Annotated in this window: 44 protein-coding genes and 1 tRNA gene (1 of these 45 cut by a window edge); 20 read left to right on the top strand and 25 right to left on the bottom strand. The window is 61.8% G+C overall.

What is annotated here, in order from left to right; genetic code table 11:
* Positions 1-478: 478 nt before the first annotated feature.
* Complete coding sequence (locus CIW50_RS06280; protein WP_149530331.1) at positions 479-748, top strand: flavin reductase; 270 nt, start codon at positions 479-481, stop codon at positions 746-748.
* A 531-nt stretch (positions 749-1,279) separates the two neighbouring features.
* Positions 1,280-1,465: a tyrosine-type recombinase/integrase gene (locus tag CIW50_RS29735; protein WP_149530330.1), complete on the top strand. Its 186-nt coding sequence runs from the start codon at positions 1,280-1,282 to the stop codon at positions 1,463-1,465.
* A 312-nt stretch (positions 1,466-1,777) separates the two neighbouring features.
* Here the strand turns inward: CIW50_RS29735 and CIW50_RS06270 are convergent.
* A tRNA-Pro gene (locus CIW50_RS06270) sits at positions 1,778-1,854 on the bottom strand.
* A 93-nt stretch (positions 1,855-1,947) separates the two neighbouring features.
* On the opposite strand from CIW50_RS06270, the gene CIW50_RS06265 reads away from it, so the two are divergent.
* Genes CIW50_RS06265 through CIW50_RS06255 form a run of 3 tightly spaced genes read left to right on the top strand, consistent with a single transcriptional unit; the run spans position 1,948 to position 4,873 of the window.
* Complete coding sequence (locus CIW50_RS06265) at positions 1,948-2,943, top strand: L-threonylcarbamoyladenylate synthase (protein ID WP_149530329.1); 996 nt, start codon at positions 1,948-1,950, stop codon at positions 2,941-2,943.
* A gap of 47 nt (positions 2,944-2,990) precedes the next feature.
* Positions 2,991-4,448, top strand: coding sequence for an FAD-binding oxidoreductase (locus CIW50_RS06260; protein WP_149530328.1), 1,458 nt, complete (start codon positions 2,991-2,993; stop codon positions 4,446-4,448).
* On the top strand, positions 4,445-4,873 hold the full coding sequence (locus tag CIW50_RS06255) for a GNAT family acetyltransferase (protein ID WP_149530327.1): 429 nt from the start codon (positions 4,445-4,447) through the stop codon (positions 4,871-4,873). Before CIW50_RS06260 ends, CIW50_RS06255 begins: the two co-directional genes overlap by 4 nt.
* Position 4,874: 1 nt before the next feature.
* Here CIW50_RS06255 and CIW50_RS06250 read toward each other — a convergent pair whose 3' ends face one another.
* On the bottom strand, positions 4,875-5,630 hold the full coding sequence (locus CIW50_RS06250) for an SOS response-associated peptidase (RefSeq protein WP_149530326.1): 756 nt from the start codon (positions 5,628-5,630) through the stop codon (positions 4,875-4,877).
* Positions 5,631-5,691: 61 nt separating this feature from the next.
* Between CIW50_RS06250 and CIW50_RS06245 the strand changes: the two genes are divergently transcribed.
* From CIW50_RS06245 to CIW50_RS06230, 4 genes are all read left to right on the top strand, one after another.
* The gene (locus CIW50_RS06245; protein ID WP_149530325.1) at positions 5,692-6,207 is read left to right on the top strand and encodes a hypothetical protein; all 516 of its coding nucleotides are present in this window, start codon (positions 5,692-5,694) and stop codon (positions 6,205-6,207) included.
* Positions 6,185-6,634, top strand: coding sequence for an NUDIX hydrolase (locus CIW50_RS06240; protein WP_246664154.1), 450 nt, complete (start codon positions 6,185-6,187; stop codon positions 6,632-6,634). Before CIW50_RS06245 ends, CIW50_RS06240 begins: the two co-directional genes overlap by 23 nt.
* A gap of 80 nt (positions 6,635-6,714) precedes the next feature.
* Positions 6,715-7,089, top strand: coding sequence for a TIGR02301 family protein (locus CIW50_RS06235; RefSeq protein WP_149530324.1), 375 nt, complete (start codon positions 6,715-6,717; stop codon positions 7,087-7,089).
* The gene (locus tag CIW50_RS06230) at positions 7,090-7,740 is read left to right on the top strand and encodes an HAD family hydrolase (RefSeq protein ID WP_149530323.1); all 651 of its coding nucleotides are present in this window, start codon (positions 7,090-7,092) and stop codon (positions 7,738-7,740) included.
* Between the two features lie 9 nt (positions 7,741-7,749).
* Here CIW50_RS06230 and CIW50_RS06225 read toward each other — a convergent pair whose 3' ends face one another.
* The gene (locus tag CIW50_RS06225; RefSeq protein WP_149530322.1) at positions 7,750-9,024 is read right to left on the bottom strand and encodes an acyl-CoA dehydrogenase family protein; all 1,275 of its coding nucleotides are present in this window, start codon (positions 9,022-9,024) and stop codon (positions 7,750-7,752) included.
* A gap of 143 nt (positions 9,025-9,167) precedes the next feature.
* Here CIW50_RS06225 and CIW50_RS06220 point away from each other — a divergent pair, with 143 nt between their 5' ends.
* Entirely contained in the window at positions 9,168-9,947 is a 780-nt protein-coding gene (locus CIW50_RS06220) for an enoyl-CoA hydratase-related protein (protein ID WP_116661614.1), read from the top strand.
* A gap of 11 nt (positions 9,948-9,958) precedes the next feature.
* Here CIW50_RS06220 and CIW50_RS06215 read toward each other — a convergent pair whose 3' ends face one another.
* From CIW50_RS06215 to CIW50_RS06205, 3 genes are read right to left on the bottom strand one after another with little or no spacing between them, the layout of a single operon-like run.
* Entirely contained in the window at positions 9,959-10,333 is a 375-nt protein-coding gene (locus CIW50_RS06215) for a DUF6285 domain-containing protein (protein ID WP_149530321.1), read from the bottom strand.
* Positions 10,334-10,389: 56 nt separating this feature from the next.
* Positions 10,390-11,346: a phosphotransferase family protein gene (locus tag CIW50_RS06210; protein ID WP_149530444.1), complete on the bottom strand. Its 957-nt coding sequence runs from the start codon at positions 11,344-11,346 to the stop codon at positions 10,390-10,392.
* Between the two features lie 45 nt (positions 11,347-11,391).
* Positions 11,392-12,186, bottom strand: coding sequence for an enoyl-CoA hydratase/isomerase (locus CIW50_RS06205; RefSeq protein WP_093759526.1), 795 nt, complete (start codon positions 12,184-12,186; stop codon positions 11,392-11,394).
* A 219-nt stretch (positions 12,187-12,405) separates the two neighbouring features.
* On the opposite strand from CIW50_RS06205, the gene CIW50_RS06200 reads away from it, so the two are divergent.
* A complete protein-coding gene (locus CIW50_RS06200) occupies positions 12,406-13,197 on the top strand; it encodes an SDR family NAD(P)-dependent oxidoreductase (RefSeq protein ID WP_149530320.1) in 792 nt (263 codons plus the stop codon).
* 73 nt (positions 13,198-13,270) lie between these two features.
* On the opposite strand, the gene CIW50_RS06195 is transcribed toward CIW50_RS06200, so the two are convergent.
* Positions 13,271-14,932 carry a flavin-containing monooxygenase gene (locus CIW50_RS06195; RefSeq protein ID WP_149530319.1) on the bottom strand — a complete coding sequence of 554 codons (1,662 nt, stop codon included), beginning with the start codon at positions 14,930-14,932 and terminating at the stop codon, positions 13,271-13,273.
* A 211-nt stretch (positions 14,933-15,143) separates the two neighbouring features.
* Here CIW50_RS06195 and CIW50_RS06190 point away from each other — a divergent pair, with 211 nt between their 5' ends.
* The 3 genes from CIW50_RS06190 to CIW50_RS06180 are packed head-to-tail and all read left to right on the top strand — an operon-like array spanning position 15,144 to position 18,274.
* Positions 15,144-16,277 carry a nitronate monooxygenase gene (locus tag CIW50_RS06190; RefSeq protein ID WP_149530318.1) on the top strand — a complete coding sequence of 378 codons (1,134 nt, stop codon included), beginning with the start codon at positions 15,144-15,146 and terminating at the stop codon, positions 16,275-16,277.
* A gap of 17 nt (positions 16,278-16,294) precedes the next feature.
* A complete protein-coding gene (locus CIW50_RS06185; RefSeq protein WP_149530317.1) occupies positions 16,295-17,812 on the top strand; it encodes an acetyl-CoA acetyltransferase in 1,518 nt (505 codons plus the stop codon).
* 6 nt (positions 17,813-17,818) lie between these two features.
* Positions 17,819-18,274, top strand: a complete 456-nt coding sequence (locus CIW50_RS06180; protein WP_149530316.1) for a PaaI family thioesterase — start codon at positions 17,819-17,821, stop codon at positions 18,272-18,274.
* Positions 18,275-18,338: 64 nt separating this feature from the next.
* Here the strand turns inward: CIW50_RS06180 and CIW50_RS06175 are convergent, their stop codons facing one another.
* The 5 genes from CIW50_RS06175 to ltnD all read right to left on the bottom strand — a co-directional run bounded on the left by CIW50_RS06175 (position 18,339) and on the right by ltnD (position 26,183).
* Positions 18,339-19,547: an efflux RND transporter periplasmic adaptor subunit gene (locus CIW50_RS06175; RefSeq protein WP_149530315.1), complete on the bottom strand. Its 1,209-nt coding sequence runs from the start codon at positions 19,545-19,547 to the stop codon at positions 18,339-18,341.
* Positions 19,537-22,734 carry an efflux RND transporter permease subunit gene (locus CIW50_RS06170; protein ID WP_149530314.1) on the bottom strand — a complete coding sequence of 1,066 codons (3,198 nt, stop codon included), beginning with the start codon at positions 22,732-22,734 and terminating at the stop codon, positions 19,537-19,539. The genes CIW50_RS06175 and CIW50_RS06170 overlap by 11 nt, the downstream gene beginning before the upstream one ends.
* A gap of 457 nt (positions 22,735-23,191) precedes the next feature.
* Positions 23,192-24,469 (bottom strand): 3-oxo-tetronate kinase, encoded by a 1,278-nt coding sequence (otnK, locus tag CIW50_RS06165; protein ID WP_149530313.1) that lies wholly within the window; start codon positions 24,467-24,469, stop codon positions 23,192-23,194.
* Entirely contained in the window at positions 24,466-25,248 is a 783-nt protein-coding gene (gene otnI / locus CIW50_RS06160; protein ID WP_149530312.1) for a 2-oxo-tetronate isomerase, read from the bottom strand. Before otnI ends, otnK begins: the two co-directional genes overlap by 4 nt.
* A gap of 17 nt (positions 25,249-25,265) precedes the next feature.
* Entirely contained in the window at positions 25,266-26,183 is a 918-nt protein-coding gene (ltnD, locus tag CIW50_RS06155) for an L-threonate dehydrogenase (protein ID WP_149530311.1), read from the bottom strand.
* Positions 26,184-26,314: 131 nt separating this feature from the next.
* On the opposite strand from ltnD, the gene otnC reads away from it, so the two are divergent.
* Positions 26,315-26,980 carry a 3-oxo-tetronate 4-phosphate decarboxylase gene (gene otnC / locus CIW50_RS06150; RefSeq protein WP_172980228.1) on the top strand — a complete coding sequence of 222 codons (666 nt, stop codon included), beginning with the start codon at positions 26,315-26,317 and terminating at the stop codon, positions 26,978-26,980.
* A 21-nt stretch (positions 26,981-27,001) separates the two neighbouring features.
* Here the strand turns inward: otnC and CIW50_RS06145 are convergent, their stop codons facing one another.
* From CIW50_RS06145 to CIW50_RS06120, 6 genes are all read right to left on the bottom strand, one after another.
* Positions 27,002-27,706 (bottom strand): ABC transporter ATP-binding protein, encoded by a 705-nt coding sequence (locus tag CIW50_RS06145; protein WP_149530309.1) that lies wholly within the window; start codon positions 27,704-27,706, stop codon positions 27,002-27,004.
* Positions 27,690-28,424, bottom strand: a complete 735-nt coding sequence (locus CIW50_RS06140; protein WP_149530308.1) for an ABC transporter ATP-binding protein — start codon at positions 28,422-28,424, stop codon at positions 27,690-27,692. Before CIW50_RS06140 ends, CIW50_RS06145 begins: the two co-directional genes overlap by 17 nt.
* Complete coding sequence (locus CIW50_RS06135) at positions 28,421-29,404, bottom strand: branched-chain amino acid ABC transporter permease (RefSeq protein WP_172980227.1); 984 nt, start codon at positions 29,402-29,404, stop codon at positions 28,421-28,423. Before CIW50_RS06135 ends, CIW50_RS06140 begins: the two co-directional genes overlap by 4 nt.
* A complete protein-coding gene (locus CIW50_RS06130) occupies positions 29,404-30,237 on the bottom strand; it encodes a branched-chain amino acid ABC transporter permease (protein ID WP_246664182.1) in 834 nt (277 codons plus the stop codon). The genes CIW50_RS06135 and CIW50_RS06130 overlap by 1 nt, the downstream gene beginning before the upstream one ends.
* 237 nt (positions 30,238-30,474) lie before the next feature.
* Positions 30,475-31,725 (bottom strand): ABC transporter substrate-binding protein, encoded by a 1,251-nt coding sequence (locus tag CIW50_RS06125; RefSeq protein WP_149530305.1) that lies wholly within the window; start codon positions 31,723-31,725, stop codon positions 30,475-30,477.
* Between the two features lie 82 nt (positions 31,726-31,807).
* A complete protein-coding gene (locus tag CIW50_RS06120) occupies positions 31,808-32,626 on the bottom strand; it encodes a putative hydro-lyase (RefSeq protein WP_149530304.1) in 819 nt (272 codons plus the stop codon).
* A gap of 119 nt (positions 32,627-32,745) precedes the next feature.
* Here CIW50_RS06120 and CIW50_RS06115 point away from each other — a divergent pair, with 119 nt between their 5' ends.
* From CIW50_RS06115 to CIW50_RS06105, 3 genes are read left to right on the top strand one after another with little or no spacing between them, the layout of a single operon-like run.
* Complete coding sequence (locus CIW50_RS06115) at positions 32,746-33,663, top strand: LysR family transcriptional regulator (protein WP_149530303.1); 918 nt, start codon at positions 32,746-32,748, stop codon at positions 33,661-33,663.
* A 41-nt stretch (positions 33,664-33,704) separates the two neighbouring features.
* The gene (locus tag CIW50_RS06110; protein WP_149530302.1) at positions 33,705-34,952 is read left to right on the top strand and encodes a Zn-dependent hydrolase; all 1,248 of its coding nucleotides are present in this window, start codon (positions 33,705-33,707) and stop codon (positions 34,950-34,952) included.
* A gap of 22 nt (positions 34,953-34,974) precedes the next feature.
* A complete protein-coding gene (locus CIW50_RS06105) occupies positions 34,975-35,883 on the top strand; it encodes an NAD(P)-dependent oxidoreductase (RefSeq protein WP_149530301.1) in 909 nt (302 codons plus the stop codon).
* Between the two features lie 70 nt (positions 35,884-35,953).
* Here the strand turns inward: CIW50_RS06105 and CIW50_RS06100 are convergent, their stop codons facing one another.
* Complete coding sequence (locus CIW50_RS06100; RefSeq protein ID WP_149530300.1) at positions 35,954-37,030, bottom strand: tartrate dehydrogenase; 1,077 nt, start codon at positions 37,028-37,030, stop codon at positions 35,954-35,956.
* 145 nt (positions 37,031-37,175) lie between these two features.
* On the opposite strand from CIW50_RS06100, the gene CIW50_RS06095 reads away from it, so the two are divergent.
* Positions 37,176-37,955, top strand: coding sequence for an SDR family oxidoreductase (locus CIW50_RS06095; protein ID WP_149530299.1), 780 nt, complete (start codon positions 37,176-37,178; stop codon positions 37,953-37,955).
* 16 nt (positions 37,956-37,971) lie between these two features.
* On the opposite strand, the gene CIW50_RS06090 is transcribed toward CIW50_RS06095, so the two are convergent.
* The 3 genes from CIW50_RS06090 to CIW50_RS06080 all read right to left on the bottom strand — a co-directional run bounded on the left by CIW50_RS06090 (position 37,972) and on the right by CIW50_RS06080 (position 42,646).
* Complete coding sequence (locus tag CIW50_RS06090; protein ID WP_149530298.1) at positions 37,972-38,883, bottom strand: 4-(cytidine 5'-diphospho)-2-C-methyl-D-erythritol kinase; 912 nt, start codon at positions 38,881-38,883, stop codon at positions 37,972-37,974.
* Positions 38,884-38,887: 4 nt separating this feature from the next.
* A complete protein-coding gene (locus tag CIW50_RS06085) occupies positions 38,888-40,675 on the bottom strand; it encodes a tetratricopeptide repeat protein (RefSeq protein ID WP_149530297.1) in 1,788 nt (595 codons plus the stop codon).
* A gap of 312 nt (positions 40,676-40,987) precedes the next feature.
* Positions 40,988-42,646 carry an electron transfer flavoprotein-ubiquinone oxidoreductase gene (locus tag CIW50_RS06080; protein ID WP_149530296.1) on the bottom strand — a complete coding sequence of 553 codons (1,659 nt, stop codon included), beginning with the start codon at positions 42,644-42,646 and terminating at the stop codon, positions 40,988-40,990.
* Positions 42,647-42,802: 156 nt separating this feature from the next.
* On the opposite strand from CIW50_RS06080, the gene CIW50_RS06075 reads away from it, so the two are divergent.
* Positions 42,803-43,636, top strand: a complete 834-nt coding sequence (locus CIW50_RS06075; protein WP_149530295.1) for a uracil-DNA glycosylase — start codon at positions 42,803-42,805, stop codon at positions 43,634-43,636.
* A gap of 2 nt (positions 43,637-43,638) precedes the next feature.
* Here CIW50_RS06075 and CIW50_RS06070 read toward each other — a convergent pair whose 3' ends face one another.
* The 3 genes from CIW50_RS06070 to CIW50_RS06060 all read right to left on the bottom strand — a co-directional run.
* Complete coding sequence (locus tag CIW50_RS06070; RefSeq protein WP_149530294.1) at positions 43,639-45,147, bottom strand: glycosyltransferase family 39 protein; 1,509 nt, start codon at positions 45,145-45,147, stop codon at positions 43,639-43,641.
* Positions 45,148-45,229: 82 nt separating this feature from the next.
* Entirely contained in the window at positions 45,230-45,958 is a 729-nt protein-coding gene (gene rnhB, locus CIW50_RS06065; RefSeq protein WP_149530293.1) for a ribonuclease HII, read from the bottom strand.
* Between the two features lie 72 nt (positions 45,959-46,030).
* On the bottom strand, positions 46,031-46,177 hold the end of the coding sequence (locus CIW50_RS06060; protein ID WP_149530292.1) for a VOC family protein. It continues 312 nt past the right edge of the window; only the last 147 of its 459 coding nucleotides appear in the window; its start codon lies off the right edge, out of view; it ends in the stop codon at positions 46,031-46,033.

Genomic DNA, 46,177 nt, shown 5'->3' with positions numbered 1-46,177 from the left:
GCCAAAGGCGCGTGCGTATCCCCATCAAGGCCACGGCCCGCGAGCCGATCAACAGGCCGGATACATATCAGCGACTTCCGCTATCTAAGCATAATCTCACTTGCGATCAGCAGCCGGTCCATACATTTGCGCCATAAGCGGTCGTCGAGCCACCGGCTCTGCCGTTTACATCGATCGGTCAGATGGAAAGATGATCGGCGGCACTTGCGCGCGAACAACCAGCGACCCCGGCATATTTCCATTGGCTTCTTAATTTACAACGAGAATTCACCGGCAAAAGTGCTCCTTGGCTACCGCGCAATTTGGCACTTTTGAAAATCAGAAGCACCGCTCTCAAAATCGATAATTTATCGCAGTCATGGGTTAGGCAAATCTGGCGCGCGAAATACCCATCCGCGGGTCGGCTGCGAGCAGCTCAAAGGTACTCGTGAAGGATACCGCTCGCTCCGAGCGGTCAACTCTTCAAAGGTACATAACCATGGCACTGCGCGATCAGTTCTTGGCCAGCATGGGCAATGCGGCCTGCACTGTCAGTATCGTGACGACGGATGGCACAGCTGGCCGCGAGGGCGCGACGGTATCGGCAATGTCGTCCGTCTCGGCTGACACGCCGCAGCCGACCTTGCTCGTCTGCATCAATGAGACCAGTGCGACCGTCCAGGCGATCAAGGTGAACGGCGTGTTCTGCGTCAACCTGCTGCGGGACGTCAGTGCAACGTGTCTGATCAAACGGCCAGGCGCCGGCTAGAGGATTTTCGGGCTGCCATCAACGCGTACCACGCGGAGCACACACTCAGCGTCGTTCCGAAGATTACACTGCCTCCCAAGGCGGAAGGCCGACACCGCTGGCTGACACGCAATGAAGCCGCACGTTTGCTCAGTGCCGTGATCGGCTACGTGTGGGACAATGAGCGGGGTGCCTGGAAACGCAAAGAAGATGGCACGCTATTGCGCCGTGAGCGGTGGCTTATCCGCCGCCGTTATCCGGCTGCCCGCTTTTGCTTGATCGGTATTTGCAGCGCCCGACGGGAAGAAACGATCCGCCGCACGCAATGGCTCCCGACCACGACCCATCCGTGGGTGAACTGGACGCCATGGTCTACCAGGGCAAGGGCGCCCTTGAGCGGTCAACCAAAAGCGACGCCCTCCGGCAAAGATCGCTGCGCGCTTGCGTCCCCACATGGTTCGCTGGTGCAGGATCGATCACAAGCGATCGGCCGAGCTGCGCGCGGCAGGCATCATGAACGACGGCGAGTAGATCCGGTTTGTTGTCAACCGCATGAACGACGGTCAGCCTCTTGCCGGTAAGATTAGGTCGGCCTGGGAAGGAATTTTAGAAGACGCCGGGCACGGCGACGACGTCGTGCGTCATTCTCTCCGGCATACCGCAGCGACATGGCTGATGCAGGCTGGAGTCGATCTGTGGGAAGCCGCCGGCTGGCTTGGGATGACGGTGGAGCAGTAGGAAGCCAATTAACGGCCATCACCACCCGGATTTTCAGAAAGAAGCCGCAGAGGCCTTTAGCGGGCGGCGGGGCTAAATTTCTTCCGAGATTTTCTTGTATGCGCACAGCGAAGCATTTTCGCGCCAAAGCCCGCTGTGCCGTACCGGATGAAGCACCTTCGACAACGTCGAGAGCAGCCCTCACAGCCCGCAATTCTTCGAGTCGCGACTTCTACTTGAACCAGCGCGTATAATCTTCGACAGCCACGGGCCAATTTCATTGCGCAATTCGTGGCGCCATAAGATCGTGAAAATGCTAAGCTATTGAAATCGTGGTCGGAGTGGCAGGATTCGAACCTGCGACCCCTGCGTCCCGAACGCAGTGCTCTACCGGGCTGAGCCACACTCCGACTAAGAGCGCGGCTTATAGCCTTGGGTTTCGCATCCTGCAAGAACCCCGGTAAAGAAGCCTGACCAATTTTGAAGACAAGGATCCGCCCTGCATGGCCGTAGGCCTGACCACCCGGATGAGCCCCGCCGACGCCGCCCATATCGCGGAGGCGGCGCACTGCCTGCGCGCGGGCGGGCTGCTGGCGTTTCCGACCGAGACGGTCTACGGGCTCGGGGCCGATGCGGCCAATCCGCGGGCCGTGGCGGGGATCTATGAGGCGAAGGGCCGGCCGTCGTTCAATCCGCTGATCGCCCATGTAGCCGATCTCGCCGCCGCGCGGCGCATTGCCCGATTCGATGCGCGCGCGCTGGCGCTTGCCGAGGCGTTCTGGCCGGGGCCGCTGACGTTGGTGCTGCCCAGAACCGCGGATTGCCCGGTTGCAGATCTGGCCACCGCCGGGCTCGATACGGTCGCCATCCGCGTGCCGGCCCATCCCGTGGCCCATGCGCTGCTGCAGGCCTTTGGCGGCGCCGTGGTGGCCCCATCGGCCAATATCTCCGGACACGTCTCACCGACCACCGCAGCCCATGTGCTGAGCGATCTAGGTGGCCGCATCGACATGATTCTCGATGGTGGCCCGGTTGAGGTGGGTGTCGAATCCACCATCGTCGGTTGCCTCAAAGTGCCGATGTTGCTGCGACCGGGCGGGCTGCCGCGGGAGGCGATCGAACGGGTGTTGGGCGGGTCGCTGGCGAGCCCGCCGGACGAGCCCGCAAGCGATACGAACCAGCCGCTGGCGCCGGGCATGCTGGCCTCGCATTATGCGCCGCGGACGCGGGTGCGGCTTCTGGCTGAGGACGTGAAACCTGGCGAGGCCTTGCTGGCCTTCGGACCGGCCCTGCTGCCGGGTATGGAGGCCGCTGCCGCTGTCCTGAATTTGTCCGAACAGGGCGATCTCGGGGAAGCCGCCACCAATCTTTTCGGCTATCTTCGCGCGCTCGACGCCGCTGCCATGGCTTCGGGCGCCAGCAGCATCGCGGTGATGCCGGTGCCGAACCATGGACTCGGCGAAGCCATCAATGACCGGTTGCGCCGCGCCGCCGTGTAAGTCGAACGCAAGACCAAGAAACTCGAAGAACGCGCCAGGGAATAGTTATGAATATCGTCCAGCCGAAGCCGCCCACGCTCTCTCCCGAAACCATCGCGCGCTTCCGGGCCATCGTCGGCGACAAATACGCCATCACCGATCAGGCCGATGTGCATCAATACGTCACCGAGGATCGCAACCTGTTTTTCGGCACCTCGCCGCTGGTGCTGCGCCCAGGCTCGACCGCCGAAGTCGCCGCGATCTGCAAACTCGCTACCGAAACACGCACCGCACTAGTGCCGCAAGGCGGTAATACCGGCCTGGTCGGCGGCCAGACGCCCTATGGCGGCGAGGTGGTGCTGTCGATGCGCCGGATGGACAAGGTGCGCGATCTGGACACGTCGTCCAACACCATGACGGTCGAAGCCGGCCTTGTGCTGCAGGTCGCGCAGCAGCGCGCCGCGGAAGCCGGCCGGCTGTTTCCGCTGTCGCTGGGCTCGGAAGGCAGCTGCACCATCGGCGGCAATCTCTCCAGCAATGCCGGTGGCACCACCGCGCTGGCTTACGGCGTGGCGCGCGAGATGGCGCTCGGTCTCGAAGTGGTGCTGGCCGACGGCCGCATTCTCAACGGCCTGTCGAAGCTGAAGAAGGACAATACCGGCTACGACCTGCGCAATATCTTCATCGGTGCCGAAGGCTCGCTCGGCATCATCACCGCCGCGACGCTGAAATTGTTTCCGAAGCCCCGCGCAGTCGAGACCGCGTTCGTCGGCCTGAAATCCCCGGACGATGCGCTGAAGCTGCTCAGCATCTCCCGCTCCGAGGCCGGTGGCAACCTCACCAGCTTCGAACTGATCGCCGATATCGCCGTGGATTTCAGCGTGCGCCACGGCATCGGCATTCGTGATCCGCTCGCCAGCAAGCACGCCTGGTATGTGCTGATGGAATTGTCGTCGGGACGCGACGACGCGCGCGCGACGCTGGAAGCGATACTGGAGCGCGGCCTGGAAGACGGCATTGTCGATGATGCCGTGATCGCCGAGAACATCGCCCATCGTCAGGCGTTCTGGAAACTGCGCGAGGAAATCTCGCCGGCGCAGAAGCCGGAAGGTGGATCGATCAAGCACGACATTTCGGTGCCCGTGGCCTCAGTGCCCGCCTTCATCGCGGAGGCCAATGCGGCCGTCGTGAAGCTGCTTCCCGGCGCTCGTCCGGTGCCGTTCGGCCATCTCGGCGACGGCAACATCCACTACAATGTGACGCAGCCCAAGAACACGCTCGGCGACACCGACGGCCGCGAGAAATTTCTGGCGCGCTGGCACGATGTCAACGAAGTCGTCTTCGAGGTCGTGCTGCGCATGGGCGGCTCGATCTCGGCCGAACACGGCATCGGCCAGATGAAGGCGGCTGAGCTGCCCTCGGTGAAGGACCCCGTGGCCATCGAGCTGATGCGTAGCCTGAAGACGATGCTGGACCCGCTGAACATCCTCAATCCGGGCAAGGTGCTACTGCCGGTGCAACATTGAAAGTTGCTCCGCTCGTCGACGCAGATATTCAGGCCGTCATCCAGCTCTGGCTGCGTTGCGGACTGGTGCGACCCTGGAATGATCCGGAAGCCGACATCAGGCTGGCGCGCACCGGCACCAACGCCAATGTGCTGGTCGGTCGTAAAGGCAAGACCATCGTCGCGTCAGTGCTGGTCGGCCATGACGGCCATCGCGGCTGGGTCTATTACGTCTCGGTCGATCCGGATCGGCAACGCCAGGATTTCGGCCGCGGCATCATGACGGCAGCCGAAGACTGGCTGCGCGAGCGCGGCATCGAGAAAATGCAGCTGATGGTGCGCTCAGATAACACCAAGGTGCAGGCGTTCTACGAGTCGCTCGGCTATGGCGAACAGAAGCGTGTGATCTATGCCAAGTGGCTCGATGGTCGACCGCTGACGCCGTGAGCTAGAACAACGAGCCCTGCCCGTCATTCTCGCTCACCGCGACCTTGCGCGGCGCTCGCATCGGCTTCACCTGCTCCACGGCAGCTTCTTCCGCCGAGATCGGCAGGATCAGTTGCGCATCGTCATCGGCCACCTTGTTGACGGCCATCGCCACAGGATGCCAGGCGAAGGTGCCGTCAGGCGGCGCGGCGAGCATCGTCATCACGTCAGACGCACTATCCGAACTGCAATCGAGCCACTGGCCGAAATGATCCGGCGCGATCGTCACCGGTACGCGATGGTGCAGAACCGACATGCCCGTGCTGGCTTCTGCAGTGATGAGCGCGACCGTATCGACCTCTTCGCCGTTCGGCCCCATCCAGGTCTCGGCCAGACCCGCAAAGCCCATCGGACCGCCTGCACTTGGGTGGATAAAATACGGCTGTTTGCGTTCACCGCGATTTTGCCATTCGTAGTAGCCATCGGCCGGAATCAGGCATCGACGCCGGCGAATCGCGTTTTTGAAGGCCGGCTTTTCTTGCACGGTCTCGGCGCGAGCATTAATCAGAAGGGTAAACTTCCGCGGGTCCTTGACCCAAGAGGGCAAAAGGCCCCATCGCATCAGACGAAAATGCCGGGCTCCGTTTTCAACGATGACAACAGGAACCGGCTGCGTCGGCGCAACATTGTATCTGGCTGGAAGATTCGGCTGCTCAATATAGCCGAATACCTGCCGTAACGCTTCCGGCGCCGACGTAATGACAAACCGCCCACACATTCTCGATCCGCAATCCTGCCTCTTCAGGCGGTTTTAACCCAAAACACCAACAGTGCGACATATGACCCTGACGGCCCTGCAATCGGCGCAGCATGACCATCACGACCTGGCCGGCGTCGGTGCTGGCCCCGTCGCGTCTGCTGCCGAGCTGATGGCCGCGAATATCAATCCGCGCACAGGCCTAGCGACCGACTATCTGAATCACTTCAACGAAGCCATCATGTTGCTCGAGCTGATCCCGGACATGCCGGACTGCTATGAGCTATTTCTGGAATGGCAGCCGCTCAGCTATGCTGAGCACTTCATCAAATCCAACTTCAAGGCGCGAGATCTCGCAATCGCATCCTATCAGGCTGCACGCCCCGATATCCGCGCCGAATTCGATGCGCTGGTCGCGAACATGACGCAGATTCTGATTACCGTCGGTGAAGCCATGCGCACCGTGCAGCAGGACCGGACGCGCGCCATGCTGGCCGAACAGGCTGCCGGCTGGGTCAAGCCGATGGTCGGAACGGCCGGTGGCATCATCAACGGCCGCGATCAGGAATCCGACGTTGACAGCATCATGGCGCAATGACCTCGTGACCGACACGCCTCCCGCTTATCCGCAACTCGCCACCAGCGCCGCCATCTTCCGGGACGGCAAGGTGCTGCTCGTCCGCCGCGCCCGCTCGCCCGGCAAGGGCTTCTATTCACTCCCCGGCGGGCGCGTGGAATTCGGCGAATCCCTTGCCGTCGCCCTCGCCCGCGAGGTGATGGAGGAAACCGGACTGACGATCGACATTGTCGGCCTGTCCGGCTTCCGCGAAGTGCTGCCAAACGACAAGGTGGCCGGGCACTACCTGATCATGTCCTTTGCCGCACGCTGGGTGGCCGGCGAGCCCGAACTGAACGACGAACTCGACGATTTCCAGTGGGTCGCGCCGGACGATCTCGGCGCCTTCAAAACCACCGATGGCCTTGGTCCGATCCTCGCCATGGCGGAAGATCTGGTCGGACCATAGATGGCTCCTTGCCGCGCCAGCAGCGTTGCCTTGCTTCAGACGCCTTGAAAAGGCATATCAGCCGGGTTCCGGGACCATTCATGTTGAAGCATCTGCTCATCATTCTGACCGTCATTACGATCTGCGCTGGCTCTGCCCGGGCACAGGACGCGGCTGCGCCGTTCGACAACGATCTGCAGCGGATGTCAGAAATTCTCGGCGCGCTGCATTACCTGCGTGGCATCTGCGGCAACAACGAAGGCAACAAGTGGCGCAACGAAATGCAGGCGCTGGTCGATGCCGAAACGCCGTCAGGCGAGCGCCGCGCCCGCATGATTGCCGGCTTCAACCGCGGCTATAACGGCTTCCAGCAGACTTACCGGACCTGCACGCCTGCCGCCACCATCGCAATCCGCCGCTATATCGACGAAGGCTCGCGGATCTCGCGCGATCTCACCGCAAGGTATGCAAACTAGATGAAGCCACATGCGACCGACACGGTCTTTTTCGATCTCGACGGGACGCTGACCGATCCCAAAATCGGCATTACGGGTTCGATCCAGTATGCCCTCGACAAGCTGGGCTTGCCCGTGCCGACGCAGGACGAACTGACCTGGTGCATCGGGCCGCCGCTGCGCGCCAGCTTCGTGGCGCTGCTCGGTAGCGACAAGGACGCCGATCGCGGCGTGGAGCTTTATCGCGAACGCTTCGGAACCATAGGCCTGTTCGAGAACACACTCTATGACGGCATCACCGCAACGCTGGAAACGCTAAGTGCTTCCGGACGCACGCTGTTCGTCGCCACCAGCAAGCCACATGTATTTGCCGACCGCATTATCGACCACTTCGGCCTGCGCAGATACTTTACGCGCGTGTTCGGCTCGGAACTCGACGGTACCCGCGTCGACAAGAGCGACCTGCTGCGCTATGCGCTCGACGAAACCGCGACCGATCCTGCCCGAGCGATCATGATCGGCGACCGCAAGCACGATATTATCGGCGCAGCGAATAACGGAATTCCGGGGATCGGCGTGCTCTATGGCTATGGCGGCCGCGAGGAACTGACGAGCGCCGGGGCGAAGCATCTGGTGGCCTCGCCTGCGGAGATTCCAGGCTACATCGACTGACGCAGCACATCAGTGCTTGTTGACGCCCATATAGCCGAACAGGAATCCCGCGACCTTGCGCTTCTGGATTTCTTCGCTGCCTTCCGTGATGCGATAGCGGCGGTGATGGCGATAGATGTGCTCGAACGGCTTGTGCCGTGAATAGCCCATGCCGCCATGCACCTGCATCGCGCGGTCGGCCGATTCGCAGCACAGCCGGTTGGCCCAGTAGTTACACATCGACACCTTGTCAGACAGCGTGTGCTCGACCTGCGCCTGGGTGAGCTGGTCCATCTCCCACGCGGTCTTGCGGATCAGCAGCCGCAACATCTCCGCCTGCGTCGCCAGCTCGACCAATGGAAACTGGATGCCCTGGTTGCGCGCCAGTTCCTCGCCGAACGGCTTGCGCTCACGCGCATACTTCACGCTCTCATTGATGCAATAGACCGCGGCGCCAAGTGAACTCGCCGCTTGGCGAATGCGGTTCTCGTGCACGAAGCACTGCGCCAGCGACAGGCCGCGGCCGATCTCGCCGAACAGCGCGTCATCCGGCACGAACACGTCAGTGAATGACACACGCGGATGGTCCGTGGGCATATTGAAGGTCCACATATATTCTTCGATCTTTACGCCAGCGGCCTTGGCCGGCACCAGGAAACAGGTGATGCCGCGCGCGTCGCCGTCATCCCCCGATGTGCGCGCGAACAGCGCGCAATGCGTGGCGACATGCATGCCGGTCGTCCACATCTTCTCGCCATTGATGACCCAGCCCTTGACGCCATCGCGTGTCGCCTCGACCGCCGTGGTTTCCATATGCGTGGCGTCCGAACCGTGCTCGGGCTCTGTCAGACCGAAGGTGATGCGATATTTTCCTGATATCGAGCCCTCGATCATTTCCTTCTGGTCGTCGCGGCCATAGCGATCGAGCATCGTCACCAGCGGCAGATTACCGACGATGGAGTGTTCGTTCTGCAGATCGTTGTGCAGGCCGAGGCCCTTGGCGGCGAAATGCTCGCGGATCACGGCCATCCAGAGATTGCTGCCGTCCTTGCCGCCATAGCGCTTCGGAATCGCAAAACGTAGATGCCCGGCCTTGTCGGCTATATTCTTTACCTGGCGCAGCAGCGCTTCCCATTCATGCCGCGGCAGGCCGCCATTGTCGAAATCGGTGCGCGCCCATTCGCGGCGATGATCGAAGAAGCGGATATTGTCATCTCGCTCTTCGAGCGGCTTGATCTCGCGCACAATAAAACTGTCGAGCTCGGCGAGATAGGCGACCAGATCGGCCGGCAGGGAAAAATCCAAGGCGCTCTCCCGATTATTCTGTGAGCTTTGTTGCTCTTGTTAATCGAGCGATTAAGATAGCATCGTCCGATCAAGTCAAGCGCGGCCGCGCCGCACATATTCCGCCGATATTCTGCACAACGAAAAACAAAAGGGAGGCCGCGATGGCTCTGCAATTCTCAACCGTGACCCGCAAGGGACCGATCACCATTGTGACGCTGTCGCGCCCGGAAGTGTACAACGCGCTGCACACCGACGCGCATAACGAACTGCACGAGGTGTTCAACGACTTCGCTAGCGATCCCGAACAGTGGGTGGCGATCGTCACCGGCGCCGGTGACAAAGCATTCTGCGCCGGCAACGATCTGAAATGGCAGGCCGCCGGTGGCAAGCGCGGCTGGAACACGTCGGGCTTTGCTGGTCTGACCGCGCGCTTCGACTGCGACAAGCCGATCATCGCCGCTGTCAACGGCGTTGCCATGGGCGGCGGCTTCGAAATCGCACTGGCCTGCGATCTCATCATCGCTGCAGAGAATGCGACATTCGCCTTGCCCGAGCCGCGCGTCGGCCTCGCTGCGCTGGCCGGCGGCCTGCAGCGCCTGCCACGCCAGATCGGCATGAAGCGTGCCATGGGCATGATCCTCACCGCGCGCCATGTGAAGCCGCAGGAGGGTTATGAACTCGGTTTCGTCAATGAAGTGGTGCCGCAGGGCGAGGCCTTGAATGCCGCGCTACGTTGGGCCGAAACCATCTGCCAGAACTCGCCGATGTCGATCCGCGCCTCCAAGCAGGCGATCCAGAAAGGCATGGCGGTGTCGCTGGAACAGGCGATCACCGAGCAGCGCGAATATCCGGCGGTGAAGGCGATGGCGGCATCGGAAGACTATATCGAGGGGCCGAAGGCATTCTCGGAGAAGCGCAAGCCGAACTGGAAGGGGAAGTAGCGCTTCGGCGCTTACTTCGATTCCAGCTCGCGCTTGTAGGAGCCGTAGTTCGGCTGATCGACGGCGAGCTTCGCCAGTGTCGTCTGCCACAGATGCTCCTTCACACCGGGTGTCGTGAGATCGACATCACCTTGCGCGATGCGGTCGGCGAGATCCCGGTTCAATCCCTCTAGCGTGCCGTGAACACCGAGCAGCAGCATCAATCCATGAAGCTCGGCGGCATCGCTGTCGCCGGCGAGCGTCAGCTGCCGGGTCACAAGGTCAAGCGCATTTATCGCGACCCGCAGCTTGAATGCTGCATGGCCCGAGATTTGAGGTGCAATGTCGTTGCGAAGAAACTCCGCAACGGCCTTCACCAGCTCATCGGGCCTCGGTTCGTCCTGCATATCATCACCTTTTTTGCATATGATCTGATCCGAAAACCGGTCGCCACTTTTCGGGATCATGCGCGCGGTGCCAGCAAACGCAATAAATCGATCTCGGTTTCGGACGATCGTCGCCCGATCATCGCCCGCTCCATCGAATGATCCGGCCCCAGACGAAATCGCTGCATCATCCCGACGCACATCACGCCCCAGCGCAGTGTCCCGATCACTTCCCAGAATTTGACGCGTGCCACATCGACCGCAATGCCGCTGGCCGCCTCGTAACCCGAGAACAACTCCTCATAGGCGCCAAACCCGCCGACCGGCTTGTCGATGACACCGAAGCGCCAGGAATTAACGCAGATCCAGCCGAGATCCTCCATGGGATCACCGAGATGGGCCAGCTCCCAATCCAACACCGCGCGGACGCCATCGGACCCGATCATCAAATTGCCGTGGCGGAAATCGCCGTGCACCAAAGTGACGCGTTCTGATGCGCCGGGATCGTTGTCGCGCAACCAACGTAGCGCCAGCTGGAACACCGGACGCGGCCCGCCAAAACCGTCGATCTCACGCTGCAATTCGACGATTTCTGCTGCGGCATTCATGCGGCGCAGTTGCGGCAGGCTTGCAGCGGACAGCCCGTGAATGCCAGCGAGGATCTCGCCGCATTGCCGGGCGAGTTTTGGGCGCGCCTGCGCGAATTCATCGTCGCGCAAAATCTTGCGCGGGATGGTTTCGCCAGCGACCCGCTGCATGATGAAACCCGTTCCCAGATCGTCGTCTGGTTTGAGAACGTGCAGCACCTTCGGCGACGGCACGCCGGCATCATGCGCAAGCTGCATCAGCACCGCTTCGGCATCGAGCCCGGCGGCACGGCCGGGAGCGGCGCCATAGCCGGGCGGCGCGCGGCGCAAGATGGCGCCGATGGCACCATCGGGATGCGTGATGTCGAACGACCACGTCTCCTGACTGGCGCCGCCGGATAGCCGCGCTGCCGCGCTAACCCCGGTCGTGCCGGGGCACCATATCATGACGCTGCGTGCGAGCAGCGCCTCGACCGCGCGCTCGCTCAAGGCCTACTGGCCCGTGAACTTGGCCGGGCGCTTTTCCAGGAAAGCTGCGACGCCCTCCTTGAAGTCCGGCGAAGCACCGGCGGCGCGCTGCGATTTGACCTCAAGATTGATCTGATCCTCGAAGGAATTCTCCGGGCTTTCCCAATAGAGTTTGCGGATCAGCGACAGTGCGATGGTCGGGCCGTTGGCGAGTTCATGGGCGAGCTTCATGGTTTCATCCATCAGCGCCGCATCGTCATAGACGCGATTGACGAGGCCCCATTCCAGCGCCTTCTCGGCCGGCAGCTTTTCACCAAGCAACGACAATTCGACCGAACGCGCCTTGCCGATCAAGCGCGGCAGGATCCAGGTCGAGCCGCAATCGGGCACCAAGCCGATACGGCGGAACGCCTGCAGGAAATAGGACGAGCGTGCACACAAAATGAGATCGCCCATCAGCGCGAAGCTCATGCCGGCGCCGGCGGCAGGGCCATTCACTGCGGTGACGATCGGGCAATGCAGGTTCTGCAGCCGGCGCAGGAACGGATGGAAGGCCGTCTCCAGCGTGGCGCCGGCGTTGCTGCGCGCCTTGGTGAGCTGATTGTTCCGCCCCTGAAGATTGGCGCCGGTGCAGAAGGCACGGCCGGCGCCGGTGAGAACCACGCAGCGCACGTCCGCCTTGCGATCGTCGATCTCGTCCAGCGCCTCGCCGAGGCCGCCGAGCATATCGACCGATACTGCGTTCATCACCTCCTGATGATCGAGCTTCAGGATAGCGACATTACCGTCGAAATCGAGGGTGACGTGTTTGAACTGCATGGTTTCCTCACGGGATGGTCCGCGTGTTTATTCCGCGGTGTGGAAGCTCTGTCTGGGCATGATCTGATCCGAAAACCGGTACCCACTTTTCGGGATCATGCGATTATATGTCAGGCGGCATATTTGATTTTTCGGACGCGCTTGTCCATGCTTCCTGGGGAACACCAGCCCACCAACGGACGCACGGCATAACGTGCGCCAAACAACGGAAACGCTGACATGGCAACGCCAACACACATCTTCGACCTCAGCGGCCGCGTAGCCATCATCACCGGCGGCAATGGCGGTATCGGCCTCGGTATCGCACAGGCGCTGGCCGCCGCCGGTTGCAATGTCTCGATCTGGGGCCGCAACGCCGAGAAGAACAAGGCGGCCGCCGCCACCATGGCGGACTGCACCGGCAAGGTCGATACGCTGGTCTGCGACGTCACCGACACCGCTTCGGTGAAGGCGGCGATGGATGCGACGCTCAAGAAATTCGGCCGCGTCGATGGCTGCTTCGCCAATGCCGGCATCGGCGGCGGCGGCCGGCACAATTTCATCGACCGCACCGAAGAACAGTGGCGCACCATGTTCGCCACCAATCTGGACGGCGTCTTCCATGCCTTCCAGGTTGCTGCGCGGCACATGACCGAACGCGCCGAGGCCGGCGACAAATTCGGCCGTCTGGTCGCGACCTCAAGCCTGGCCTCGATCTTCGGCACTGCGCGCAACGAGCACTATGCGGCAACCAAGGCGGCGATCAATGCGCTGGTGCGCGCGCTCGCGGTCGAACTGGCGCGTCAGGGCGTAACAGCCAATGCGATCCTGCCCGGCTGGATCAAGAGCGATATGACGGCCGGGATCATGGGCAACGAAAAGTTCGTCGCCAACGTGATGCCACGTATTCCGGTCAGACGTTTTGGCGAGCCATCGGACTTCGGCGGCATCGCGGTTTATCTGATGAGCAAGGCGTCGTCGTATCATACGGCAGATACGTTCGTAATCGACGGCGGGTATACGGCGTTTTGATTTCCTCCTTTCCCTCTCCCCCACGCGAAGCGCAGGTTCGCTAGGCGGGAGAGGGAAGAACGTCGCCCCTCTGCTAGGAAGCCACGGCCTCCCTCGCCCGTGTCCCCACCGTCATCGCGAACCCCTCATAGTCCTTCGCGGCGACTTCGTTGCAGATCTGCCGGTAAACGCCGACGCCGCCAATATAGGGCATGAAAATCTGCGGCTTGCCGGGGATGTTGGCCCCCATGTACCAGGAATTGGCCTGCGGGTAGAGCGTGCCGGCCGCCACCTCATTGACGTGCGCGACCCATTTGTCCTCGGCAGGATGCGTTGCCTCCATCACCTCGGCGCCGCGGTCGCGCATATAAGCGAGGCAATCGCTAATCCAGTCGACATGCTGCTCGATGGACACGATCATGTTCGACAGCACCGAGGGCGAGCCGGGACCGGTGATGATGAACAGGTTCGGAAAACCGGCGCTCATTAGGCCGAGATAGGTTCGCGGGCCTTCCGCCCATTTGTCATTCAGCGTCTGGCCGCCACGGCCGCGAATGTCGATCTTGGCGACCGAGCCGGTCATCGCATCGAAGCCGGTGGCGAGCACCAGCGCGTCAACCTCATAATCCTTGCCGCCGGTGCGCACGGCATGCGGCAGGATCTGTTCGATGGGATGAGCCTTGATATCGACCAGCCTTACATTCGGGCGGTTGAAGGTCGCGTAGTAGTCAGTGTCGACGCAGATGCGCTTGGAGCCGACCGGATGATCCTTCGGCTGCAGAAGTTTCGCCGTCGTCGGATCGCTGACGACCTCTGAAATCTTCTCGCGGATGAAATCGGCAGCCGTATCGTTGGCGCCCTGATCCAGCACCAGATTGTTGTAAACGCCCATGAAGGTAAGACCGCCCGAGGTCCAGCGCGCGTGATATTTCTCACGCCTTTCATGCTCCGGATCGTCGAGCGCGCCGCGGTCCGGAATCGGCTGCACGATGCCGTTTTTGAAATCCTCTCGCGCGCGGCGGCGGATCTCCGGATAGTTATCGCGGAACGACTTGCGCTCTTCATCGGTGAGCGGCGCATTGCGCGCCGGCACGCTGAAATTGGCGGTGCGCTGGAACACATAAAGCTGGCTCGCTTGTTCGGCGATCAGCGGGATCGACTGGATTGCGGACGATCCGGTGCCGATGACGCCGACGCGCAGGGCGGTGAAATCGACTGCCTCATGCGGCCAGTTGCCAGTGTGATAGACCTTGCCCTTGAAATCCTTCATGCCCCTGAATTCGGGCGTGCGGGCATTCGACAGACAACCCGTCGCGAGCACAACATGCTGCGCGATGCTGGTCTGACCATCGGAGGTCGTTACCGTCCATCGATTGGCGCGCTCATCGAAAACTGCGGATTTGACGGTCGTGTTGAACTGAATGTCCTTCCGCAAATCATAGCGATCGGCCACATGGCCGGCATAGCGCAGAATTTCGGGCTGCGGCGCATAGCGCTCGCTCCAGTCCCACTCCTGCTGTAACTTCTCATCGAACGAAAAGGAGTATTGCATGCTCTCGACGTCGCAGCGCGCGCCGGGATAGCGGTTCCAATACCAGGTGCCACCGACATCCCCACCCTGTTCGAATACTTTCACGGACAGGCCGATGCCACGCAATTTATGCAGTAGATAAAGCCCGGAAAACCCGGCACCAACCACGACAACATCTGTCTGCGCACTTTGATGTGAGACGGATTGCGGCTGTGCAGCGGCCATAAGTTCACTCCCGTATTTTTTGCTTTACTTGTTACCGACAGCATTTCCCGCATGACGCGAAAGCGCAAGCAGGAAATCGGGCATCGTCACCATTGTATTTTGCCAGGCGGAATGCCGCACGCCCGCTTGGCATCGCCCTTCCCCTTACGCTAGCGTTGATCGCGAACTCGCCACATGAAGCGGGTCAGAAGAGTTTCAGGGAGACACGCCGATGAAGTCGCCAATCTGCGAGATGCTGGGCATCGAGTTTCCCCTGCTCGCCTTCAGCCACTGCCGCGACGTGGTCGCCGCCGTCAGCCGTGCTGGCGGGTTCGGCGTACTCGGCGCGACCGTGCACTCACCGGAGACGCTGGAACAGGAACTCAAATGGATCGACGAACACGTCGATGGCAAGCCCTATGGCATCGACGTGCTGATCCCGGAGAATATCTCCACTGCAGGCGAAAAGGACGTGACATGGAAATCACTTGAGAGCCGCATCACGCCCGAACATCGCGACTTCACCCGGAGCCTGCTGAAGAAATACGGCATCGAGCTCAAACACACCGACGTGCCGGCCAATCAGCCTCAGCCGTTCGATGGCGAGACGGCGCTGCGGCTGCTGGAGATTTCATTCGATCATCCGATCCGGCTCATTGCCAATGCGCTGGGCGTGCCACCGAAGGCGATGATCGAGATGGGAAAGGCGCATGGCGTGCCGGTGGCCGCCCTCGTCGGCGCCAAAGAACATGCTATCCGACAGGTTGCCGCCGGCGTGGATATTCTCGTCGCGCAAGGCACCGAGGCTGGCGGCCATTGCGGCGAGGTCTCGACCATGGTGCTGGTGCCGGAGGTGATCAAAGCCATCAAGCCGATGCGCGAGGTGCCTGTGCTCGCCGCCGGCGGCATCATGACCGGACGACAAATGGCCGGCTGCATGGCGATGGGCGCGGCCGGCGTGTGGACTGGCTCGGTGTGGCTGGCGACGACGGAATCCGAAACCTCCGAGATATTTCGCGAGAAGATGATTGCCGCCTCGTCGCGCGACGCGATCCGTTCGAAGGGACGCACCGGCAAGCCCGCACGCCAATTGCGCTCGGTCTGGACCGATGCCTGGGATCGTGGCGAGGACAGCCCCGGGGCACTGCCGATGCCGCTGCAGAGTCTGATCAGCCGCGACGCTTTCGCCTCCATCGACCGTTCGGCCGCGGCCGGCAATGCGCAGGCGCGGGATCTGGTCAGCTATTTCGTGGGCCAGGGCGTTGGGCTGATTGACAGCGTCAAGTCGGCGGGCGCAGTTGTGCAGGAATTCAAGGAGGACTTTGCCGAGGCGGCGGAGCACCTCGCCATGCTGGTTTCCGAATAGAGGCAAGAGCAAGAACAATGGCAGTGTCGAACCTAGCTGAAGACCGTATACCCGTCATCGTCGGCGTCGGCGAATTCTCCGATCATCCGAAGGAGCTCACCGAAGGTCTCGAGCCGCTCGCGCTGATGATCGAGGCGCTGAAGCGCGCGGAGCAGGATTCCGGCGGAAAGCTGCTTGGAGATATCGACTCGCTGGACGTCGTGAACTTCCTGAGCTGGCGCTACACCGCACCGGAAAAACAACTCAGCGAGAAGCTCGGGATCAATCCGAAACATGCCTATTACGGCCCGGTCGGCGGCGAGAGCCCGATCCGCTATATCCATGAAGCCGCGAAGCGCATCGCGCGCGGCGTGTCTCAAGTTGCAGCGATCACAGGCGCGGAATCGCAGGGCACCGCGACCAAGGCCGAGCGCGCCAAAGTTGACCTGCCATGGACGCCCTTCGCCAAGGACGCACCCGAGCCGCTGCGCGGCGCCAACTATCAGAAGCCGATGGCCACCAAGCTCGGCGTCGCCAAGCCGGTTACGGTCTATCCGTTCTATGAGGCCGCCTCTGCCGCGCATTGGGGCCAGACGCCCCGCGAGGCGCATCGCGAATCCGGCGAGCTGTGGTCACGCTATGCGGGTGTTGCCGCGAGCAATCCCGAAGCCTGGATCAAGAAAGCCTACACGCCCGACGAGATCACCACGCCGACGCCGGACAACCGGCTGATCGCGTGGCCCTATACCAAGCTGATGGTCGCTAATCCGATGGTGAACCAGTCGGCGGCGATCCTCGTCACCAGCCTCGCGAAGGCACGCGCTGCGGGCGTGCCCGAGGATCGCATCGTGCATATCTGGGGCGGCGCCTCGGCCGAAGAGCCGCGCGACTATCTCGACCGCGACCAGTATGTGGAGAGCCATGCGCAGAATGCGGTGTTGAAAGTCGCGATGGATCTGGTCGGCGGCTCCGGTAAGAATTTCGGCGCCATCGAACTCTATAGCTGCTTCCCTTGCGTGCCGAAGATGGCCCGCCGCACATTGGGATTGGGTGCCGATGTGCAGCCGACGGTGACGGGCGGCCTGACCTTCTTTGGCGCGCCACTGAACGACTACATGGCGCACGCCGCCTGCGCGATGGTGCGCAAGATCCGCGCCGGTACCAGGACGGGATTGCTTTACGCGCAGGGTGGCTTCGTCACCAAGCACCACGCACTGGTGGTGTCGAAGGAGGCCCCAAAGGAGACGCTCGCACAGGATACCAATGTGCAGGCAGACGCCGACCGCAGACGCAAGCCCGTTCCGACATATGTCATCGAGGCCTCGGGCAACGGCACTGTCGAAAGCTTCACGGTGATCTACGGCCGCGGTGGCGAGATCGAGCACGGCGTGGTGATCATGCGCACAGCGGCCAATGAACGCGCGCTGGCGCGGGTGCCGGTGCAGGACGGTGCTACGCTGGCGTTCCTGATGGATCAGGACCGGACGCCGGTGGGGGCTTCCGGCGCGATCAGCACGGCGGACGATGGCGTGCTGGAGTGGCGAAAGGCGCTGTAAAGCGAGATGAGCAAATTCATTCCAAAGGATGCAAACTTCGAGGCTCGCGTCCAGGCGAGCTTCGCACGTCAAACGGCAATGGCAACACTGGGCATTGAGGTCGCTCGCCAGGCTGCCGGCGAAGTCGAACTAAAAATGCCGTACAACACTGCCTTTACACAGCAGCATGGGTTCATTCATGCCGGCATCATCACAACAGCGCTGGATACTGCCTGCGGATATGCCGCCTTCTCGCTGATGCCCGACGATGCCGCGGTGCTGACCGTCGAATTCAAGACCAATTTTCTGGCCCCGGCCCGCGGCGAGCATTTCCTGTTTCGGGCTCATGTTCTCAAGCCCGGCAGAACCATAACGGTTTGTGAGGGCCAGGCCTTTGCGGTGGAGCGAAGCGAGGAGAAGCTGATCGCAACAATGAGCTGTACCCTGATGGCGCTGTTCGACCGCGAAGGCATCACGCACTAGACGGTCGCAAACGCAGGGGTCGCTATGCCGGACATACGAGCCCGGCATAGCGAGGCATCAGCGCCTAGCCTTTCACTTCCTTCTTCTCCGTCTCCGCCGTCGGCTTACCGCCCTTCGGAGCGCCGCTGCCGCCGGTGATACGGACCTTGTCGCCGTCGTTGAGGCCATCCGGCGGCGCGATGACGATACGGTCATCTGCGGTGATGCCCGACGCGAGTTCGATGTCGCGACCGAGGTCGCGGGCGATGGTCACGGTCTTGAACAGGATCTTGTCGTCCGGTCCAACCGTCGCGACGCGCAGGCCGCTCTTGTTGAAGATCAGCGCCGAGGCCGGCACATGCAGCGGCGCGGAATCGCGCGCGAGGCTCATCTTCACATTGGCATAGCCGCCCGGCAGCAATTCGCCGTTGGGATTGTCGAGCACGAGCTGCATGCGCGTGGTGCCCGATGCCACATCGACCGATTGCGACGAGGCTTCCACCGTGGCCGGGAACGTCTTGTTCGGATGATCTGGCACGCTGATGATCGCTTTGGCGCCCAGCCTGATCGCCGGCACATAGCTCTGCGGCACGTCGACATAGACGCGCAGCTTCTTGATATCAGATACCACGAACATCGCGGCACCGGTGCCGGTGCCGCCCGAGATCAGCGCACCAACGTCGGTGTTGCGCTGGGTCACAACGCCATCGAACGGCGCGGTGATCTTCTTGTAACCGGCCAGCGCTTCCAGCCGCTCGACATTGGCCTGGCCGGAATTCACCGCGGCGCGCTTGTTGTTCAGATCGGCGGTGCGTTCGTCGATTTCCTGCGCCGAGACGAAATTCGACGCGACGAGCGTCTTGCGGCGGTTCAGCGTCGCTTCCGACAGTTTGGCGCTGGACTGCTGGCTGACAAGGTCAGCACGGGCCTGCAGCAACTGCTGATCGAGGTCCGGGGCTTCGATCTCGGCGATCACCTGGCCGGATTTGACCTGTGCACCGATATCGGCGCTCCAGCTCTTCAGATAGCCCGAAACGCGGGCGAAAATCGGCGCACGGTAATAGGCCTCGAGCCGGCCCGGCAGATCGAGCGTGGCTCTGAGCACGCGTGCATCGGGCGGCGCGACTGCGACGCTGGGGATCGCCTGGTCGTCTGTCCAAGCCTTCAGCTCGGTCTCGGTCTTGGCGCGGGCCATGATGCCGGTGACGACGATGGCGCCGGCGGCGCACAGGCCAATCACTCCGACCAGGCCGAGCTTGCGGCGTGATACCGGGGGGGTCTGCTCAGTGGGCATGCAAAGTCTCCGAGGTAGCCACGTCAGCCGCAGGCTGATTTTCGGGCTGCTGTTTCTTGTGAACCATGCTGAAAACCACCGGCACGAACATCAACGTGGCGATGGTAGCAAAAATCAGGCCGCCGATGACAGCGCGGCCAAGTGGCGCATTCTGCTCACCGCCCTCACCGAGCCCCAGCGCCATCGGCGCCATGCCGATGATCATGGCCAGGGCCGTCATCAACACCGGCCGGAAGCGGACGAAACCGGCTTCAGACGCAGCCTTGATGGGATCGCCGAGGATGGCGTAGCGCTCGCGGGCAAAGGAAATCACCAGCACCGAATTGGCCGTGGCGACGCCCATACACATGATGGCGCCGGTCAACGCCGGTACCGACAAAGTCGTCTGCGTCGTGAACAGCATCCAGACGATGCCGGCCAGCGCCGCCGGCAGCGCGGTGATGATCACGAACGGATCGGACCAGGACTGGAAGTTCACCACGATCAAGAGATAGATCAGAACGATGGCGCCGAGCAGACCGAACAGCAGGCCGGCAAAGGCACTGTTCATGGTCTGCACCTGCCCCAGCAGCGCCACGTTACTGCCCTTCGGCACGTCCGCCTTGGTCTCTTCCAAGACTTTGTAGATATCGTTGGAGACGGAGCCAAGGTCGCGGCCCTGCGTCGTGGCATAGATCTGCACCATCGACTGGATGTCATATTGCGACACCACGGCATTCGAGGTCGAGCGATTGATGCTGGCAATGCCACCGAGCATCGGGGAATTGTTGCTGGCATTCACGGCCGTGATCGGCAACGTCTCCAGTGCACCCAGCGTATCCAGTTTGTATTGCGGCGTCTGCATCACGATGGAATAGGACACGCCGTTATCAGGACTGAGATAATAGGTTGGCGCGACTTGCGACGAACCGGCGAGGTTGACCACGAGGCTGTTGGTGACATCGCGCTCGGTCAGGCCGACATATTGCGCACGGGTGCGGTCGACATCGATGTTGAAGCCGGGATTGTTCGGCGACTGCTGGAGCCGCGCGTCGGCAATGCCGGGGATGCGGCGGATCTTGCCGAGCAGCTTGTTAGCATATTCGAAGTTCGCCGCTAGATTCGCGCCACGGATCTGCAGATCGATCGGGGCCGGGGCGCCGAAGTTCAGGATCTGGCTGACGATGTCGGCAGGCAGGAAAGCGAAGCTGACACCGGGGAACTGCCGCGGCAGTTGCTCGCGCAATTGCCGCACATATTCCTCGGTCGGTCTGTGGTCTTCCTTGAGCTTAATCTGGAAGTCGCCATCCTGCGGGCCGATCACGCCGGTGTTGTTATAGGTGAGATTGATGCCGGAGACGGGCATGCCGATATTGTCGGTCATGGTCTCGATCTGATCCGGCGGGATTATCTTGCGCACCGCCTTGGTGATATCGGCGAACTGGTTCGCGGTTTCCTCGATGCGGGTACCGACCTGCGCGCGGACATGCATCAGGATGCTGCCGCCATCGACCGACGGAAAGAAGTTACGGCCGAGAAACGGCACCAGTAGAAACGATACCGCGACCACGCCGAGGAAGCCGATTACAAAGATTGGCCGCCGCGCCAGCGCCATGTCCAGCAGGCCATGATAGCCGCCACGGATACGCTCGAAACCCGCCTCGAAGCCACGCTGAAAGCGCACCAGCGGGTTGCGGGTCGGCGGTTTCTCGCCCTCATGATGGACATGCGGCTGCAGCAGATACTTGGCCATGGTCGGCACCAGCGTGCGCGACAGCAGGAACGACCAGACCATCGCGAACATCACCGCTTCGGCCATCGGCACGAACAGGAAGCGCGCAACGCCATCGAGGAAGAACATCGGCACAAAGACGATACAGATGCACAGCAGCGACACGAAAGCCGGCGTTACGATCTGCGCAGCGCCGTCCATGATCGAGGTCTCGACGTCCTTGCCCTGCTCCAGATGGTAATTGATGTTCTCGATGGTCACCGTGGCATCATCGACGAGGATGCCGACTGCGAGCGCCAGACCGCCCAGCGTCATGATATTCAGCGTTTCGCCAATCATCGACAGCATGATGATTGCGCCGAGCACCGCAAGAGGGATCGATACCGCGATGATGACCGTGGAGCGCCAGCTTCCGAGGAACAGCAGGATCATCACCGACGTCAGCAATGCGGCGATGACGCCTTCGATGGCCACACCCTTGATGGCGCCGCGCACGAAGCCGGACTGGTCGCCGATATAGCTGATCTTCAACGCATCCGGCAGCGCGGCGCGATAGTCGATCACCTTCTGCTTGATGCCGGATATGATATCCAGCGTGGAAACCGAACCAGCCTTCAGCACCTGCATCAGCACCGAGCGATTGCCGTCTACATGCACGATATTGGTCTGCGGTGGATTGCCGTCGCGCACGGTGGCAACGTCATCCACATAGACCATGGCGCCGTTGACGCTCTTGATCGGCAGCCGACCGAGCTCTTCGATCTTCAGCGGCGAATTGTTGAGGTTGATCGTGTATTCGAACTCGCCGATCTTCTGCGTACCGACCGGCGTAATCAGGTTCTGCGCCGCCAGCGCATTGGCAACGTCCTGCCCCGAGAGACCACGCGCCTGTAGCGCGCCGGGATTGAGGTCGATCTGTATCTGGCGTTGCTTGCCACCGAACGGATATGGGATCGCGGCACCGGGCACAGTGACCAGTGGCGTACGCAATTGATTGATGCCGATATCGGCGAGGTTCTGTTCGGTGAGACCGTCGCCTGACAATGCGACGTTGATAATCGGAACCGTCGAGGCCGAGTAGTTCAGGATCAGCGGCGGCGTGGCACCGGGCGGCAGCTGCTTGATCAGCGTCTGCGAAATCGCGGTGACCTGCGCGTTGGCGGTACGGATGTCGACGTTGGGCTGGAAGAAGATCTTGATGATGCCGAAGCCGGCATAGGAATTCGCCGTGATGTGCTCGATGTCATTGACCGTGGTGGTCAGTGCGCGTTGGAACGGCGTCGTGATACGGCCGGACATTTGGTCCGGCGGGAGGCCCGTATATTGCCAGACCACGCCGATGACGGGGATACGGATATCAGGGAAAATATCGGTTGGCGTGCGAAGCGCAGCCAACGGCCCGACAATCAGCAACAGCAGGGCCAGCACCACAAAGGTATAAGGCCGGGTCAGGGCGATGCGCACCAACGAAATCATGAACGGGCAGTCCTCAGTACATTAACGAGAGGGGCACGGCGGAAGGCCCGCCTGCACACGGTCGAATTCACCTGTTTAGAGACATCACCCGTATTCGATTAGGGAGCCGCGCCGGCATAAGCTTATCGGCTCGGTTCATGAATGAACGGGCGATCCTCTTTGCATGAAGGGCTGCGAACAAGCGGTTCCGCGCCTGTCCACGCCAGCAGATTTAGCCGAACTGCGACAAAATAGCTAACACGCGAAGCCTCACGGCCCTTCACTTCGGCGGTATTGTTAATTGTTTCCGGGTCGCCGTGGCGTCCGCACAACAGTTTCAGACTTAAAGGAACTTGTTGCGGCCCACGATGCCGAAGGCGCCACGGGCCGGTCAAGATGAACTATCTGTAATGCGCGTCGCACGAGCAGCGCCCTGCCTATTCGTGCAGCCCATCGCCCCTGGATTGGGCGAGACCCATTACGTCATCAGACCAAGTGCATCTTCAAAGAAAGACGGCCCGCCGAAATTGCCGGACTTCAGCGCCAGCAGCATCTGGCGCTCCGCCGCACCGACCGCGCGCAACACCGGCACACCGGCAGCGATTTCCGCGCCGACCAGGAAGCCCGGAATGCCCAGCCGGTCTACGACGGCGCCGGATGTCTCGCCGCCAGCCACGACGAGCCGTTGCACGCCGGCCCGGACGAGACCGTCAGCGAGATCGGCCATCGCCTGCTCGATGGCATGCCCCGTGGCGTCGCGGCCGTGACGCTTTTGCAGCGCTGTCACCTGATCCGGCGTCGAACTGCTGGCGATCAGGACCGGGCCCTTACCCAACCGCTCCGTCGCCCAGCCGAGCGCGCGCTGGACCTCCGCGCCACCAGCAATCACCTGTTCGGAATCGAGATGCAGCACGGGCATCACCTGCTCGGCGCGCGCGATCTGCTGCAGCGTCGCCTGCGAACAACTGCCCGCGAGACAGGCTGCAGCGCCGCCCACGGGCGTATCCTTGATCGAGGTCGCGGCATTCGCCTTGACGCGCCCCGACGCGACCAGTGCACGCGCCAGACCAAGCCCCATACCGGACGCGCCGACTGAGACGCGATGACCGAGCGCAACCGCACCGATGGTTTCGAGATCGCTGGCAAACACGGCGTCGATGATCGCTGCGCCAAAACCATTCTCCGACAGTCCATCGAGATGCGCACGCACCACATCGGCACCGCAGGCCACAACTCCGAGGTCGACCAGCCCGATATTTGTCGCGCTCTGCCGCGCCAGCACACGGACGAGGTTGGAGTCATGCATCGGATTGAGCGGGTGATCCTTCAGCGGGCTCTCATTCAGCGGCACGGCGCCAACGAACAGATTACCCTGATAGACCGTCCTGCCGGTCTCGGGGAATGCCGGCGTCACCAGCACGATATTGTCACCGGAATCGAGCCGCAACGCGTCCATCACCGGGCCGATATTGCCCTTGTCGGTGGAGTCGAATGTCGAACAGATCTTGAACAGCACATGATCCGCGCCGCGGCTGCGCATCCACTTCTCGGCGGCGCGCGACTTTTCGACTGCTGCGCTTGCCGCAATCGAGCGGCTCTTCAGCGACACAACGACGGCATCGACCTCCGGCAGCTTCAGATCGTCGGCAGGAATGCCGATGGTCTGCACCGTCCGCAAACCGCAACGCGTCAGCGTATTGGCAAGATCGGATGCCCCCGTGTAGTCGTCGGCGATGCAGCCCAGCGCCAGCGTCATGTTTTCACTCCGGCATAGGGCTTGAACCAGCCAAGTCCTGCGACCGTAGCGCCGGCGGGGCGATATTCGCAGCCGACATAATTGTCGTAGCCGATCCGGTCGAGCTCATCGAACAGGAACGGATAGTTCAGTTCCTCGCCAGACGGCTCATTGCGCGACGGCACACTGGCGATCTGGATATGCCCTACCCACGGCAGCATCTCACGCAGCCGCATCGTGACGTCACCATGAATGATCTGGCAGTGATAGATATCGAACTGCAGTCCGACATTGGGAATTTTCATGTCAGCGATGATGTCGCGCGCAAACATGAAGTCGTTGAGAAAGTAGCCGGGCACATCGCGCGGATTGATCGGCTCGATCACCACATCGATGCCATGCTCGCCGAGGAAGTTGGCGGCCCATTCAATGGATTTACGGAAGGCCGCCACGGCCTTTGGATCGCGGCGATCGGCAAGACCCGCCATCATGTGCAGGCGACGGACATTGGTGGCCAGTGCATAAGGCAGCGCCGTGTGAATGCTTTGCCTGAGGTCATCGAACTTGTCGGGACGTGCGGCGAAACCCTTCTCGCCTGCATTCCAGTCACCCGGCGGCAGATTGAACAGCACCTGCTTCAAGCCATTGCGTTCCAGCCGTTCGGCGATCGCTTCCGGCGGATGCTCATAGGGGAAGAGGAACTCCACCGCTCTAAAGCCTGCCTTGGCCGCGGCATCGAAACGATCGAGGAACGCGTGTTCATTGAACATCATGCTGAGATTGGCGGCGAAGCGGGGCATCGATCTTCCTCTTGTTCTTAGTTCGGGTCGCCCGGCAGTTTGGTGCCGGTGACCTTCGCATACATCCGTGCCACCGACGCATCGTCGTCGCGGCCCATGCCTGACGCCGAAGTCATCAGGAACATCTGCAGCGCCGCGGCAGAGACCGGCACCGGGAATTTCGCCGTACGCGCCATATCCTGGATGATACCAAGATCCTTGACGAAAATATCGACCGCGCTGCGCGGCGTGTAATCGCCATCGAGCACATGCGGCATGCGATTCTCGAACATCCAGGAATTTCCGGCCGAGGCGGTGATCACCTCATAGACCTTGCGGATGTCGAGGCCCTGCTTGGCGGCAAACGCGATGGCTTCCGAGGCGGCGGCGATGTGTACGCCTGCGAGGAGCTGGTTGATCATCTTGAAAGCCGCGCCCTGCCCGGCTGCGTCGCCGAGCTCGTAGAGCTTGGCAGCCATCGCATTGAGCGCCGGCCGCGCCTTGGCAAAGGCGGCCTCGCTGCCGGATGCGAGAATGGTGAGCTCACCTTGCGCCGCGCGCTGCGCACCGCCGGAGATTGGCGCGTCGAGATAGTGCCGACCGGTAGCTTCAAGATCCCCAGCGAGACGGCGCGCGACATCGGGATCCATCGTGGCGGACGAGACGAACACTGCGCCTTTCGGCAGTGTTTCGGCAACGCCATCGGTCCCGAACAGGATGGTCGCCGTCTGCGCGGCATTGACGACGACGCTGACGACGATATCCGCGCCCTGCGCCGCGCCAGCCGGGGTGTCCGCGCCCTGCCCTCCGTCAGCCACGAAGCGCTTCACCGCATCCGCCGAGACGTCGCAACCGGTCACCATGAAGCCGGCCTTCTTGAGCGACAAGGCCATGCCATAGCCCATCGATCCCAGACCAATAACGGCGACGCGTAGTTTTTCAGATGCAGGTGACATGGGCAATTCCCTAGGGTCCTCGATAGCCAGCTTGGGGCGGCCTTGCGTCTCGGTAACACGGCTTGGCCATCATGCCAAAGCATGGGAAAATACGTGACAAGGAAATGCCAAGAAAAGACCGAGGACATCTGGTGACCGACACAAAGCTGCGTGAAGAGATTTGCCGCCTCGGCCGCTCGCTGTTCGATCGCGGGCTGACGCCTGGCTCGTCGGGCAATATAAGTGTGCGCTGCGATGATGGCGGCTGGCTCGTGAGCCCGACCAATGCGTCACTGGGCTCACTCGATCCGGCCCGGCTGTCGCGCCTCGACAGCAACGGCCGCCTCATCTCCGGCGATGCCCCGACCAAAGAAGTTCCGTTGCATACGGCACTGTATGAGACCCGCAGCGCCGCCCGCGCCGTGGTACATCTGCATTCGACCCATTCGGTGGCGGTGTCGATGCTGCCGGAGATCGACCCGCGCGCCGCGCTGCCACCGATGACGCCCTATTATCTGATGAAATGCGGCGCGACGGCTCTGGTGCCTTATTATCGGCCGGGCGATCCGGCGGTCGCCGATGCCATCAAGGGCCTCGCCGGTAAATATTCATCCGTGCTGCTGGCCAATCACGGCCCGGTGGTGTCCGGCGACACGTTGGAAGCAGCGGTCTATGCCATTGAGGAACTCGAAGAAACCGCGAAACTCTATCTGCTACTCCGCGGGCTCAACCCGCGGCATCTGTCACCAGAGCAGGTGAAGGATCTGGTGACGACGTTCGGGCTGGTTCTGCCAAAACATGAGGGACATGGGCACTAGTCGCCCACGTCCTTCGACAACTTACAGCCCCAGATAGGCCTTCCGCACATCCGGATTGGTCGCGATCTCCGAGGCCTTGCCCTGCATCTGGACGCGGCCGGTCTGCAGGATATAGGCGCGGTCGGCGATCTCCAGCACTTCGGCCATACGCTGCTCGACAATCAAGACGGTCATGCCGGTGTTGCGTATCTTGACGACAGCCTGGAAGATTTCGTCGACCAGTTTCGGCATGATGCCCTGCGAAGGCTCGTCGAGCATCAGGAGCCGCGGCCGGGTCATCAGCGCGCGGCCGATGGCCAGCATCTGCTGCTCGCCGCCGGACAACGTTTCGGCACGCTGTTCGAGACGTTCGGACAGCCGTGGAAACAGCTCGAACACCAGCTTCAACGGCTCGTCGCGGTCGGCCTTGCCGCGATACATGTAGCTGCCGAGGCGCAGGTTATCCTCCACCGACAGCCGCGGAAACAGCCGGCGGTTCTCCGGCACATAAGCGATGCCGCGCGCGGTGATCAGATGCTGCGCGATGCCGTTGATCTGTTCGCCATCGAAGGTGACGGTGCCCGAACGTGGACGCTCCGCACCGGCGATGGTCTTGATCAGTGTCGACTTGCCGGCACCATTGGAGCCGCAAACGGCGACGATCTCGCCCTTGGCGACGTCGATGGTGACGTCTGAAATGGCGACCAGCCCCTGATAGGCGGTGGTGGCTTCACGCACCGACAGCATGACGATCCCCGAGATAAGCGCTGATGACTTCCGGATGCCGCACGACATCGGTGGGTTTGCCCTCGACAAGCTTCTTGCCGAGATTGAGCACGATGGCGCGATCGACCAGCGGCATCACAATTTCCATGACGTGCTCGACCATCAGCACGGTGACGCCGGTCTCGCGGACCTTGCGCACCAGAGCGACACCGGATTGTGCTTCCAGCGGCGTGAGCCCGGTCAGGCACTCGTCAAGCATCAGGAGCTTGGGCTCGGTGGCGAGTGCACGGGCGACTTCAAGCCGGCGCTTCTCCGACGGAATGAGATCGCGGGCGAGCTTGTCGGCTCGCGGGGCGAGCCCGCAGAACTCGAGCACCTCATGAGCCTTGCGGCGGGCGTCGCGCATCTTGTCATTTCGGATCAGCGCACCAACGATGACGTTGTCGATGACAGTCATCGTCTCGAAGCTCTTCACGACCTGAAATGTCCGCGCAATGCCGAGCGCGCAGCGTTCTGCGGCGGGCAGCCTCGTGACGTCCTTGCCGTCGAACCAGATCGTGCCCTGGGTCGGAGGCAACACGCCCGCGATCAGATTGAACAGTGTCGACTTGCCGGCGCCGTTCGGACCGATCAGGCCGACGATCTCGCCAGCAGCGACGGATATCGAGACGTCGCTATTGGCGATCAGGCCGCCGAAGCGCTGCCAGACGCCGCGGGTTTCAAGCAGAGGCGCGCTCATTGCGACACTCCCTTCGAGGCCGGGCGGCGCGAGAACAGGCCGAGCAGACCATCCGGCCGCGCCAGCGAGATCACGACGATCACCGCACCATACAGAATGAGATCAACGCCGCGGCCGGAGCCGCCGATGAAGGAGCGCGTCAGCTCTGTCATCGGGATCAGGATGACCGCACCAAGCACCGGACCCCACAGCGTGCCGATACCGCCGAGCACCGCAGGCAATGCCATCAGCAGCGAGAACTGAAAGGTCATGACGCTTTCGGGGTCGATATAGGACACGAACTGGGCGTAGAACGCGCCGCCGATCGCGGTGAGGAAAGCCGAGACAGCCGCTGCGCCCATCTTGGAATTGAACACCACGACGCCCAAGCTTTCGGCGGCATCGGGATTATCCTTCACCGCGCGCCACCAGAAGCCCCACTTGGAGTCTTCCAGCCACCAGGTGATGAACCAGGCAACGCAGCAGAACACGAGGGCGAAGTAATAGAATGGCAGCTTGCTGCGGGTGAACTGAAACTTGGCCCAGCTATCGCCGCGTACCGGGATGTCGATGCCCAGCGCCGCGCCGGCATAGTCCCAATTGTGGAACAGCAGGAAGCCAATTTCGGCGATGACGATGGTGGCGATGACGAAATAGTGGCCGCGCAGGCGGAAGGTCGGATAGCCCAAGGCGAGCGCGATCAACGCAGAGATCACCCCGCCGCCGAGCATGCCAAACCACGGCAGCACGCCGAATTTGGTGAACAGCAGCGCCGTCGTATAGGCGCCGAGGCCGAAATAGAGCGCGTGGCCGAGCGAGATCTGGCCGCAATAGCCGCCAAGGATATTCCAGGCCTGCGACAGGGCCGCATACATCAGGGTCAGCACCATGATGTTCTGGACATAGACGTCCTTGACGAAGAACGGCACGCAGGCGGCGATCACCGCGAGTGCGGCGGCGAGGATAAGGTCGCGGCGGCGCCGCTGGGTGAAGCTGTCCATCAGATCGATCCGAACAGGCCGCGAGGCCGGACAAAGACGACGAGGAGATAGACGGCATAGATGCCGACCGATTTGAGCGACGGCGGCAGGATCATCGCCGTGGTCGCCTCAACGAGGCCGACGATGATGCCGCCCGCGAAGGCACCGAACACGCTACCGAAGCCGCCGAGCGCCACGGTGACGTAAGCGATCAGCGCGAAGGACGCGCCAACATCGGGGTAGATGTAGAAGAAGATCGCCATCACACCGCCGGCGAGACCGATCAGCGCGGAGCCGAGGCCCCAGCCGAGCGCGAACACCTTGTTCTTGTCGATGCCGACCAGCGCCACGGCCCCCGCATCTTCGCGCGTCGCTTCGAGCGCGCGGCCGAAGTCGGTCTTCTTCATGAAGAAGTAGAGTGCACCGAAGGCCAGGATCGAGATCAGCGCACCGACGAGCTGTGGCACCGGCAGGAATACGCCGAAGATCGAGATCGTCTTGCCGCCGAGGAACGAAGCAGGGATGCTGCGATAATCCGGGGTGAAAAAGAACTGCGCAAGACCGCGCATCAGAATGGCGAGACCGAAGGTCGCGAAGATCTGCACCATGCCGATATTGGCCTTGGCCCGCATCGCGAAGCGTATGATCACGAGATAGATCACCGCGCCGAACACGAACATGCCGGCCGCCACCAGCGGGATCGACAGCAGCGGATCGACCGCCCAGAACATGAACAGGAAGAAGGTGAGGTACATCGCCAACATCAGGAATTCGCCATGGGCGAAGTTGGTGACGTCCATCAGGCCGAAGATCAGCGCGAGGCCGACCGCAAGCAGGCCGTAGAGCAGCCCCATCAGCAATCCGCTGGCAAGGCTCTGGATGATGGTCGCGGCGGTCAAAGGCTTCCCCTTCTCAACTCGTCGGAGCGTGGCGATAAGACGCCAACACTCTCAAATGTCATCCCCGCGAAAGCGGGGATCCATAACCACCGCCGTCATGATGAGCGACGATGGAGGGGCTATGTTCAAACCAGTTCTTCGGAGCATATGGGTCCCCGCTTTCGCGGGGACGACACCGAGTATGAGACTGCCTTACGGCATCGGCCAGATCGCATCCGCCACGGCGGCCTGCGGTGGGAAGATGGTGACGAACTTGCCACCGTTATACTGCAGCAGCACCGGATCGGCGTTGTTGTTCTGGCCCATCTCGTCGAACTTGACCTTCGCCCACGGCATGATCGTGCTCTCGCCCGGCATGTCGGTCGCAACCAGTGCTTCGCGGATCTTCTCGCCGTCGGTGGACTTGGCGCGGTTGATGGCGTCGGCCATCACGATCAGGCCCATGAACTGGCGCGACGAGTAGTCGTTGAAGTCCTTGCCGGATTTCTCCTTGAACATGTCATTGATCTTGCCGACCATCGGACGCTTGGCGGCGAGATCGAGCGAGAACGAACCGCGCGAGATCACGCCCGGAATCTTGTCGCCGACGGCATCATACAGTGCCTTCTCGGAGAAGCCTGCGTCCTGCGCGACGATGTTCTTGGCCTTGTAGCCGAGTTCGCCCATGGTCTTGATGAGGAGAATGCCGTCGGTGGTGTAGCTCGACGGCATCAGCACGTCGGCATTGGCGGCCTTGAGCTGCTGCACTTCGGCAGTGAGCGACGGCGAATTGGCGCGATACTTGATGTCGGCGACGATCTTGTAGCCGCGATCGGCGGCGAGCTTGAGCTGTGCGTTGGCCGAGTCGGTGCCAAAAATCGTGTCCTCGTGGAACAGCGCCAGCGTCTCGATCTTCTGGCCCTTCTTCTTCTGCGCATCGAAAAAGTCGAACATTGCGGTCGAGAACATTTCGTCATGCGGCGCGGCGCGGAAGTAGTATTTCAGACCGCGGCGATGCAGGCTCGGCGACGAGTTGTCGGCCGACAGGAACGGGATCTGGTAGCGTTCGCAGATCTGGCTGACGGTGACGGCGACGGCACTCTGATAGGTGCCGACGATGGCCGAGACCTTCTCCTGGGTGATGAGGCGCTCGGCTTCGGCCCGGCCCTTTTGCGGATCGGCCTGGTGGTCGGCAAACACGAGACGCACCTTGGCACCACCGAGACCCGAGAAGCCCTCGCCCTTCGCCATCGGCAGCGCGAAATCGTAATCCTTGTTGATGATATCGGCAGCAGTTTCGAAAGCCTTCTGCGCGTCGACACCGATCTGCGCACTGGCGCCGGACAGCGGATAAATCACGCCGATCACGACTTCCTTGACCTGCGCGCGCGCAGGCTTGGCGAGAGGCAGCAGCGCGGCGGAAGCGGCGCCTCCAAGCAATACGTTTCGGCGAGAAATCGTCATGTCTTTAGTCCTTTGTGACCGGCGGCTATCGATGAAACTAATCAAGGTTACGGTAAAGCTCGAAAGATCGGCAAGCTGCTTCTTATAAAACAGCCAAATGCATATTCTTGAGGTCGGTGACGAGCATGACGCCCGGCGCATGCGTGATCGCAAACGGCACGCGCGCTGCAGCAATAACGGCTTGCGGCGTGACGCCACACGCCCAGAACACCGGAATCTCGTCATCATTGATGCGCACCGCATCGCCGTAATCGGGCTTATTGATATCCTTGATGCCGATCGACTGCGGCAGACCGAGATGCACCGGAGCACCATGCACTGACGGGAAACGTGAGGTGATCTGCACGGCGCGGATCGCATCGGCCGGCTTCAGGGGGCGCATCGACACCACCATCGGGCCGGCAAAAGGACCTGCCGACTTGCATGGGATGTTGGTGCGATACATCGGCACCAGCACATTCTGCTCGATGTGACGGATCGGCAGGTCGTCGGCCATCATTGCTTCTTCGAACGAATACGAGCATCCGATCACGAAGGACACGAGATCGTCGCGCCAGTATTTCGTCACTTCGTAAGGACGATCGATCGCCTCGCCGTCCTTCCAGACGACATATTGCGGAATGTCAGTCCGGATATCGAGATCGAGACCGAGGGCGGGAATGCTGGGATTGCCAACATCCGACATGCCGATGATCGGGCACGGCTTCGGATTGAGCTGGCAGAAGCGATGGAAGGCGCTCGCCTGAGCTTCCGGCAAGATGACCAAATTTCCCTGGACGTATCCGGGAGCGACGCCGGCGGTGCTGCCATATTTGCCGGCGCGATATTCGCGGCGGGCGACCACGCTGGGCAAATCCGAGGATCGATCGTCGCTTTGCTGCGCTGCCGAAGAAATAGCCATCTTAGCGTCCTGCCTAATTCTGCCTCGACACGCACTGAAACTCAGGCCTAGTATAATGTCTAATCGTTGTTTTTAATCAACATACATAAATTTTACTTATCGAAAACTGGATCGCATCCATGGCGGACTTCAAGGCGCTGGAGACCTTTCTCTGGGTGGTCAATCTCGGCAGCTTCCGCGGCGCCGCCCAGAAACTCAACACCACCCAGCCCGCGATCTCCCAGCGTATCGCGCAACTTGAGCATGAGATGGGCGTGCGGCTTCTGCAGCGCGACCGCCGCATCGCCTCGCCGACGCCGGCCGGACGGCAGATGCTGGTTTATGCCGAAAAGCTGATCGGCCTGCGCTCCGAGATGATGGCAGCGGTTGGCGATCGCTCGGCAATGCGCGGCGTGCTGCGGCTCGGCGTCGCCGAGACCATCGTCCACACTTTGCTGACGCGGCTGATCAAGCACGTCAACATCTCGTATCCGAACCTGTCCCTCGAAATCGAGGTGGACATCACGCCGAACCTGAACGCGCGACTGCAGGCGCAGGAGATCGATCTCGCTTTCGTGCTCGGGCCGCTTTCAACATCAAACATTCGCAACCGTGTGCTGTGCGACTACCCCGTCGGCTTTCTCGCCAGCCCCTCACTGGGGCTCGGCAATGATCTGCTCTCGATCCACGACCTCGCGAAATTTCCCATCATCACCTTCTCGCGCAAGACCCGGCCCTACGAGATAGCGCGTTCGCTGTTCAACCGGCCCGACCTGCCACCGATCCGGCTGCACGCCAGTGCGTCGCTGTCTACCGTGATGCATATGGCGATTGATGGCTTAGGCATTGCACTGATCCCGACAGCCATCATCGAGAACGAACTCGCGGATGGACGCCTGCAATTACTCAACACCGACCTGCAGCTTCAGCCGCTGACATTTTCGGCAAGCTGGCTCGCATCACCCGATACGGCCGCGATCGAACTCGTCGCGGGCATTGCTGCGCAACTGGCGCAGAACAGCTCATTGGTTGACGAGCCGGCATCGTCGGGTCATTGAAAAGCAGCCCTCTTCAACACAAACTTCTCGGGACAGACCGCATGACCAAGCTAGGCGACAACCTCAAAATCGATTCCGCGCGGCTCTGGGACACCATTAACGAGACGGCGAAATTCGGCGGCACGCCAAAGGGCGGCGTACGACGCCTGACACTCGGGCCCGAAGACAAACTGGTGCGCAACTGGTTTCGCAAAGCCTGCGAAGATGCCGGCCTGGAGGTGCATGTCGATGCCCTCGGTTCGATGTTCGCGCTTCGCAAGGGACGTGACATGTCGAAGGCGCCAATCGGCATCGGCTCCCATCTCGACACCCAGCCGACCGGCGGCAAATTCGACGGCATTCTCGGCGTGCTTGGCGCACTCGAAGTGCTCCGCACACTGAACGATGCCGGCATCGAGACCGAGATGCCAATCTGCATCGCCAACTGGACCAACGAGGAAGGCTCGCGCTTTGCCCCTGCAATGATGGCGTCGGCCGCCTATGTCGGCGACTTCACCACCGACGACATTCTGTCGCGTAGGGACATCGCAGGCGTCACCGTTGGCGATGCGCTGGATGAGATCGGCTATCGCGGCGACGTGCCGGTGGGCACGCAGAAATTCTCGGGCTTCGTCGAACTGCATATCGAGCAAGGCCCGATCCTGGAGGCCGAAAGCAAGACTATTGGCGTGGTCGAAGCTGGTCAGGGCGTGCTGTGGTTCGACGGCAAGATCACCGGCTTCGAGAGCCATGCCGGCTCGACGCCGATGCCCCTGCGCAAGGATGCGCTGGCAACTTTGTCGGAGATCGTGCTGGCTACTGAGCGTGTGGTCAGCAACATCGGCGCGCTCGGTACCATTGGCGAAGCCGTGATCGCCAATCCTTCACGTAACGTGATCCCCGGCGAGATCGCCTTCACCATGGACCTGCGCAGCGCCGACGCCGGCAAGCTGGAAGCCATCGAGAAAGGCGTGCGCGATGCGATCAAGGAGATCGCGGCGCATCGCAAGGTCGATGTCGCGTTCGACAAGGTCTGGCACAAGCCGCCGACGCACTTCAACAAGGACTTCGTCAACGCGGTCGAGACTGCCGCGACGTCGCTTGGCTACTCGCATCGTCGCATTACCTCCGGCGCCGGTCACGACGCCTGCAACCTCAACAACATCATGCCGACCGCGATGGTGTTCATCCCGAGCAAGGACGGCATCAGCCACAACGAGCTGGAATCCTCCGCGCAGGACGACTGCGCTGCCGGCGCCAATGTGCTGATGCATACGGTGCTGGCGCTCGCCGGCGTCGCATCGAAGTAACGAAGACAGACAGGGGATAGTGATGCGGGGTGTATTCGTCGATGCCAGCGAAGAACTGGCGAAGATCATGGAACGGCTGACGAAACCGGGCGACATCGCGGTGAAAATCAACCGCGATGAGGACATCAAGTCGGCCGATTTGCCCAAGGTATTGGATGGCGCCGAGATCGCTATCGTCGATCACACCTATCTGCCGACCGATGTCGCCAAGCAGTGCACCGGCCTCAAGCATGTGGTGTTTCTCGGCACCGGCGCACGCAGCTACATGAACCCGGATGAGCTTGCCGCACTCGGCATCGAGGTGCATTTGATCCGCGGCTATGGCGACACCGCCGTCGCCGAATGTGCCATCGCGCATATGTGGGCTGGCGCGCGCGGCCTTGCCGAACAGGACCGTGAAATGCGCGCCGGCAATTGGTTGCGTGACGAAGGCATGGAGCTGACAGGTAAGACGGTTGGTCTGATCGGCTTCGGCGGCATTGCCGCGGAATTCGCACGCATCGCGCTCGGCTCGGGCATGAAGGTGCTCGCTTGGAATCGCTCGCCGAAATCCCATCCCGGTGTGGAATTCACCGACATGGAGACGGTGTTGGCCAAGAGCGATGTCGTCTCGATCCATCTGCTGCTGAACGACGAGACCCGCGGCATGATTACCCGCGAGCGCATCGGCCAGATGAAGAAGGGTGCGATCCTCATTAACACCGCACGCGGCGCTGTGGTTGATGAAGCGGCAATGATCGATGCGCTGCGTTCCGGCCATCTACGCCATGCCGGTCTCGACGTTTTCGACATCGAGCCGTTGCCGGCAGGCCATGTGCTGACGACAATCCCGAACGTGACGCTATCGGCGCATTCTGCCTTCCGGACGCCGGAGGCCAGCGTGAATCTGATCGCGGCGGCGTGGAAGCATTGTCGGCGGATTGCCGCCTAACCTTCAGTCGTCTGAAACGAAAATACCCGGCATGAAGCCGGGCATTTTTTTGCGCCTCAATAGCAGCAGCTTACTCGATCATCTCCGCGACGGCCTTGCCGCACGCGCCGGTATCGGCCTGACCGCCGAGATCGCGCGTGCGCAGCGTGCGTTCCCCGAGGGTGCGTTCGATCGCCTTGACAATGGAATCCGCTGCAGCCTTCTCGCCGAGATGCTCCAGCATCATCGCGCCGGACCAGATCATGCCGATCGGGTTGGCAATGCCCTGCCCGGCAATATCGGGCGCCGAGCCGTGCACCGGCTCGAACACGGAGGGGAAATCGCCGGTCGGGTTGATGTTGCCCGAGGGCGCGATGCCGATCGTGCCTGTGCAGGCCGGGCCCAGATCAGAAAGGATGTCGCCGAACAAATTGGAGGCGACGACGACGTCAAACCAGTCTGGATGCATAACGAAATTCGCGGTGAGAATATCGATGTGATACTGGTCCCACTTCACATCGGGATAGTTCTGACCCATCGCCTTCACGCGCTCGTCCCAATAGGGCATCGTGATCGAAATGCCGTTGGACTTGGTCGCCGAAGTCAGGTGCTTCTTCGGCCGCGACTGGGCAAGATCGAACGCGAATTTCAGGATGCGGTCGACACCGGTGCGGGTCATCACGGTCTGTTGGGTGACGAATTCGCGGTCGGTGTCCGGAAACATGCGGCCGCCGACGGATGAGTATTCACCCTCGGTATTCTCGCGCACCACCCAAAAATCGATATCGCCTGGCTTGCGGCCGACCAGCGGACAAGGCACGCCGGGCATCAGGCGCACCGGACGCAGATTGACGTATTGATCGAATTCGCGCCGGAACTTGATCAGCGAACCCCACAACGAAATGTGATCCGGAATTTTTGCCGGGAGGCCGACAGCGCCGAAATAGATCGCGTCGTGCTTGCCAATCTGCGCCTTCCAGTCGTCGGGCATCATCTGGCCGTGCTTCTCATAATAGTCGTAGGACGAGAAGTCGTAATGATCGAAATGCACCTTCACGCGATGCTTTTTCGCTGCCGCTTCAAGGACGCGCAGCCCTTCCGGCATGACTTCCTTGCCGATTCCATCGCCGGGGATGACTGCGATCCGATATTCTTTTTGTGAGCTCACGACAGGTTTCCTTCGCCAGTAATTCTTCCCGCAGATGTGGACCAAAGCCGGCCCGCGATCAACGCTGCACTGCAATGTTGACCGATTTTGCCGCAGGGGCCTAACTCTGTCGCAGATATTCTCTCCTGCGATTCAGAGGCATTCCATGGATCTTCATCTGCGCGGCAAGCGCGTTCTGATCACGGGCGCATCCAAGGGTATCGGCGCGGCGGCCGCGGAAGCGTTTGCCGAAGAAGGCTGCGATCTCCGCCTTGCCGCCCGCAATGTGGAGCAGATGCAGGCGCTGGCGGACCGGCTGCGCTCCAGCCACCAGATCGACGTCGCCGTGCATGGCGTCGATCTGCGCAAGCCGGAAGATCTGGCGTCACTGGCGGCTGCCGCCAGCGATATCGACATCCTCGTCAACAATGCCGGCGATATTCCCGGCGGATCGCTCGACAAGATCGACGAGCCGACCTGGCGCCATGCCTGGGATCTCAAAGTATTCGGCTTCATCAATCTGACGCGCCTCGTCTATGCGCAGATGAAGGCCCGCGGCCATGGCGTGATCGTCAACGATATCGGCGCGGCTGGCGAGAAGTTCGATGCCAATTACATCTGTGGCAGCGCCGGCAACGCGGCGCTACTGGCGTTTACGCGGGCGCTGGGCGGCAAGAGCCTGAAGGACAATATCCGCGTTGTCGGCATCAACCCGGGCCCGGTAGAAACCGAGCGTCACGTCACGCTGATGAAGACGCGCGCCAAGACCCAATTGGGCGACGAGAACCGCTTCCGGGAATTGCAGCAAGGCTTGCCGCTTGGTCGCGCGGCGAAACCACGCGAGATTGCCGACATGATGACGTTTCTGGCGTCTGATCGCGCGGGCTATACGACCGGCGTGATCTACACGGTGGATGGCGGCTACAGCGCAGGCTGGAGCAGCTAGCGCCACGGTTGGCGTGCTAGCTCAGCGCACCGGCATGCACCCACCACAACGGGTGCGCGAGTTGAATGGTTCCGGCGGCGCGCTGCGCGTCGGTGTCATTGCCGAACAGCGCAAAGCAGGTCGCGCCCGAACCCGACATGCGGGCCAGCCGAACGCCTTCAGCGTCCCGCAAGGCCGACAGCACCGTGTCGATCACAGGCTCGACCTTCAGTGCGGGCGCTTCAAGATCATTGGTGCCGGCGTTGAGTGCGCTGATCCAGGCATCAATTGAGCTGCCTTCATTCGGCCAGGTCGCGCGCTTCAACACGTCCTTGACGCCGACACGCAGCTCGCCATTCTTCAGGCCGAGCTCCTTGAACACATCCTTGGTGGCCACCGGCACGCGCGGATTGACCATCACGCAGGGCAAACGCGGAATGCTGAGCGGCAGCAGATTTTCGCCGACGCCCGTCATCACGCAGGCGTGCGACGGCACGCAGACCGGCACATCGGCGCCGGTGAGACGCGCCACTTCGAGCACGCGCGGATCGTCCATTTCGAGATTGTTGGCGCGCGCCAGAAGACGCAGCGCCGCAGCAGCATCCGCCGAGCCGCCACCGATGCCAGCGGCAACCGGCAAATGCTTGTCCAGCGCGAAGCGCCCGAAGGTCAGGCCGTCGACCCGCTCACCGAGCAGGCGCGCGGCCTTGATGACGAGATTGTCGGCCGTATCGCCGCATTCCTGCGCGCGCGGACCGGTGGCCGTCAGCGACAAGTCGCCGCCGACATCCAACATCAGCCTGTCGGCGCAATCGGCAAAAGCCACCACGCTTTCGAGATCATGATAGCCGTCAGCCCGACGACCGATGACGCGCAGGGTCAGATTGACCTTGGCGCGCGCATCTTCTTCCAGAACCGGCTTTGATGAACCGGTCGTGCCCCCAACCATTGAATTAGCCGCCTTTACCGTCTTCTTTTTTCTTGTCGTTGGATGCGGCCGACGACGATGGCTCGTCCGACAGACCGTTTTCCATCTTCGCTTCGATCTTCGGAATCTCGTCAGCTTCCGGCTTCAGATCCTTGGCGTGCTGCCACTGGAACTTGGCTTCCAGCTTGCGACCGACGCGCCAATAGGCATCGCCGAGATGGTCGTTGATGGTCGGATCTTCTGGCTTCAGATCGATGGCGCGTTCGAGCTGCTTCACGGCATCGTCGTAATTGCCGATGCGATAATAGGCCCAACCGAGCGAGTCGACGATGTAGCCATCGTCCGGACGCTGATCGACGGCACGCTTGATCATCTTCATGGCGTCGTCGAGGTTGATGCCCTGATCAATCCAGGAATAGCCGAGATAGTTCAGCACATGCGGCTGCTCGGGCTGCAATTCGAGCGCCTTGCGCATATCGACTTCAGCCTTGGCCCACTGCTTGGAGCGCTCAAGGCAAATGCCGCGGAAGTAGAAATACACCCAGTTCGGTTTGTCCTGGTTGGCGGCGATGACGTCGATGCCCTTGGTATAGGTCTCGGAGCAGTCGGCAAACTTCTTGCGGCCACGCTCGATATTGCCGAGCGCCATGATGGCTTCGAGATCCTTCGGATCGTCGGCGACGACACCCTTCAGAATCTTGATGCCTTCGTCGCTGCGGTCGGCTGCGTCGAGGTCGGTGGCCTGCTGGATTTGAGCGTTGCGCTTCAGCGCCGAATTGGCGGGCACGCGCTCATAGACCTTGATGGCCATCTGCGGCTTCTTCACCGATTCATAGAGGTCGGCGAGCGACAGCAGCGCCAGCGAGTGGTCAGGCTTGAGATAAAGCGAGAGCTGCAGATAGACCAGCGCGAGATCCTCGCCGCCGCGGCGGGTCAGCGACGCGCCGATGCCATAAAGTGCTTCAGCAGCGCCAGCCTGCGGGCTGTCAACCAGCGGCGCCAGCTTCTTGCCGGCCTTGGTCTCGCGGATGCCTTCCAGCACCAGCGGATGACGGGCGAGCTTCTTGTTGAAGGTCTCGTAGATGCCAAGCGCCGCAGCATCGTCCTTGTTGCGCGAGGTCCAGCGGCCATAGGCATCGACCACGCGCAGTGCGGAGTCGTCGAGCTTGTAGGCGCGCTCGAAACGGGCGCCCGCGTCCTTTTGCTTGTTGGCGAGATCAAGGATCAGACCGGCATGCAGATCCTTGAAGATCGGGTACCATTCGGGGCCGGCCAGCTTGTCGATATTGGCAATCGCCGCCTTGCTTTCGCCCGCGCCATAGCTGGCCCAGGCTGACAGCAGCGTCGCCACGAGGTCGGTGATCGGGCCGCGCACCGACTGGTTGATGTTGGTTTGCGCAGCCGAATATTTTTTCAGCTTGAGATCGCGCACGCCCACGACGAGACGGGCTACCCGGTTCGACTTGTCGATGGTCAGGATGCGATCAGCGAGCTTCACCGCCTCATCGATATCGCCATCGGCGAGCGAGGAGATGAAAGCGCGATCGAGCAGTTCGTTGTTCTTCGGATCGGTGCGCAGAGCAGAGCGGTAAAACGCCGCAGCCGAGGTGGCGTCGCGCTCGACGCTGGCATGGCGGGCGGCAAGATAGCTGCCGGCGGTGGTAAGCGACTTCAGATCACGGGAGGTGGGAAACTGGGCAGCCGAGCTATCGCCGGTATGATCCGGGGTTTGCGCCAGCACCTGACCGGGCATCGCGAGGACGGCGAGCGTGGCGGCAGCGAGCGTCAAACGATTGAAACGGATGGACAACATAGGGTTCGCCTAGCTCCAGGATTTACGGGCAAGATATCGAGCAGGAACGCGCGCGGGACTGCGGGACAGGCTCGGATGCGCAGCCGACCGGGCAACTTAGCGCACGCCGACAATGCCGCGTTTGGCGGTCAATCGCAAGGATCGGGGGCCGCGATCGCACCAGTGGCAACTTGAAGCCTGTCAGCAGTTGGGCCGCCGGATTGCGCCACTATCCCTGAAAACGCTCGCACTGTGGCGTTATCGTGACATCAGGCCCGTGTGGCGGCCCGCCGACAGGCGTCGCCGCTCACACAATCGTAATCGGGCGTGCGGTTACATCGCCTCGTAATTAGGCCCGCCGCCACCTTCCGGTGGAACCCAGGTGATGTTGCCGTTCGGATCCTTGATGTCGCAGGTTTTGCAGTGGACGCAATTCTGCGAGTTGATCTGGAAACGCGGACCGGTCGATTCCTCGACCCACTCATAGACGCCTGCCGGGCAGTAACGGTTCGACGGGCCGGCAAAGACGTCGTGCTCTGACTTCTTCTGCAGCTCGATATCCGCAACCTTGAGGTGGATCGGTTGGTCTTCCTCGTGATTGGTGTTCGACATGAACACCGAGGACAGGCGATCGAACGTCAGCTTGCCGTCGGGCTTCGGATAGGGGATCGGCTTGTATTCTTTCGCCGGCTTCAGTGTCTTGCGATCCGACTTGGCGTGGCTGAGCGTACCGAACAGCGAGAAGCCCAGCGTATTGCACCACATATCGAAACCGGCCAGCAGCATGCCGATCCGGTTGCCAAATTTGGAGAGCAGCGGCTTGACGTTGCGAACCTTGTGCAGGTCCTGACCGATCGCCGAACCGCGCCAACCAGTCTCGTATTCCGTCAGCTCGTCATTGGCGCGACCGGCGGCCAGCGCGGCTGATACCTGCTCCGCGGCCTGCATGCCGCTAGCCATGGCATTATGCACGCCCTTGATGCGCGGCACGTTGACGAAGCCTGCGGCGCAGCCGATCAGCGCACCACCCGGGAAGACCAGCTTCGGCACCGACTGATAGCCACCCTCGGTGATCGCGCGTGAACCATAGGCCAAGCGCTTGGCGCCAGCGAAGGTGTCGCGGATCATCGGATGGGTCTTCATCCGCTGGAATTCCTCGAACGGATACAGATACGGATTGTCGTAGTTCAGATGCACCACGAAGCCGACCGCAACGAGGTTGTCGTCGTAGTGGTACAGGAACGAACCGCCACCGGTGTTGTCGTCGAGCGGCCAGCCAAGCGTATGCTGGACCAGGCCCTTCTTGTGCTTGGCCGGATCGATCTGCCAGATTTCCTTGAGGCCGATGCCGAACTTGCCGGGCTCGCAATCCTTGTCGAGCGCGAACTTGGCGATGACCTGCTTGGTCAGCGAGCCACGCGCGCCTTCGGCGAACAGCGTGTACTTGCCGAGCAGTTCCATACCACGGGTGAAGGAATCCTTCGGCTTGCCGTCGCGGCCGATGCCCATGTCGCCGGTGGCGATACCGCGCACGGCGCCGTTCTCGTCATACAGCGTCTCGGTAGCCGCAAAGCCCGGATAGATTTCGACACCGAGCGCTTCGGCCTTGGCGCCGAGCCAGCGGCACACCATGCCGAGCGAGGTGATGTAGCAGTGATGATTGTTCATCAGCGGCGGATTGATGAAATTCGGCAGGCGGATGCCGCCTGTCTCGCTGGTCAGAATGAACTGGTCGTCCTTGACTTGGGTCTTTAGCGGGCAGTCCGCGTCATCGCGCCAGTCGGGAATCAGCTTGTCGAGGGAGACCGGATCGATCACTGCGCCGGACAAGATATGCGCACCGACTTCGGAACCCTTTTCGACCACCACGATGGACAGGTCCGCATTAAGCTGTTTCAGCCGGATTGCAGCCGACAGGCCCGATGGTCCAGCGCCAACAATCACGACGTCGAATTCCATGGACTCGCGCGGCGGTAGTTCTTCAGTGCTCATGATATTGATCTCAGACCCGTTTCCAACCCGATCAGAACGCTTCTAAGGGGTGTTGTTTCCCATTTTTGAAGTAAGAACAACCACGGAAATGCCATAGAGGCATTCCGCGGAGGGACAATCCGTCCTAGATTGCTGGCATGCCTGTGATCCCCAGCCATGACGCCTGAGCCCCATCCAAGTGTTGCGCAACTGCTCGCCTTCTATCTGGAGGCCGGGGTCGATTGCGCATTGATGGATGAGCCGGTGAACCGGCTGTCCGACGACCTCCCGCCGCCTGCCCGGGAACTGTCCGATAGCGCGCCGAAGCGACCACCGCTGAATGGCATTCCGCCGCCCCCAGCACGCCCACCCGCCCGCGTCGAGGTCGCCCCGGATGTGGCCATTGCCGCCGCCCGCGACGCTGCGCGCACCGCGCCCTCGCTTGAGGTGCTGCGTGGCATGCTGGATACATTCGACGGCTGCGCACTGAAATCGACTGCGACCCAACTGGTGTTTGCCGACGGCAATCCACAGGCACGGATCATGTTCGTCGGCGAGGCACCGGGCCGCGACGAGGACATCGAGGGCCTGCCGTTCGTCGGTCGCTCCGGCAAACTGCTCGATCTGATGATGGGGGCGATCGGGCTGAAGCGCACCGACGTCTATATCGCCAATGTCATTCCATGGCGCCCGCCGGGCAACCGCACGCCGACGCCGCAGGAAACGCAAATCTGCCTGCCGTTCATCCAGCGCCAGATCGAACTGGTGAACCCGGATATTCTGGTCACGCTCGGCAATCCGTCGACGCAGACGCTGCTGCAGACCCGTGACGGCATCATGAAGTCGCGCGGCCGCTGGGTCGACTACGACACTGGTACCCGCAAGATCAAAGCGCTGGCTACCTTCCACCCCGCCTATTTGCTGCGCTCGCCGTCCTACAAGCGGATGACCTGGATGGATCTGCGATCTATCGCGAAGGCGCTGGAAGCGCCGTCGGGGAAGGCCGGCTAAGGCTAAGGCGCTTTCGGCCTCACAATCGCCCAGCCGATCCGCAGCAACGGCTGGCGGCCATTCACCAGACGCTCGAACGCGCGCGGCACTTCCGGCACGAGATCAGGGAAATGCTGGGCGATATCGGCGGGCGGCGTACCGATCGTATCGGTCGCACGCCACACCACAACGCCGCCGGTCTCGGCGAATTTTGCTGGCGTGATCCAGGGTGTGCGTGCAGGTGCGGCAGCGTTCAGCACATGGGGACGCGAGGCGCTCATACCGATTAGCACGGCCAGTTGCGCATCGCCTGCCACCGCAGATAACGGATGATTGGTCCGACGTTCAAAACTTTCACCGAAGAAACGACCAATTTCTCGGGCGGGTAACGCGGTCACATCCTCCGGGCCATCGACCCAAGGCAAAATCACCAGGCTGGCGAAAGCTGCCAGCGCCGGCGCGATGATGGCGAAGGCCCAGATCTTGCGGAGCACACCCTGCCGCCGTAGCGCGATCAGATCGCCCGACGCCACGACGACGCCCAGACCCGACATGACCAGCGCGATGCCGGCGCCGCCGACCACGCGGTCGAGACCGTAGAGTGCGGCGAACAGGCTGCCGAGCAATCCAGGTGCAAGGGCGAAGAAGAATACATAACCACGCGCGAGCCGGTCGACGGGCGGACGGAAGATGATCGGCGCTTCCTCGGTCTTCGGAGCGATACGGCTCCAGTTCATCACCGCGAGCACGATCACGCCCGTGATTGACGCGAGCAGCCAGGAGATCAGGATGCCCCACTGCCGTGCTTTGCCGGCAAGATCATCCAGTTGCGGAAGCGCCGGCAAGACCGGTGCACCCGCCCGGATCACCCACATTACCCATGGCAATGTCAGGACGACGATAACCAGCAGCGCATAAAGCGGATCGAATGAAGCGAGGTGGCGCCGACCGCGCGAGGTCGCGAGACCGAAGATGAGCGGCAACGGCAGCAGCCACATGGCATGGGGCGTGGTCAGCAACAGCAGGCCAGCCTCTATGGAGAGCGCGAACCAGGCATTGCGACGGCCCTGACCGATCGCCAGCCAGGCATGCAGCAGGAACATTGCCCAGAGCGGACGCGCCAGGATCAGCGGGCCGAATTCGATGCCGGGCGTACTGAAGGCCGTGACCGTCATCGTGAGCAGCACCGCGATCACCGCCTGCGGTCCGCCGACAATGGCGCTGCCCAGCTGATAGACCGCACGGAAGGTGAGGACGGCGCAGATCTGCGCCAGCAGATAGACGCCGAAGACGTGGTTCCCGGCGGCCCGGAAAGCGATATCGGCCAGCCAGAACGCCAGTGGCGGACCCATATGGGTGCCGACCTGATATTCCCGTCCATAGGCCAGTACCGTCGCCAGATCGCCTGGCGGCCCGCGATACAGCAGCAGTGGGACAACCAGCCAGAGTGCGGCCTGACACAGCACGACGATCCAGAACACCAGCCGCGGCCGGGCGCGGATCAGTTCGACGATCAGAGAGGTAAAACGCATTGAACGTCTGAACCGGCCAGCAGGAAATGAAGCGTGCTCAGGTGATACGGCGCGCAGCCAGGAGAGGCAACCGCCTGTGAGCTCAGGCGGATATCTCGATATCGGTAGTGGTTTGGACCTTGATCAGGTCCGCCGCACGGCCACCCGCCTGATGTCGCAAGCGTGCCGCAACAACCGGCGCGAACAGGCTGCGATGATGAATGCTGGGCCCGAGTTCATTCAGCGCGGCCATGTGTTGCGGCACGCCATAACCCTTGTGGACCTCGAAACCGTAACCCGGGCAATCCTCGGCAAGCCGGCACATCATCCGGTCCCGCGACACCTTGGCGATGATCGAGGCTGCTGCGATGGACAGGACCAGCGCGTCGCCACCAATGACGGCGTCGCAATCGGCCGTCGTGTCGATCCGGTCGCGGCCGTCGACGAAAACATGCTTCGGTGCTTCCGGCAGCGAAGCGACCGCACGGGCCAGCGCCCAGAGTGAGGCCCGCAGGATATTGTCGCGGTCGATCCGGGCGGGTGATGCGTAGGCGACGGCAAATGACGACGTGGCGCAGATTTCCTCGAATAGCGCCTCGCGCTTGCTCTCTGTCAGTTTCTTGGAATCGTCGAGACCTTTGGGAATGCGCTTGGGGTCCAAGATGACGGCGGCTGCAACAACAGGGCCTGCGAGCGGACCTCGGCCCGCCTCGTCACAGCCGGCCACCGGCCAAATGCCCTTCTTCAGCAGCGCGCGTTCGCGTGTGAAGCTCGGCGCCACTACGATCTTGCGCGGCTTGGCCGGCGGCTTCTTTTTCTCATCCCGAATCATCGGAGGATCCTGCTGAAGCCGACCTGCAGGCGCAACCGGGAACTCGGGATCGTGCCCGCTATTCAGATGGTGCTAATCGTCCAGATGCACGCGCCGGTCGTCACCGACCTCGATCCCCGGAGCCACAACCACGTCCCAGGCGTGCCCGTCCGGGTCCGCAAAGTAGCCGGAATAGCCACCGTAATCGGTCTTTCGCGCCGGCTTTAACAGCGATCCGCC

It is taken from the genome of Tardiphaga sp. P9-11 (genome assembly GCF_008329525.1).
Classification (GTDB): Bacteria; Pseudomonadota; Alphaproteobacteria; order Rhizobiales; family Xanthobacteraceae; genus Tardiphaga.
Note: the sequence above shows the minus strand (reverse complement) of the source record. Positions and strands in the feature narration are given on the sequence as shown.

Coding starts and splice junctions, on each gene's coding strand:
- CIW50_RS06280 (WP_149530331.1), top strand. CDS start 479: ATGGCACTGCGCGATCAGTTCTTGGCCAGCATGGGCAATGCGGCCTGC.
- CIW50_RS29735 (WP_149530330.1), top strand. CDS start 1,280: ATGAACGACGGTCAGCCTCTTGCCGGTAAGATTAGGTCGGCCTGGGAA.
- CIW50_RS06265 (WP_149530329.1), top strand. CDS start 1,948: ATGGCCGTAGGCCTGACCACCCGGATGAGCCCCGCCGACGCCGCCCAT.
- CIW50_RS06260 (WP_149530328.1), top strand. CDS start 2,991: ATGAATATCGTCCAGCCGAAGCCGCCCACGCTCTCTCCCGAAACCATC.
- CIW50_RS06250 (WP_149530326.1), bottom strand. CDS start 5,630: ATGTGTGGGCGGTTTGTCATTACGTCGGCGCCGGAAGCGTTACGGCAG.
- CIW50_RS06245 (WP_149530325.1), top strand. CDS start 5,692: ATGACCCTGACGGCCCTGCAATCGGCGCAGCATGACCATCACGACCTG.
- CIW50_RS06235 (WP_149530324.1), top strand. CDS start 6,715: ATGTTGAAGCATCTGCTCATCATTCTGACCGTCATTACGATCTGCGCT.
- CIW50_RS06230 (WP_149530323.1), top strand. CDS start 7,090: ATGAAGCCACATGCGACCGACACGGTCTTTTTCGATCTCGACGGGACG.
- CIW50_RS06220 (WP_116661614.1), top strand. CDS start 9,168: ATGGCTCTGCAATTCTCAACCGTGACCCGCAAGGGACCGATCACCATT.
- CIW50_RS06215 (WP_149530321.1), bottom strand. CDS start 10,333: ATGCAGGACGAACCGAGGCCCGATGAGCTGGTGAAGGCCGTTGCGGAG.
- CIW50_RS06210 (WP_149530444.1), bottom strand. CDS start 11,346: ATGATATGGTGCCCCGGCACGACCGGGGTTAGCGCGGCAGCGCGGCTA.
- CIW50_RS06205 (WP_093759526.1), bottom strand. CDS start 12,186: ATGCAGTTCAAACACGTCACCCTCGATTTCGACGGTAATGTCGCTATC.
- CIW50_RS06200 (WP_149530320.1), top strand. CDS start 12,406: ATGGCAACGCCAACACACATCTTCGACCTCAGCGGCCGCGTAGCCATC.
- CIW50_RS06195 (WP_149530319.1), bottom strand. CDS start 14,932: ATGGCCGCTGCACAGCCGCAATCCGTCTCACATCAAAGTGCGCAGACA.
- CIW50_RS06190 (WP_149530318.1), top strand. CDS start 15,144: ATGAAGTCGCCAATCTGCGAGATGCTGGGCATCGAGTTTCCCCTGCTC.
- CIW50_RS06185 (WP_149530317.1), top strand. CDS start 16,295: ATGGCAGTGTCGAACCTAGCTGAAGACCGTATACCCGTCATCGTCGGC.
- CIW50_RS06180 (WP_149530316.1), top strand. CDS start 17,819: ATGAGCAAATTCATTCCAAAGGATGCAAACTTCGAGGCTCGCGTCCAG.
- CIW50_RS06175 (WP_149530315.1), bottom strand. CDS start 19,547: ATGCCCACTGAGCAGACCCCCCCGGTATCACGCCGCAAGCTCGGCCTG.
- CIW50_RS06170 (WP_149530314.1), bottom strand. CDS start 22,734: ATGATTTCGTTGGTGCGCATCGCCCTGACCCGGCCTTATACCTTTGTG.
- otnK (WP_149530313.1), bottom strand. CDS start 24,469: ATGACGCTGGCGCTGGGCTGCATCGCCGACGACTACACGGGGGCATCC.
- otnI (WP_149530312.1), bottom strand. CDS start 25,248: ATGCCCCGCTTCGCCGCCAATCTCAGCATGATGTTCAATGAACACGCG.
- ltnD (WP_149530311.1), bottom strand. CDS start 26,183: ATGTCACCTGCATCTGAAAAACTACGCGTCGCCGTTATTGGTCTGGGA.
- CIW50_RS06145 (WP_149530309.1), bottom strand. CDS start 27,706: ATGCTGTCGGTGCGTGAAGCCACCACCGCCTATCAGGGGCTGGTCGCC.
- CIW50_RS06140 (WP_149530308.1), bottom strand. CDS start 28,424: ATGAGCGCGCCTCTGCTTGAAACCCGCGGCGTCTGGCAGCGCTTCGGC.
- CIW50_RS06135 (WP_172980227.1), bottom strand. CDS start 29,404: ATGGACAGCTTCACCCAGCGGCGCCGCCGCGACCTTATCCTCGCCGCC.
- CIW50_RS06130 (WP_246664182.1), bottom strand. CDS start 30,237: ATGGGGCTGCTCTACGGCCTGCTTGCGGTCGGCCTCGCGCTGATCTTC.
- CIW50_RS06125 (WP_149530305.1), bottom strand. CDS start 31,725: ATGACGATTTCTCGCCGAAACGTATTGCTTGGAGGCGCCGCTTCCGCC.
- CIW50_RS06120 (WP_149530304.1), bottom strand. CDS start 32,626: ATGGCTATTTCTTCGGCAGCGCAGCAAAGCGACGATCGATCCTCGGAT.
- CIW50_RS06115 (WP_149530303.1), top strand. CDS start 32,746: ATGGCGGACTTCAAGGCGCTGGAGACCTTTCTCTGGGTGGTCAATCTC.
- CIW50_RS06110 (WP_149530302.1), top strand. CDS start 33,705: ATGACCAAGCTAGGCGACAACCTCAAAATCGATTCCGCGCGGCTCTGG.
- CIW50_RS06105 (WP_149530301.1), top strand. CDS start 34,975: ATGCGGGGTGTATTCGTCGATGCCAGCGAAGAACTGGCGAAGATCATG.
- CIW50_RS06095 (WP_149530299.1), top strand. CDS start 37,176: ATGGATCTTCATCTGCGCGGCAAGCGCGTTCTGATCACGGGCGCATCC.
- CIW50_RS06090 (WP_149530298.1), bottom strand. CDS start 38,883: ATGGTTGGGGGCACGACCGGTTCATCAAAGCCGGTTCTGGAAGAAGAT.
- CIW50_RS06085 (WP_149530297.1), bottom strand. CDS start 40,675: ATGTTGTCCATCCGTTTCAATCGTTTGACGCTCGCTGCCGCCACGCTC.
- CIW50_RS06080 (WP_149530296.1), bottom strand. CDS start 42,646: ATGAGCACTGAAGAACTACCGCCGCGCGAGTCCATGGAATTCGACGTC.
- CIW50_RS06075 (WP_149530295.1), top strand. CDS start 42,803: ATGACGCCTGAGCCCCATCCAAGTGTTGCGCAACTGCTCGCCTTCTAT.
- CIW50_RS06070 (WP_149530294.1), bottom strand. CDS start 45,147: ATGCGTTTTACCTCTCTGATCGTCGAACTGATCCGCGCCCGGCCGCGG.
- rnhB (WP_149530293.1), bottom strand. CDS start 45,958: ATGATTCGGGATGAGAAAAAGAAGCCGCCGGCCAAGCCGCGCAAGATC.